Origin of the sequence: Pseudoduganella sp. UC29_71, assembly GCF_042693265.1 — a bacterium.
In the GTDB taxonomy this organism is placed as follows: domain Bacteria; phylum Pseudomonadota; class Gammaproteobacteria; order Burkholderiales; family Burkholderiaceae_D; genus Rugamonas.
The window spans coordinates 6,512,732-6,568,233 of the sequence record NZ_CP170549.1 but is presented as its reverse complement, the minus strand read 5'-3'; the positions used below and the strand labels follow the sequence as shown (position 1 = coordinate 6,568,233).

At 63.3% G+C, this 55,502-nt stretch carries 59 protein-coding genes and 2 pseudogenes (1 of these 61 cut by a window edge); 9 read left to right on the top strand and 52 right to left on the bottom strand.

All coding sequences use genetic code 11. The features are described 5' to 3' along the window. Nucleotides 1–96: 96 nt before the first annotated feature. The gene (locus ACFJI2_RS29350) at nt 97–2,418 is read left to right on the top strand and encodes a penicillin-binding protein 1A (RefSeq protein ID WP_377702977.1); all 2,322 of its coding nucleotides are present in this window, start codon (nt 97–99) and stop codon (nt 2,416–2,418) included. Between the two features lie 84 nt (nt 2,419–2,502). Here ACFJI2_RS29350 and cyaY read toward each other — a convergent pair whose 3' ends face one another. Further along, nucleotides 2,503–2,838, bottom strand: a complete 336-nt coding sequence (gene cyaY, locus ACFJI2_RS29345) for an iron donor protein CyaY (RefSeq protein ID WP_377702976.1) — start codon at nt 2,836–2,838, stop codon at nt 2,503–2,505. On the opposite strand from cyaY, the gene ACFJI2_RS29340 reads away from it, so the two are divergent. After that, nucleotides 2,753–3,085 (top strand): lipoprotein, encoded by a 333-nt coding sequence (locus tag ACFJI2_RS29340; protein ID WP_377702975.1) that lies wholly within the window; start codon nt 2,753–2,755, stop codon nt 3,083–3,085. The two genes, cyaY and ACFJI2_RS29340, sit on opposite strands and share 86 nt — an antisense overlap. Before the next feature lie 8 nt (nt 3,086–3,093). Further along, nucleotides 3,094–4,371 carry a diaminopimelate decarboxylase gene (gene lysA / locus ACFJI2_RS29335; protein ID WP_107869983.1) on the top strand — a complete coding sequence of 426 codons (1,278 nt, stop codon included), beginning with the start codon at nt 3,094–3,096 and terminating at the stop codon, nt 4,369–4,371. A gap of 73 nt (nt 4,372–4,444) precedes the next feature. Here lysA and ACFJI2_RS29330 read toward each other — a convergent pair whose 3' ends face one another. From ACFJI2_RS29330 to ACFJI2_RS29305, 6 genes and pseudogenes are all read right to left on the bottom strand, one after another. Continuing rightward, entirely contained in the window at nt 4,445–5,080 is a 636-nt protein-coding gene (locus ACFJI2_RS29330) for a protein-methionine-sulfoxide reductase heme-binding subunit MsrQ (RefSeq protein ID WP_107869982.1), read from the bottom strand. A 1-nt stretch (nt 5,081) separates the two neighbouring features. Beyond that, nucleotides 5,082–6,059, bottom strand: a complete 978-nt coding sequence (gene msrP / locus ACFJI2_RS29325) for a protein-methionine-sulfoxide reductase catalytic subunit MsrP (RefSeq protein ID WP_377702974.1) — start codon at nt 6,057–6,059, stop codon at nt 5,082–5,084. A gap of 489 nt (nt 6,060–6,548) precedes the next feature. Then, a pseudogene (locus ACFJI2_RS29320) lies at nt 6,549–7,573 on the bottom strand (IS110 family transposase). Between the two features lie 122 nt (nt 7,574–7,695). Then, nucleotides 7,696–9,021 (bottom strand): c-type cytochrome biogenesis protein CcsB, encoded by a 1,326-nt coding sequence (gene ccsB / locus ACFJI2_RS29315; protein ID WP_377702973.1) that lies wholly within the window; start codon nt 9,019–9,021, stop codon nt 7,696–7,698. A gap of 32 nt (nt 9,022–9,053) precedes the next feature. Next, a complete protein-coding gene (locus ACFJI2_RS29310; protein ID WP_377702972.1) occupies nt 9,054–11,204 on the bottom strand; it encodes a cytochrome c biogenesis protein ResB in 2,151 nt (716 codons plus the stop codon). 126 nt (nt 11,205–11,330) lie between these two features. Next, nucleotides 11,331–11,993: a cytochrome c4 gene (locus ACFJI2_RS29305; RefSeq protein WP_107869972.1), complete on the bottom strand. Its 663-nt coding sequence runs from the start codon at nt 11,991–11,993 to the stop codon at nt 11,331–11,333. Nucleotides 11,994–12,164: 171 nt separating this feature from the next. On the opposite strand from ACFJI2_RS29305, the gene yihA reads away from it, so the two are divergent. Together yihA and hemB are read left to right on the top strand one after the other, a co-directional pair. After that, the gene (gene yihA / locus ACFJI2_RS29300; protein WP_377702971.1) at nt 12,165–12,887 is read left to right on the top strand and encodes a ribosome biogenesis GTP-binding protein YihA/YsxC; all 723 of its coding nucleotides are present in this window, start codon (nt 12,165–12,167) and stop codon (nt 12,885–12,887) included. A gap of 31 nt (nt 12,888–12,918) precedes the next feature. Next, the gene (hemB, locus tag ACFJI2_RS29295; protein ID WP_377702970.1) at nt 12,919–13,920 is read left to right on the top strand and encodes a porphobilinogen synthase; all 1,002 of its coding nucleotides are present in this window, start codon (nt 12,919–12,921) and stop codon (nt 13,918–13,920) included. 7 nt (nt 13,921–13,927) lie between these two features. Here hemB and ACFJI2_RS29290 read toward each other — a convergent pair whose 3' ends face one another. The 6 genes from ACFJI2_RS29290 to ACFJI2_RS29265 all read right to left on the bottom strand — a co-directional run bounded on the left by ACFJI2_RS29290 (nt 13,928) and on the right by ACFJI2_RS29265 (nt 22,243). Beyond that, on the bottom strand, nt 13,928–14,758 hold the full coding sequence (locus tag ACFJI2_RS29290; protein WP_377702969.1) for an alpha/beta hydrolase: 831 nt from the start codon (nt 14,756–14,758) through the stop codon (nt 13,928–13,930). 20 nt (nt 14,759–14,778) lie between these two features. Further along, nucleotides 14,779–15,675, bottom strand: coding sequence for a cell envelope integrity protein TolA (locus ACFJI2_RS29285; RefSeq protein ID WP_377702968.1), 897 nt, complete (start codon nt 15,673–15,675; stop codon nt 14,779–14,781). A 136-nt stretch (nt 15,676–15,811) separates the two neighbouring features. Beyond that, nucleotides 15,812–18,946 (bottom strand): efflux RND transporter permease subunit, encoded by a 3,135-nt coding sequence (locus ACFJI2_RS29280; RefSeq protein ID WP_377702967.1) that lies wholly within the window; start codon nt 18,944–18,946, stop codon nt 15,812–15,814. After that, nucleotides 18,943–20,133 (bottom strand): efflux RND transporter periplasmic adaptor subunit, encoded by a 1,191-nt coding sequence (locus ACFJI2_RS29275; RefSeq protein WP_377702966.1) that lies wholly within the window; start codon nt 20,131–20,133, stop codon nt 18,943–18,945. Before ACFJI2_RS29275 ends, ACFJI2_RS29280 begins: the two co-directional genes overlap by 4 nt. 29 nt (nt 20,134–20,162) lie before the next feature. Continuing rightward, nucleotides 20,163–21,518, bottom strand: a complete 1,356-nt coding sequence (locus ACFJI2_RS29270) for an ATP-binding protein (protein WP_377702965.1) — start codon at nt 21,516–21,518, stop codon at nt 20,163–20,165. Continuing rightward, complete coding sequence (locus tag ACFJI2_RS29265) at nt 21,515–22,243, bottom strand: response regulator (RefSeq protein WP_107869965.1); 729 nt, start codon at nt 22,241–22,243, stop codon at nt 21,515–21,517. Before ACFJI2_RS29265 ends, ACFJI2_RS29270 begins: the two co-directional genes overlap by 4 nt. 202 nt (nt 22,244–22,445) lie before the next feature. Between ACFJI2_RS29265 and ACFJI2_RS29260 the strand changes: the two genes are divergently transcribed. Beyond that, on the top strand, nt 22,446–22,967 hold the full coding sequence (locus tag ACFJI2_RS29260; RefSeq protein ID WP_377702964.1) for a Spy/CpxP family protein refolding chaperone: 522 nt from the start codon (nt 22,446–22,448) through the stop codon (nt 22,965–22,967). 48 nt (nt 22,968–23,015) lie between these two features. Here ACFJI2_RS29260 and dsbD read toward each other — a convergent pair whose 3' ends face one another. Then, nucleotides 23,016–24,851 (bottom strand): protein-disulfide reductase DsbD, encoded by a 1,836-nt coding sequence (dsbD, locus tag ACFJI2_RS29255; protein ID WP_377702963.1) that lies wholly within the window; start codon nt 24,849–24,851, stop codon nt 23,016–23,018. A 196-nt stretch (nt 24,852–25,047) separates the two neighbouring features. Here dsbD and ACFJI2_RS29250 point away from each other — a divergent pair, with 196 nt between their 5' ends. Further along, the gene (locus ACFJI2_RS29250; protein WP_132133170.1) at nt 25,048–25,683 is read left to right on the top strand and encodes a PEP-CTERM sorting domain-containing protein; all 636 of its coding nucleotides are present in this window, start codon (nt 25,048–25,050) and stop codon (nt 25,681–25,683) included. Nucleotides 25,684–25,740: 57 nt separating this feature from the next. Here the strand turns inward: ACFJI2_RS29250 and rplQ are convergent, their stop codons facing one another. From rplQ to creB, 33 genes are all read right to left on the bottom strand, one after another. Then, complete coding sequence (rplQ, locus tag ACFJI2_RS29245; protein ID WP_377702962.1) at nt 25,741–26,136, bottom strand: 50S ribosomal protein L17; 396 nt, start codon at nt 26,134–26,136, stop codon at nt 25,741–25,743. A 132-nt stretch (nt 26,137–26,268) separates the two neighbouring features. Further along, nucleotides 26,269–27,246 carry a DNA-directed RNA polymerase subunit alpha gene (locus tag ACFJI2_RS29240; RefSeq protein ID WP_026354946.1) on the bottom strand — a complete coding sequence of 326 codons (978 nt, stop codon included), beginning with the start codon at nt 27,244–27,246 and terminating at the stop codon, nt 26,269–26,271. Nucleotides 27,247–27,354: 108 nt separating this feature from the next. Next, nucleotides 27,355–27,978: a 30S ribosomal protein S4 gene (rpsD, locus tag ACFJI2_RS29235; protein WP_028833791.1), complete on the bottom strand. Its 624-nt coding sequence runs from the start codon at nt 27,976–27,978 to the stop codon at nt 27,355–27,357. Nucleotides 27,979–28,209: 231 nt separating this feature from the next. Continuing rightward, nucleotides 28,210–28,614, bottom strand: coding sequence for a 30S ribosomal protein S11 (rpsK, locus tag ACFJI2_RS29230; RefSeq protein WP_008444339.1), 405 nt, complete (start codon nt 28,612–28,614; stop codon nt 28,210–28,212). Between the two features lie 15 nt (nt 28,615–28,629). Then, nucleotides 28,630–28,995: a 30S ribosomal protein S13 gene (rpsM, locus tag ACFJI2_RS29225; RefSeq protein ID WP_028833790.1), complete on the bottom strand. Its 366-nt coding sequence runs from the start codon at nt 28,993–28,995 to the stop codon at nt 28,630–28,632. 27 nt (nt 28,996–29,022) lie between these two features. Beyond that, nucleotides 29,023–29,136 carry a 50S ribosomal protein L36 gene (rpmJ, locus tag ACFJI2_RS29220; protein WP_005663407.1) on the bottom strand — a complete coding sequence of 38 codons (114 nt, stop codon included), beginning with the start codon at nt 29,134–29,136 and terminating at the stop codon, nt 29,023–29,025. Between the two features lie 31 nt (nt 29,137–29,167). After that, nucleotides 29,168–29,386, bottom strand: coding sequence for a translation initiation factor IF-1 (gene infA, locus ACFJI2_RS29215; protein WP_005663428.1), 219 nt, complete (start codon nt 29,384–29,386; stop codon nt 29,168–29,170). 21 nt (nt 29,387–29,407) lie between these two features. Then, on the bottom strand, nt 29,408–30,742 hold the full coding sequence (secY, locus tag ACFJI2_RS29210) for a preprotein translocase subunit SecY (RefSeq protein ID WP_028833789.1): 1,335 nt from the start codon (nt 30,740–30,742) through the stop codon (nt 29,408–29,410). Between the two features lie 32 nt (nt 30,743–30,774). Next, nucleotides 30,775–31,206, bottom strand: coding sequence for a 50S ribosomal protein L15 (gene rplO, locus ACFJI2_RS29205; protein WP_132133173.1), 432 nt, complete (start codon nt 31,204–31,206; stop codon nt 30,775–30,777). 27 nt (nt 31,207–31,233) lie between these two features. Then, nucleotides 31,234–31,410, bottom strand: a complete 177-nt coding sequence (gene rpmD / locus ACFJI2_RS29200; RefSeq protein WP_028833787.1) for a 50S ribosomal protein L30 — start codon at nt 31,408–31,410, stop codon at nt 31,234–31,236. 11 nt (nt 31,411–31,421) lie between these two features. Then, a complete protein-coding gene (rpsE, locus tag ACFJI2_RS29195; protein ID WP_049817602.1) occupies nt 31,422–31,940 on the bottom strand; it encodes a 30S ribosomal protein S5 in 519 nt (172 codons plus the stop codon). A gap of 10 nt (nt 31,941–31,950) precedes the next feature. After that, nucleotides 31,951–32,313: a 50S ribosomal protein L18 gene (gene rplR / locus ACFJI2_RS29190; RefSeq protein WP_028833785.1), complete on the bottom strand. Its 363-nt coding sequence runs from the start codon at nt 32,311–32,313 to the stop codon at nt 31,951–31,953. A gap of 13 nt (nt 32,314–32,326) precedes the next feature. Then, nucleotides 32,327–32,860, bottom strand: coding sequence for a 50S ribosomal protein L6 (gene rplF / locus ACFJI2_RS29185; RefSeq protein ID WP_057158344.1), 534 nt, complete (start codon nt 32,858–32,860; stop codon nt 32,327–32,329). 9 nt (nt 32,861–32,869) lie between these two features. Further along, complete coding sequence (gene rpsH, locus ACFJI2_RS29180; RefSeq protein ID WP_056404280.1) at nt 32,870–33,265, bottom strand: 30S ribosomal protein S8; 396 nt, start codon at nt 33,263–33,265, stop codon at nt 32,870–32,872. 14 nt (nt 33,266–33,279) lie between these two features. Continuing rightward, entirely contained in the window at nt 33,280–33,585 is a 306-nt protein-coding gene (rpsN, locus tag ACFJI2_RS29175) for a 30S ribosomal protein S14 (protein ID WP_056404282.1), read from the bottom strand. Nucleotides 33,586–33,591: 6 nt separating this feature from the next. Continuing rightward, the gene (rplE, locus tag ACFJI2_RS29170; protein WP_056404284.1) at nt 33,592–34,131 is read right to left on the bottom strand and encodes a 50S ribosomal protein L5; all 540 of its coding nucleotides are present in this window, start codon (nt 34,129–34,131) and stop codon (nt 33,592–33,594) included. Between the two features lie 6 nt (nt 34,132–34,137). Then, the gene (rplX, locus tag ACFJI2_RS29165; RefSeq protein ID WP_107869961.1) at nt 34,138–34,452 is read right to left on the bottom strand and encodes a 50S ribosomal protein L24; all 315 of its coding nucleotides are present in this window, start codon (nt 34,450–34,452) and stop codon (nt 34,138–34,140) included. Between the two features lie 11 nt (nt 34,453–34,463). Then, nucleotides 34,464–34,832: a 50S ribosomal protein L14 gene (gene rplN, locus ACFJI2_RS29160; protein WP_050409761.1), complete on the bottom strand. Its 369-nt coding sequence runs from the start codon at nt 34,830–34,832 to the stop codon at nt 34,464–34,466. Nucleotides 34,833–35,084: 252 nt separating this feature from the next. After that, the gene (rpsQ, locus tag ACFJI2_RS29155) at nt 35,085–35,357 is read right to left on the bottom strand and encodes a 30S ribosomal protein S17 (protein WP_093556910.1); all 273 of its coding nucleotides are present in this window, start codon (nt 35,355–35,357) and stop codon (nt 35,085–35,087) included. Next, nucleotides 35,354–35,545: a 50S ribosomal protein L29 gene (gene rpmC / locus ACFJI2_RS29150; RefSeq protein ID WP_056404290.1), complete on the bottom strand. Its 192-nt coding sequence runs from the start codon at nt 35,543–35,545 to the stop codon at nt 35,354–35,356. Before rpmC ends, rpsQ begins: the two co-directional genes overlap by 4 nt. Before the next feature lie 12 nt (nt 35,546–35,557). Further along, entirely contained in the window at nt 35,558–35,977 is a 420-nt protein-coding gene (gene rplP / locus ACFJI2_RS29145; protein ID WP_107869960.1) for a 50S ribosomal protein L16, read from the bottom strand. A gap of 2 nt (nt 35,978–35,979) precedes the next feature. Next, the gene (gene rpsC / locus ACFJI2_RS29140) at nt 35,980–36,792 is read right to left on the bottom strand and encodes a 30S ribosomal protein S3 (RefSeq protein WP_107869959.1); all 813 of its coding nucleotides are present in this window, start codon (nt 36,790–36,792) and stop codon (nt 35,980–35,982) included. A gap of 9 nt (nt 36,793–36,801) precedes the next feature. Further along, nucleotides 36,802–37,134: a 50S ribosomal protein L22 gene (gene rplV, locus ACFJI2_RS29135; protein WP_177307311.1), complete on the bottom strand. Its 333-nt coding sequence runs from the start codon at nt 37,132–37,134 to the stop codon at nt 36,802–36,804. Beyond that, the gene (gene rpsS, locus ACFJI2_RS29130; protein ID WP_050409767.1) at nt 37,131–37,406 is read right to left on the bottom strand and encodes a 30S ribosomal protein S19; all 276 of its coding nucleotides are present in this window, start codon (nt 37,404–37,406) and stop codon (nt 37,131–37,133) included. The genes rplV and rpsS overlap by 4 nt, the downstream gene beginning before the upstream one ends. A gap of 9 nt (nt 37,407–37,415) precedes the next feature. Continuing rightward, nucleotides 37,416–38,243: a 50S ribosomal protein L2 gene (gene rplB, locus ACFJI2_RS29125; protein WP_107869958.1), complete on the bottom strand. Its 828-nt coding sequence runs from the start codon at nt 38,241–38,243 to the stop codon at nt 37,416–37,418. Next, nucleotides 38,243–38,560, bottom strand: a complete 318-nt coding sequence (gene rplW / locus ACFJI2_RS29120; protein WP_056404300.1) for a 50S ribosomal protein L23 — start codon at nt 38,558–38,560, stop codon at nt 38,243–38,245. The genes rplB and rplW overlap by 1 nt, the downstream gene beginning before the upstream one ends. Further along, a complete protein-coding gene (gene rplD, locus ACFJI2_RS29115; protein ID WP_056404301.1) occupies nt 38,557–39,177 on the bottom strand; it encodes a 50S ribosomal protein L4 in 621 nt (206 codons plus the stop codon). The genes rplW and rplD overlap by 4 nt, the downstream gene beginning before the upstream one ends. Nucleotides 39,178–39,180: 3 nt before the next feature. Next, nucleotides 39,181–39,837, bottom strand: a complete 657-nt coding sequence (gene rplC / locus ACFJI2_RS29110; protein WP_056404304.1) for a 50S ribosomal protein L3 — start codon at nt 39,835–39,837, stop codon at nt 39,181–39,183. Between the two features lie 179 nt (nt 39,838–40,016). After that, a complete protein-coding gene (locus ACFJI2_RS29105) occupies nt 40,017–41,096 on the bottom strand; it encodes a hypothetical protein (RefSeq protein ID WP_377702961.1) in 1,080 nt (359 codons plus the stop codon). 779 nt (nt 41,097–41,875) lie between these two features. Beyond that, nucleotides 41,876–43,906: an acyltransferase family protein gene (locus ACFJI2_RS29100; RefSeq protein ID WP_377702960.1), complete on the bottom strand. Its 2,031-nt coding sequence runs from the start codon at nt 43,904–43,906 to the stop codon at nt 41,876–41,878. 62 nt (nt 43,907–43,968) lie between these two features. Continuing rightward, nucleotides 43,969–45,402, bottom strand: a complete 1,434-nt coding sequence (gene creD / locus ACFJI2_RS29095) for a cell envelope integrity protein CreD (RefSeq protein ID WP_377702959.1) — start codon at nt 45,400–45,402, stop codon at nt 43,969–43,971. A gap of 88 nt (nt 45,403–45,490) precedes the next feature. Continuing rightward, complete coding sequence (gene creC / locus ACFJI2_RS29090; protein WP_377702958.1) at nt 45,491–47,017, bottom strand: two-component system sensor histidine kinase CreC; 1,527 nt, start codon at nt 47,015–47,017, stop codon at nt 45,491–45,493. Next, entirely contained in the window at nt 47,014–47,775 is a 762-nt protein-coding gene (gene creB / locus ACFJI2_RS29085) for a two-component system response regulator CreB (RefSeq protein ID WP_377702957.1), read from the bottom strand. The genes creC and creB overlap by 4 nt, the downstream gene beginning before the upstream one ends. Before the next feature lie 161 nt (nt 47,776–47,936). Here creB and ACFJI2_RS29080 point away from each other — a divergent pair, with 161 nt between their 5' ends. After that, nucleotides 47,937–49,361, top strand: coding sequence for a PLP-dependent aminotransferase family protein (locus tag ACFJI2_RS29080; protein WP_377702956.1), 1,425 nt, complete (start codon nt 47,937–47,939; stop codon nt 49,359–49,361). Between the two features lie 109 nt (nt 49,362–49,470). After that, on the top strand, nt 49,471–50,529 hold the full coding sequence (locus tag ACFJI2_RS29075; protein ID WP_377702955.1) for a PEPxxWA-CTERM sorting domain-containing protein: 1,059 nt from the start codon (nt 49,471–49,473) through the stop codon (nt 50,527–50,529). 88 nt (nt 50,530–50,617) lie between these two features. Here the strand turns inward: ACFJI2_RS29075 and rpsJ are convergent. The 5 genes and pseudogenes from rpsJ to rpsL form a co-directional block, all read right to left on the bottom strand. Then, nucleotides 50,618–50,936: pseudogene (gene rpsJ / locus ACFJI2_RS29070) on the bottom strand (30S ribosomal protein S10). Nucleotides 50,937–51,101: 165 nt separating this feature from the next. Then, nucleotides 51,102–52,292, bottom strand: a complete 1,191-nt coding sequence (tuf, locus tag ACFJI2_RS29065; protein ID WP_107869898.1) for an elongation factor Tu — start codon at nt 52,290–52,292, stop codon at nt 51,102–51,104. 74 nt (nt 52,293–52,366) lie between these two features. Continuing rightward, nucleotides 52,367–54,472 (bottom strand): elongation factor G, encoded by a 2,106-nt coding sequence (gene fusA, locus ACFJI2_RS29060; RefSeq protein ID WP_132133187.1) that lies wholly within the window; start codon nt 54,470–54,472, stop codon nt 52,367–52,369. Nucleotides 54,473–54,581: 109 nt separating this feature from the next. Then, nucleotides 54,582–55,052, bottom strand: a complete 471-nt coding sequence (rpsG, locus tag ACFJI2_RS29055) for a 30S ribosomal protein S7 (protein WP_008444271.1) — start codon at nt 55,050–55,052, stop codon at nt 54,582–54,584. Between the two features lie 145 nt (nt 55,053–55,197). Further along, nucleotides 55,198–55,502 carry the 3' portion of a 30S ribosomal protein S12 gene (rpsL, locus tag ACFJI2_RS29050; protein ID WP_107869949.1) on the bottom strand. Its footprint extends 79 nt past the window's final position, so the window shows 305 of its 384 coding nt (coding positions 80–384); its start codon lies off the right edge, out of view — the gene reads right to left on this strand; it ends in the stop codon at nt 55,198–55,200.

Sequence of the window (55,502 nt, the reverse complement as noted above, 5' to 3'; positions counted from 1 at the left end):
TGATTTACGGTAGGATATCGACGCGCCGCGGCTATCTGGGCTCGCTTATAATGGGCCGGATAACCATAGCGAAACCATAGCGAAAGATCGACGCGCATGAGCACTGCCCAAACCGGTACCCCCCCTTCCCGCCCCAGGAAAATCCTGCTGACCGTGCTGGCCTCCTTGCTGGGCCTGGCCATGGTCGCGGTGCTGCTGGTCGTGTTCGGCCTGGCGATGGCCTACCCCAACCTGCCCGAACTGGACTCCCTGACCGACTACCGCCCCAAGATGCCGCTGCGTATCTTCTCGGCCGACAATGTGCTGATCGGCGAGTTCGGCGAAGAGCGCCGCAACCTGGTGCACATCAAGGACATCCCCGACGTGATGAAAAAGGCCGTGCTGGCCATCGAGGACGACCGCTTCTACGACCACGGCGGCATCGACTACGCCGGCATCCTGCGCGCGGCCGTGCACAACGCCACCGGCGGCGCGCGCCAGGGCGCGTCCACCATCACGCAGCAGGTGGCGCGCAACTTCTTCCTGTCCAGCGAGCAGACCTTCAAGCGCAAGATCTACGAGATCCTGCTGGCGTGGAAGATCGAGAAAAACCTCAGCAAGGACCAGATCCTCGAGGTGTATATGAACCAGATCTACCTGGGCCAGCGCGCCTACGGCTTCTCCTCGGCCGCACAGATCTATTTCGGCAAGAATCTGAAAGACATTAGCGTGGCCGAGGCGGCCATGCTGGCCGGCCTGCCGAAAGCGCCGTCGGCCTACAACCCCGTGGTCAACCCCAAGCGCGCGCGCACGCGCCAGCAATACATCCTGGTGCGCATGCAGCAGCTGGGCTACATCAGCGACGCGCAGTTCCAGGCCGCCAAGGCCGAGCCGCTGAAGGTCAAGACCGACAGCAGCGAATTCGGCGTGCACGCCGAGTACGTGGCCGAGATGGCGCGCCAGCTGGTGTACGAACAGTTCAAGGAAGACACCTACACGCGCGGCCTGAACGTGTTTACCACCATCACCAAGGCCGACCAGGACGCGGCCTACCTGGCGCTGCGCCGCGGCGTGATGGAATACGAGAAGCGCCACGCCTACCGCGGGCCGGAAGCCTACATCAACATCCCCACCACCAAGGAAGAGGCGGACGACGCCATCGAATCCGAGCTGGCCGGCCACCCGGACAGCGACGACATCGTGGCCGCCATGGTGCTGCAGGCCACGCCGCAGAAAGTGACGGCCGTGACGGCCACGGGCGAAGAAATCAACATCACCGGCGCCGGCCTGGAGATGGGCAGATCCTGGCTGTCGGACAAGGCCGCGCCCAACAAGCGCATCCGCCGCGGCGCCGTGATCCGCGTCATGCGGCCGGAAAAGGACTGGGAAATCACCCAGATGCCGGAAATCGAATCGGCCTTCGTGGCCGCCTCCACCGAAGACGGCGCCATCAAGGCCATGGTGGGCGGCTTCGACTACAACCGCAACAAGTTCAACCACGTGACGCAGGCCTGGCGCCAGCCGGGTTCCTCGTTCAAGCCCTTCATCTACTCCGCTTCGCTGGAACGCGGCCTGTCGCCGGCCACCGTGATCAACGACGCGCCGATCTCCTTCGACGCCGGCCAGACCGGCGGCCAGGCCTGGGAGCCGAAGAACTACGACGGCAAGTACGAAGGCCCGATGACGATGCGGCGCGGCCTGACCAAGTCCAAGAACATGATCTCGATCCGCATCCTGCACCGCATCGGCGCCAAGTACGGCCAGGAATACACGACGCGCTTCGGCTTCGACGCCGAGAAGAATCCGCCCTACCTGACCCTGGCGCTGGGCGCGGGCGCGGTGACGCCGCTGCAGATGGCCGGCGCCTACGCCGTGTTCGCCAACGGCGGCTACAAGGTGGCGCCCTACCTGATCTCGAAAGTGACGGACGCCAACGGCAAGGTGCTGTCGCAGGCCAACCCGGACCGCGCTGGCGTGGACGCCAACCGCGTCATCGACGAGCGCAACGCCTTCCTGATGGACAGCATGATGAAAGACGTGGTGCGCTTCGGCACGGCCACCAAGGCGCTGTCGCTCAAGCGCCCCGACATCGCCGGCAAGACCGGCACCACCAACGACTCGATCGACGCCTGGTTCGCCGGCTACCAGTCCAAGCTGGTGGGCGTGGCCTGGATCGGCTACGACCAGCCGAAAAACCTGGGCAACCGCGAAACCGGCGGCGGCCTGGCGCTGCCGATCTGGATAGGCTACATGGCCAAGGCGCTGAAGAACATCCCGATCGAAGAGCGCGCGGTACCGGAAGGCATGATGTTGGTGGACGGCGAGTACTACTACGCCGAAAACCCGCCCGGCACCGGCGTCACCAGCCTGGAAGGCGCCACCCGCGCCAGCCCGGCCGAGGAAAAAGCCAAGGACGCCGTCAAGAACGAACTGTTCTGATGTCCTGATCCGGCCCCCGAAAATGGGGTCAGGGTTAATTATTCAGGAAATATTTCCTGAATAATTAACCCTGACCCCATTTTTTTATGCTGCGCTGATGACGACCGGGGCGCCGCCCTGGGCCGTGGTGATCTCGGACAGGGCGGCGAACAGCTCGGAGCCGTCGCGGGTGTTGATCCACTGGCCTTCGACGCGCTTGTAATGGAAGCCGCCCGAGCGCGCGGCCACCCACAGTTCCTGCATCGGCGCCTGGCTGTTGACGATGACCTTGGAGCCGTTGTCGATGAACTCGATTTCCAGCACGTTGCCGCTGCGCTTGCATTCCACGTCCACCATGTCCTGGTCGTTCAGGCGGTCCAGCGCGGCCTCGATGGCGTTCAGGGTGGCGTCGGCCAGGGTCAAAAATTCTGTTTCGGTCATGCTACACTCCAAGCTCTCTAGTCAAACCGTGATTTTAATCGTGAAGTCCACATTAGCGCTGCAATTCACTGCGCTGGCCTGTATCGCCGCCCTCCTGGGCGGCTGCGGCCAGACCGGCCCGCTGTACCTACCCAAACAGCCCGCCAAACCCGCCTCTGCCAATACCCAGGGCAAACCCGGCGTGGCGCCGCCGTCCGCCCCCGTGCCTTCGACTCCTCCCGCATCCCAACAATCGCCCATCAATTAAGTCATTCCATGTCGCAATTTTCTTACCAGAACGGCGTGCTGCACGCCGAAGGCGTGTCGCTGAGCGCCATCGCCGAACAGTACGGCACGCCCGCTTACGTGTATTCCAAATCGCAGCTGCTCGATAACTTTGCATCATACGCCGATGCCTGCCAGGGCCGCGACGCGCTGGTCTGCTACGCCATGAAGGCGAACTCCAACCTGGCCATCCTGGACTTGCTGGCGCGCCAGGGCGCGGGCTTCGACATCGTGTCCGGCGGCGAGCTGCTGCGCGTGATCGCGGCCGGCGGCGATCCGCGCAAGGTGATCTTCTCGGGCGTGGGCAAGAGCGTGGAAGAAATGCGCCTGGCGCTGGAACACGACATCCTGTGCTTCAACGTGGAATCGATCCCGGAGCTGCACCGCCTGAACGATGTGGCCGGCAGCATGGGCAAGAAGGCGCGCGTGTCGCTGCGCGTGAACCCGAACGTGGACGCCAAGACCCACCCTTACATTGCTACCGGCCTGAAAGCCAACAAGTTCGGCGTGGCCTATTCCGACGCGCTGGACACCTACCGCGCCGCAGCGCAGCTGCCGCACCTGGACGTGGCCGGCATCGATTGCCACATCGGCTCGCAGCTGCTGGACGACGCGCCGCTGCTGGAAGCGCTGGACAAGCTGATTGAGCTGATCGACGCGCTGGGCGCCGACGGCATCCACCTGCACCACCTCGACCTGGGCGGCGGCATCGGCATCGACTACGGCGACGAGGAAGACGGCGCGCCGGTGCCGGTGGGCGACTATCTGGGCCGCGTGTTCGCGCGCGTCGACGCCTGGCGCGCCGAGCGCCACGGCGGCAAGCCGATCAAGGTGATTTTCGAGCCGGGCCGCTCCATCGTCGGCAACACGGGCGTGCTGCTGACCAAGGTGGAGTTCATCAAGCACGGCGAGGAGAAGAACTTCTGCATCGTCGACGCGGCCATGAACGACATGGCGCGCCCGGCGCTGTACCAGGCCTGGATGGACATGCAGCCGGTGGTGCAAGGCGATGCTCAGATGGCGACCTTCGACGTGGTGGGGCCGATCTGCGAATCCGGCGACTGGCTGGCGCGCGACCGCGCGCTGGCGATCGCGCCGGGCGACCTGCTGGTGATGAAGACTGCCGGCGCCTACGGCATGACGATGGCGTCCAACTACAACACGCGCGGCCGCGCGGCCGAGCTGATCGTGGACGGCACCCAGGTCCACCTGGTGCGCCAGCGCGAAAACCCGGCCGACCTGTTCGCGCTGGAATCGCTGATCAAGTAAGGCCGCAGCGGCGGGTTAGGCGGGCGCCGCCCGCTAACCCGCCCTACGGACCACGCAGGCTGCGTAGGGCGGGTTAGCGCGGCAGCGCGTAACCCGCCGCAGCCGCCGCCTTGCTGCGCGCCCAGTACACGCGCACGCCCAGCAGCGCCAGCACGATCAGGCCGAACAGGATGGGCTGCGAGAAGTCATGCTTGGCCGCCTTCATCCACCAGAAGTGCAAAATGCCCAGCGGGGCGATCACATACACCAGCCGGTGCAGCCATTGCCAGCGCTTGCCGCCCAGGCGGCGCACCATGCCGTTGGTGCTGGTCACGGCCAGCGGGATCAGCAGCACGAAGGCGATGAAGCCAACCGTGATGAAAGGCCGCTTGACCACGTCTTTCAGCATTTCCTGCACGTCGAAGAAATGGTCGAACCACAGGAAGGTGGTGAAGTGCAGCAGGCCGTAGAAGAAGCTGTACAGCCCCACCATGCGGCGCAGCTTGAGCAGCCAGTTCCATTTCGTCAGGCGCCGCAGCGGCGTCACCGCCAGCGTGATGCACAGGAAGTACAAGGTCCAGTCGCCGGTGGCGCGCGTGATGTATTGCAGCGGCTCGACCAGCTGGCCGCTGGCGGTGAGCCAGATCAGCTTGAAGAACGGCAGCAGCGCCAGCACGAAGACCACCGCCTTCAGCGCCGTCACCTGCTTCGCGGTGGGATTGATGGCCATGTCAGAAGAACTTCTTGAGGTCCATGCCCGCGTACAGCGGCGCGACGTCGCTGTAGCCGTTGAACATCAGCGTCTTGCGCTTGCGCACCAGGAAGCCGTCCTCGCCGATGCGGCGCTCGGACGCCTGCGACCAGCGCGGGTGGTCCACGTCCGGGTTCACGTTGGAGTAGAAGCCGTATTCGGACGGCGCGGCCTCGTTCCACGCGGTGCGCGGCTGGTCCTTGACGAAGCGGATCTTGACGATGGACTTGGCCGACTTGAAGCCGTATTTCCATGGCGTGACGATGCGCACCGGCGCGCCGTTCTGGTTGGGCAGCACGTCGCCGTACATGCCCAGCGTGAGCAGCGCCAGCGGGTGCATGGCTTCGTCCATGCGCAGGCCCTCGCGGTAGGGCCAGGTCAGCACGCGGCTGCCGACGCCGGGCATCTGCGCCTTGTCGGCCAGCGAGATGAATTCCACGTATTTGGCGTTGCCGGTCGGCTCGACCTTCTTGATCAGCTCGGACAGCGAGTAGCCCACCCACGGGATCACCATGGACCAGCCTTCCACGCAGCGCAGCCGGTAGACGCGCTCTTCCAGCGGCGCCAGCTTGAGCAGCTGGTCCAGGTCCAGCGTGATCGGCTTCTTGATTTCGCCTTCGATGCTCACGGTCCACGGGCGCGGCTTGAGCGTGTGGGCGTTGCGCGCGGGGTCGTCCTTGCCGGTGCCGAATTCGTAGAAATTGTTGTAGCTGGTGACGTCCTTGTACGCGGTTTGCTTGTCCAGCGCGGAATACGCGGGGTTCAGCTTGGCGCCCAGCTTGCCGGGCGTGCCCTGGGCGAACGCTTCGCGCGAGGCCATTTCCAGCAGTGCGCCGCCGGCAATGGAGCCCACCGCCAGCTGCTTGATGAAGCTGCGGCGCGATTCGAAAATCTCGCGCGGGGTAATTTCTGACGAAAACGGCAAATCGATGCCGTTCGGGCTACGTTTGATCAACATGGCAACTCCGGGAATGAAAGTACTCGTATGGACTCTGTCGGACGAGACAGGGCTAACCTTACACCAATCTGTTGCGGCGGGAGTTTTACGTTCCGCTTAAATAATTGCCGACAAGCACTTTCTGCCCAGCGGCTACGTGCATGATTCTATTCAGGGCGCGGGAGCGGGGGAAGCCTGCATTTGTATGCGCGCATGTCGCCCTGCAAAGCGGATACAAAGGAATACAAAATCTATGGTCACCCTCCTTTTTGCAAGCTGATTTTGTATGATGTAGGTAGGCTTGCTTAAATCTATCCGGCGTCTGATTGGGGATGCGTACCCCCGCGCCACGATGAGAGTCGCGCCTGTCGGTCCTTAAAAGCCCCTCGGCCTTGCCAAGCCGGTTTTTATTCCAGGGTATCCGTCAGGCTGTTGTGCCGTTCACGTCATCCAATGTCAGCAGTCGCAAAACCAGGTAGGTGTACGTTAAAAAGTGAGCCAGGGAGGCCGTCATTTCGCGATGACGGCCTCTGTCATTTCAAATTCCGTGTGATGGGCAGCGATGGCCCATGCGGTACGTGCCAGTTTGTTCGCCAAGGCACAGGCCACCACGTTGGAATGGCGCCGTGTGAGCATGGAGCGCACCCATTCCGCCAGCCGTCCCCGCTGCCGCTCCAGGCGCTGCATATAAGCCCGGGCGCATTGCACCAGCAGGCGCCGTAAGCCTTTGTCGCCGCGCTTGCTGATGCCGAGCAGATTGTTTCTGCCGCCAGTGCTGTACTGGCGCGGCACCAGCCCGACGGCGGCGGCAAAATCCCGACCGCAGCGGTAGTGCTTGCCGTCGCCGACTTCAGCCGCGAGGACGCTGGCCGTGATCGGTCCGATACCGGGCACCGTCAGGAGCCTCTGGCCCAGATCGTCCTCGGCCAGTTGACGATTCAATTCTTTCTCGATGTCGGCAATCTGTTCATCGAGGTACTTGAAGTGGACTTGCAGCCGCTCCAGCACCCTCATCAGCCGTGCAGGCAGGTGTTCTTCCGCCAGCACGGAAGGCAACCGCTTATCGCTGCGTGGCCAACCGGCAGGCTGATGCCGAACTCCAGCAGGAAGGCGTGGATCTGGTTACTTGCCTTGACCCTGTCGCGCACCAGCGATTCGCGCACGCGGTGCAGCGCTGAGAGCATTTGCCGGGATTCATTTTTTGGTGTGACGAAACGCATCGCTGGGCGGCTGGCCGCTTCGCAGATTGCCTCCGCGTCGATGAAATCGTTCTTGTTGCTTTTGACGAAGGGGCGCACAAACTGCGGCGAGATCAGCTTGGGCTCATGGCCGAAGCGGGCCAATTGCCGGGCCATGAAATGTGCTCCCGCGCAGGCTTCCATGACAATCGTGCACGGATGAAAATTGGCAAGGAACTCGATCAGTTGCTTGCGGCTGAACTTCTTGCGCAGCAGCGCTTTGCCTTGCCGGTCCTGACCGTGGACGTGAAAGTTGTGTTTGCCAAGGTCGATGCCGATGAGGGTAACGGATTCCATGATGATCTCCTCTGGAAATGAAAACACCCTATAAGCTTAGTAACTTATAGGGTGGAGGGTGACCATCTCATTAGCCCCCGGGCGCAGGCGCGGCCGGGGGCTTTCGGGGGAGCGAGGCGGTGTTACAGCTTGCCGTAGGAGTGCAATCCGGACAGGAACATGTTCACGCCCAGGAAGGCGAAGGTGGTCACCAGCAGGCCCACCAGCGCCCACCAGGCCGCCACCTTGCCGCGCAGGCCGGACATCAGGCGCATGTGCAGCCAGGCCGCGTAATTGAGCCAGACGATCAGCGCCCAGGTCTCTTTCGGGTCCCACGACCAGTAGCCGCCCCACGCTTCGGCCGCCCACAATGCGCCCAGGATGGTGGCAATGGTGAAGAAGGCGAAGCCGGCCGAGATGGCCTTGTACATCACGTCTTCCAGCGTTTCGGCGTCCGGCAGGCGCGCGGCCAGGCGGTCGCGCATCAGGTTGGTCACGGCGAACAGCACCACCAGCACGGCGGTGAAGCGGCTGGCGTTGACCATGCCCTTGATGACGGCTTCGCCGGCACCGGACACATAGGCGATCAGCCAGGCCAGCGCCAGCAGCACCATGGGCGCGATCACCAGCGCCTGCCACAGGGTGCGGATCTTTTCATGCTTGAGCAGGTAGGCCCAGCCCACCATGGACGCCAGCGCGAAAGTACCGTAGCCGATGAAGTTGGCCGGCACGTGGATCTTCATCCACCAGCTTTGCAGCGCTGGCACCAGCGGCTGGATGTCGGCCGCGTCGCGCGACACGGTGTACCACAGCAGGAAGCCGACCGCGGCCGAGATCACCAGCAGCACGAAGGCGCCCAGCTGCTGCGTCTTGTAGTGGGCCTCGTAGTACAGGTAGAACATGGCCGTGATCAGCGAGAACAGGATGAACACTTCGTACAGGTTGGAGATGGGGATGTGGCCCACGTCCGAGCCGATCAGGTAGGACTCGTACCAGCGCACCAGCATGCCGGTCAGGCCGATGATGAGCGCTGCCCAGCACAGCTTGGAACCGACCACGAAGCCCATCGAGGAACGGGCCACCAGGCCGATCCAGTAGAACAGCGTGGACAGGAAGAAGAAGGTGCTCATCCACAGGATGGCGGACTGGCTCGACAGCATGTATTTGAGCCAGAACTTCTGGTTGGCGGCGTCCAGGCTGCCGCCGTACATGGCCACGGCCAGCAGCGCCAGCGCGAAGGCCAGCGGCATGAACCAGCGCACCGGTTTCCAGTGCCAGCCCAGCGCCGCGAACGACGGCACGGCCGCCAGCAGGATGGCTTTTTCGTAGACGTCCATGTAGGCGCCGTAGCGGTTGAGCGCGAACAACGCGCCGCCGGCCAGCACCAGCGCGAACAGCCAGTCGAAGATGGTGAGGCGCTTGAAATAGCCCGGCGTCTGGCTATAGGTTGGGGTTTGTGTCATTTCCATCGTGGTCTCCAATACTGCTTATGCCATGCAGCTTACGCCGATTGCGGTAGCTTTTCCTTCAAGTCTGCAAATTCCTTGTCGAAATCGAGGGTCTTGCGCTGCGTGCTCATGGCCATCAGCGCGTGCGCGCCGGCCTCGCTGTCCTTGATCCACACCCACAGGCGGCGCTCGCGGATGTAGAACATCGAGAACACGCCGAGCACCAGGAACAGGCAGCCGAGGTAGACCACGTTCTTGCCGGGCGACTTGGTCACCTGGAACACGGACGCCTTGACTTCGTTGAATTCGTCCAGCTGCAGGTAGACCGGAGCGCCGTAGAAGGTGGCGTCGGACAGCGCGTTGGTGGCCAGCTGCAGGAAGCGGCCGTGCTGCTCGTTGCCTTCCACCGGCGCCAGGCCGTCCTTTTCGCGCGCGGCCTGCCACAGTTCCCACATGCTGCCGTTCAGGATCTTCATGAAGATGTCGGCCGCTTTTTCCTGTTCGGCTTGCGGCACTTTTTCCAGGAAGCGCGAGATGGCGACAAAGCCGCCCACCGGGCCGCCGTCCTTGCCGTCGCCCGCTTCGGCGCCGGCGAACATGTTCAGGCTGCGCGCCGACGATTGCGCCAGCTGGTCGCGCAGCGCGGCGCTGCCGGCGCCGGCGGCCGCATTGGCCGGGGCGGCGCTGCCGCCCGGCATGGCGCGGCGCGCGTAGCGCTCGGCGGCCAGCGTGCGCAGGGCCGGATCATGCAGCGCGGCGCGCAAGCGCATCCATTCCTTCACCGTGTGCTCGTCGTCGGCCGGGATGCGCAGGTAGCTGAACGGGTCGCCCGGGTTGGCGCGCACGCCGGCCAGGAACACGGTCGCGCCGTCCACCGTCACCGGCTGCATGTAGTTCTGGAATTCGCGCGCCTGGCCGGTCTGGTCGCGCAGCTTGTATTGCACGCTCGGGCCGACGTTCTTCAAGTCCTTGTTGTTGGCGTTCTTGGCCGCCGAGCCGAGCTGCTGATCCAGACTGCGCAGGCCGCGCGCGAAGCTGTCTTCCAGCTTCTCGCCCTTGGCCACGGCGCGCGCGTCCTGGCTGGCCATGTTCTCCACGTTGAACGGACGGAAGCCGGTCCATTCGACGGTGTATTCCTTGCCCAGCGGCGTGGCGGCATTGACTTCGCCGGTGACGTCGAAGCTGGCCTTGTCGGCGCCCGCCATCGGGTAGCCCTTGAGCTTGAGCTTGGTGCCGCCGTCCTCGAAGCTGGACTGGTACACCGCCAGGCCCTTGTAGATCAGCGGCTTGTTCACCTCGATGACGGAGCTGAAGGTCTTGCCGGTTTCATGGTCGCGCACTTCCACTTCGCTGGCGAACAGCTTGGGCATGCCGGTGCTGTAGAAGTCGATGTTGAATTTCTTGAGCAGGATGGTGAACGGCAGGTCCTGGATCAGCACGCCGTCCGCGCGCGGGATGATGGCGGTGTTGCTGGCCTGCCCCTCGGGAATGGCGGTGTTGGCGCGGTAGGTCGGGTTGCCCAGGCCAAGGCGGTGCTGGGCGGGAATGTCGGCGATGACGCCGCTGCCCGCGAACGGGGTCTTGCCCATGAACCATTCCTGGAAGCGGATCGGCATGTCCGAATCGAGCAGGCCGCCGATGCAGATGATGACGATGGCGCTGTGCGCGAAGATGTAGCCGAACTTGGCGCCGGCGCCGCGCTTGGCGGTCACCAGCGTGGCGTGCTCTTTCTCGACGATGCGCGCCTTGTAGCCGGCGTGGCCGAGGCGCTGCGCCATCTGCTGCGCCAGCGCGGCGCGCGGCAGCGGCGAGGTCCAGTCGTTCTTGTGGTGGAAGTTCAGCAGCGACTGTTCGCGCACGTTCTCGCGCCAGCTGCGCATATCCTTCAGCATCTTCGGCGTATTGCGCACGATGCACAGGGTGGTGGACACCACCAGGAAGCCCATGATGGCAAGGAACCACCACGCCGAGTACACGGCGTACAAGCCCACCTTGTTGAACACTTCGAACCAGAACGGGCCGAACTGGTTCACGTAGTTGGACATCGGCTCGTTCTGCTTCATCACCGTGCCGATCACGGACGCGATGGCGATCATGGTGAGCAGGCTGATGGCGAAACGCATCGAAGACAGCAGTTCGACGGTCGCGTCGAACGCTGGCCGGCGGGTTTTCAGTTTGATACCGGCGGTGCTGGTGGTGCTCATGCGGACACTATCTCAAAAAGGACTGGCAGCAGAATACCAACAAAAGGGCAGCCCGCTCACGCGGCCGCCCTCTTTTTACTATTCACGAACTGATATGCGCCATATTGGCGCACAAATACATGGTTTTTACTTCAGGCCGGCCACGTAATCGGCAACCGCCTTCATTTCGTCGTCCGACAGGCGCTTGGAAATGGTGCTCATTTCCACGCTGTTTTTGCGGCCGTCGCCACGGAAAGCGGTCAACTGGGCAACCGTGTAGTCCTGGTGCTGGCCAGCCAGGCGCGGGTACAGGGCAGGAATGCCGCCGCCGGCAGGGCCGTGGCAGCTGGCGCAGGCCGGCACGTTCTTCTCGGCGATGCCGCCGCGATAGATCTTCTTGCCCAGCTCGATGGTATCCTTGTTCTTGGCGGCGCCCGGTTTTTGCGCCTGGGTGCTCAGATAGGCAGCGATGTTTTTCTTTTCATCGTCGCTCAGCATCTTGGCGTAGGTGCTCATCACCGGATTGCTGCGCGACGGCGAGGCGAAATTCACCAGTTGTTTGTAAATATAGGCTTCCGGCTGGCCAGCCAGCTTGGGATTGGCCGCGATGGTGGAGTTGCCCGCTGCGCCGTGGCAGGAGACGCACGCCGGCAGGCCGCGGGCGTTGTCGCCGTCGGCATACAGGCTGCCGCCCTTGGCGGGATCGACTTTGGCGGCAGGGGCAGCATGTTCGGCAGCCGATGCGACACCCGAAACGGCCAACACTGCGAAGAGCAAGGACTTTACAAACGGTGAAAACGCACGATTCATTCAAACACCCTGAGACTAGTGAAAAAAATGGTGGGACTGCCGTGTATTTATTCTACAAGCATGTTGCGCGCTTATTTGCTTTTATACATGGCAACAATTCGTAACCCCTTATTGTACAATAGCTTTTCGCCGTTTTAGCTTTCTTTGTTGCATTTCTGCCCACCCCCTCCCATGTCTAAACTCTGGCAAGCCCGCTTCTTTACCACCGTGAATCACTTGCGCGAATTGCCCAATACCACGGTGCCCGAAATCGCCTTCGCCGGCCGCTCCAACGCCGGCAAGTCGACCTCCATCAATATTCTGTGCAACCAGAAGGGGCTGGCTTTCGCGTCCAAGACGCCAGGCCGCACCCAGCACATCAACTTTTTCTCGATCGGCGGCGCCCACGTGGCGATGCACCGCAAGGACCCGACCAAGGTCGAGGAAATCCAGGCCATGCTGGTGGACTTGCCCGGCTACGGCTACGCCGAAGTGTCCGGCAACACCAAGCTGTACTGGCAGCGCCTGCTGGGCGACTATGTGCAGCAGCGCGAGCAGCTGGCCGCGCTGATCCTGATCATGGATTCGCGCCGCCCGTTCACCGACCTGGACATCCAGATGCTGGAATGGTTCGCCCCGACCGGCAAGCCTATCCACTGCATCCTGACCAAGGCCGACAAGCTCACCCGCAGCGAATCGACCACCGTGCTGCGCCAGGCGCAAGCCAAGCTGGACAGCTACGTGGACGAGGACGGCGAAGGCTTTCCCTTCACCGTGCAGCTGTTCTCGGCACTGAAGCGCATCGGCATTGAAGAAGCCACCGCCAAGATCATCGAACTGGCCGGCCTGGACGAGGACGACGCCGCCGCGCAGGCGGAACTGATCGACACGCCGGAAGATACGTCGGACGACTAAACACGAAAGCACGAAAGGAAACCCTGTAGCCATGGCCCACAACACGCCCTTCCCCGCCATCCGCATGCGCCGCATGCGCCGCGACCCGTTCTCGCGCGCCCTGATGCGCGAAAACGCCGTGACCGCGTCCGACCTGATCTACCCGGTCTTCATTCTCGACGGCACGAACCAGCGCGAGCCGGTGGCGTCGATGCCGGGCGTGGAGCGCGTGTCGATGGACTTGCTGCTGAAGGTGGCGGAAGAATGCGTGGCGCTGGGCATCCCGGTGCTGGCGCTGTTCCCTGTGATCGACCCGGCGCTGAAGACGCCGGACGGCATCGAGGCCACCAACCCGGAAGGCCTGGTGCCGCGCGCCGTGCGCGCGCTGAAGCAGGCTTTCCCCGAGCTGGGCATCCTGACCGACGTGGCGCTGGACCCGTACACCAGCCACGGCCAGGACGGCCTGATCGACGATAACGGCTACGTGCTGAACGACATCACCACCGAGATGCTGGTGCGCCAGGCCCTGTGCCAGGCGGACGCCGGCGTGGACGTGGTGGCGCCGTCGGACATGATGGACGGCCGCATCGGCGCCATCCGTGCCGCGCTGGAGGAAAAAGGCCACATTCACACCCGCATCATGGCGTACTCGGCCAAGTATGCGTCGGCGTTCTACGGCCCCTTCCGCGACGCGGTCGGCTCCGCCAAGAACCTCGGCAAGGGTGACAAGAACACCTACCAGATGGACCCGGCCAACAGCGACGAAGCGCTGCGCGAAGTGGCGCTGGACCTGCAGGAAGGCGCCGACATGGTGATGGTCAAGCCCGGCATGCCTTACCTGGACATCGTGCGCCGCGTGAAGGACGAGTTCAAGGTGCCGACCTTTGCCTACCAGGTCAGCGGCGAATACGCGATGATCAAGGCGGCCGCGCAAAACGGCTGGCTGGACCATGACAAGGTGATGATGGAATCCATGCTGGCCTTCAAGCGCGCCGGCGCCGACGGCGTGCTGACCTACTTCGCGCTGGATATCGCGCGCAAGCTCAAGGGCTGATTTTTCTTTACGGCACGGGGTGGCGGATCCAGTTGGCGATCTGCTCCACCGCCTGCTGTTCCATGCCGATGAAGCCGTGATAGTGCAGCGGCCCGCAAGGGTCGCCGCCAGGCACGCTGCCGCCGTCCGCCAGCAGCGTTTTCGTCACCGGCGCCCCCGCCAGCTTGCCCGCCAGGCTCTTCGCCTCCCACGGCCGGCAGATGCCGCAGCTGTCCTGCAGGTGATGCATGACCAGCACCGGCACCCGGATCTTGCCGATGTCCTGCGTCGGCACGGCGCCCTCCCGCTTGTAGGCCGTCACCGTCGAGGTGAGCACGATGCCGGCCAGGTCGCCGCCCTGCCCCTGCCCCTGCCCCTGCCCCGCGTCGCGGATGGCGGCCGCCGCCACCGAGATCGTGCCCATGCTGGTGCCTACCAGCCACAGCGGCGCCGGGCTTCTGGCCTTGATGGCCTTGAAGATGGCTTGGTTGTCCTGCGCGTGGCTGTCGCCCAGGCGCGCGCGGCCGTCGAGCTCGCGCAGGTCGGGCGCCAGGCCCACCAGTACCACGTTGAAGGGCTGGGCGGCGAACAACTGGGCGGAGCGGACCAGGAAGTTCTGGCTGGAGGGCCAGCCGTTGGGGCCGATGGGGCCATAGCCGCCATTTCCGCCGGAATACAGCACCAGTGTGGCGACCGCGTCGGGACGCCAGCTGGCGTACAGCGGCACGCTGACACCGCGCGTCTCCACCCGCATCACGCTGCCGGCGGCCGCTTCAGCCTGCGCCCGCGCGGCCCCGCCCCAGACCAGGGGCGCCGCGCACAAGGCCCACAACATTCCCGCTGCTGCACGTCGTTTCATGGGCGCTCCGGTTCGAAGGGTCAGCGTCGATAGTTGGGGAAGAATTCCTTGAGCAGAAAGGCTTCCAGTTCGGCCTGGTATTGCTTGCCGGCGTTCATGGTAATCACTTTCCCCAAGCGGTGCGATTCCCATTGGAATTCGCCCGGTTTTTCCTTGCGGATCAGGTCTATCATGCGCCGCACGATGGCCGTTTCGATGTCGATGTCCGTGCCCAGCTCCACGTGCACCTGCTGCGACCACTGGCGCTTGAAGTTGGTGTTCCAGCCGCGGAACTTGATGTCGGCGCTCAACCCGGTTTTGTTGACGATGGAGAAGATGCCGCCCGTGTCGTCGCGTTCGCCGGCCGCGTTGCGGCCCAGGGCGCCCATGATGTTGGCGCGCGCGATGCGGTTGGCGCGGTCGGATTCGCTTTCCTGCGGTTCCTGCGCCGGCTGCGGATTGGCGTCGGCGCGGCGCTTGCGGGCGGCCTCCACGCGCGCCATCATGTCTTCTTCCACGGCCGGCGTCGGCGGCGGCTTCATGGTGGCCTGCACCGGCGGCACATAGGTTTCCAGCTTGGGCGGCGCGGCCTTCTTAGCGATAGCCTTGCTTTCGCGGCGCGGCTGCGGCTGCGCCTTGGCCACTTCGGTTTTCTTCGGCTCGGGCTTGGCTTTGGGCGCCGGCTTGTCCTTCAGCGGGGCGACCCAGACCATTTCGCCCTCTTTGGCGGGCGGCTTGAGGGAAATTTTTTCCTGGGGATGGAACAGGTAGTACAGCACGATCAGCAAGTGCAGCGCGATCGAGACGCCGATGCCGACACGGTTGTGCTTGCGCGGTCCGCCATAGCCGTAGCCGTCGTGCCGGGGCAGCTTCTGGCCGCATGCTTCGCAATATTCGTGGCTGTGGTCAGCCTCGTGGGTGTGGCGGAACTGGAACAAGATGGACGGACTTTCTGAACAAACACCCGAGAGAGCGCCCAGCTTACCCGGACTCGCTCTTGATGGATGTTACCGTATGTATCACAAGATTGCCTAAAGCAAACGGGCCGGAAATATTCCGGCCCGCCGTATGATATCAGTGCTTGGCCAGGCTGACAGCTTTTAGCTCGACCGGCGCCTTGGCCGGTTCCGGCTGCTCCGCCAGCGCCGCGTCGTCCATCGGGCCGCTGCCGCTGTACTTGTCGAGGAATAAATAGATCACCGGGGTGATGTACAGCGTGATCACCTGCGAGAAGATCAGGCCGCCCACCACGGCCAGGCCCAGCGGCTGGCGCAGTTCGGCGCCGGCGCCCAGGCCGAGCGCGATCGGCAAGGCGCCCATCAGGGCCGCCAGCGTGGTCATCATGATGGGGCGGAAACGCAGCACGCAGGCTTCGCGGATGGCGTCGGCCGGCTTCATGCCCTGGTTGCGCTGCGCGTCCAGCGCGAAGTCGATCATCATGATGGCGTTCTTCTTGACGATACCGATCAGCATCAGGATGCCGATGATGGCGATCATGGTCAGGTCGAGGTTGAATATGCGCAAGGTCAGCAAGGCCCCAACGGCCGCCGACGGCAAGCCGGCCAGGATGGTCAGCGGGTGGATGTAGCTCTCGTAGAGCACGCCCAGCAGCACGTAGATGACGCCCAGCGCGGCGATGATCAGGATCAGCTGGCTGCCCTGCGAGCTCTGGAACACGGCCGCGTCGCCGCCGTAGGTGGTGATGATGGATGCGGGCAAGCCCATGTCCAGCGCCATCTTGTCGATCTTGTTGGTGGCCACGCCCAGCGGCACGTCCGGCGCCAGGTTGAACGACAGCGTGATGGCTTGCAGCTGGCCCTGGTGGTTGACCGAGGTGGGGCCGACGGTGCGCTCCACGCTGGCAAAGCTGGACAGCTGCACCAGGTTGCCCGCCTTGTTGCGCACGGAAATCTTGGTCAGCGCGTCGTCGAACTGGCGGTCCTGGGTGGCCGCTTCCAGGATCACGAAGTAGCTGGCGGCGGACGAGTAGATGGTGGACACCTGGCGCTCGCCGAAGGCCAGGTAGAGCGCGCTGCGAATGGCGCTGATTTCCACGCCCAGCGTGTTGGCCTTGTCGCGGTCTATCTTCAGCGACGCTTGCAGGCCCTTGTTCTGCGAGTCGCTGGTGACGTCGCGGAAGTCGTTGTCCGAACGCATGCGTTCCTGGAACTTGCTGGCCCAGTCGTTCAGCGCGTCCGGGCTGACGGACTGCAGCGTGTACTGGTAGCGGCTCTTGCTGGGGCGGCCGCCCAGCTGCAGGTTTTGCACCGGGCTCAGATAGACCGAAATGCCGGGCACTTTCTTGGTGGCCTTGCGCAGGCTGTCCAGCACCTGCGGCATCTTGGCGCGCTGGCCGCGCGGCTTGAGCACCAGGAACATGCGGCCGCCGTTGCCGCCGCTGACAAAGGACGTGACGTCCTGCACATTGGGGTCGGCCATGATGACGTCGGCCACCTTGCCCTGCAGTTCCAGCAGCGCGGCCGAGGAAATGTCTTCCGACGCTTCCGTGGTGACGCGGATTTGGCCCAGGTCTTCCTCGGGGAAGAAGCCCTTCGGGATGGTGGCGTACAGCACCACGGTCAGCACGAAGGTGCCGATCGCCAGGGCCAGCACCACGTAGCGGTGGCGCAGCGCAATGTCCAGCGTGCTGGCGTAGCCCCGGCGCAGGCGCGAGAAGCCGGCTTCGAACCAGCGGCCGATGAAGGTGTCGTCGCCTTCGGCTTCGTGCGCTTCGTTCGGCAGCAGGCGCGCGCACAGCATGGGCACCAGCGTCAGCGACACCACGGCCGACACCAGCACCGACAGCGCCACCACGACGGCGAATTCGTGGAACAGCAGGCCGATCACGCCGGGCATGAAGAAGATGGGAATGAACACCGCCACCAGCGAAATGGAAATCGAGATAATGGTGAAGCCCATTTCGCGCGAGCCGATCAGCGCGGCCTGCAGCGGCTTCTTGCCCAGCTCGATATGCCGCACGATGTTTTCCAGCACCACGATGGCGTCGTCCACCACCAGGCCCACGGCCAGGGTGATGCCGAGCAGGGACACGTTGTCCAGGCTGTAGCCGAAGGCATACAGCAGGCTCAGCGCGCCAAGCAGCGAGATCGGCATGGTGATGGCCGGGATGAAGGTGGCGGCCGCCTTGCGCAGGAACAGGAAGATCACCAGCACCACCAGCACCACGGTCAGCGCCAGCGTCAGGTTGACGTCGTGGATGGCTTCGCGGATGGAGACGGAACGGTCGTTGACCAGGTTGATCTTGACCGAGGCTGGCAGCTGGGCCGTGAAGCGCGGCAGCAGGGTGCGCACGCCGTCCACCACCTGCACCGTGTTGGCGTCCGGCTGGCGCTGCACCAGCAGCACGATGGAGCGCTCGCCGTTGTAGCTGCCGGCGGTCTTGACGGACTGGTAGCTGTCTTCGGCGTCGGCCACGTCCTTCAGGCGCACCGGCTGGCCGTTGCGGGTGGCGATGATCAGTTCGGCGAATTCGGCCGCCTTCATCAGCTGGGCGTTGCCCTGGATGGTGAGGGTCTGGCTGGGGCCGTCCAGGATGCCCAGCGGGGTGTTGGCGTTGGCCGACTTGATGGCGGCGGCCAGTTCGTCCAGCGTGATGTTGCGGGCGTTCAGCAGGTCGGCCTTGGCGCGGATGCGCACGGCGAAGCGCTTCTGGCCGTTGACGGTGACCTGGGCCACGCCGGGCAGCGTGGACAGGCTGGGGGCGATCAGGTTTTCCGCGTAGTCGTTCAGCTCGGACAAGCTGAGCGAGGGCGAGGTCATGGTCATGAACAGCACCGGCGCGTCGGCCGGGTTGACCTTGCGGTAGGACGGCAAATCCGTCATTTCCTGCGGCAGCGAGCGCTGCGCGCGCAGCAGCGCGGCCTGCACGTCCACGGCGGCCTCGTTGACGTTGATGCTGGGGTCGAATTCCAGCGTCAGCGAGGTATTGCCCAGGGTGCTGGTGGAAGTGATCATGCTCAGGCCGGCGATGGTGGAGAACTGCTTCTCCAGCGGCAGCGCGACCGAGGACGCCATGGTTTCCGGGCTGGCGCCGGGCAGGTCGGCGCCGACGTTGATGACCGGGGTGTTATAGCTGGGCAGTGCCGCGACGGGGATATGGGCGTAGGCCAGCACGCCGGCCAGGATCAGGCTCAGCGACAGCAGCACCACCATCACCGGGCGGCGGATGCACAATTCGGACAGGTTCATGCTGCGCTATCCTTCTTTTTTGCGTCGCCGCCGCCCTTTTTCTTGCCTTCGGGCGCGGCGTCGGCGATGCGCACCTTGCCGCCGGGGCGCAGGTTCTGTTTGCCTTCGACGATGATTTTCTCGTCGCCATTCAGGCCGCTCACGGCGGCGTAGGGGCCGAACGTGTGCAGGCGCTTGATGTTGGCCACCACGGCGGTCTGGTCCGGGGCGACCGTGTACACAAACGTACCTCTGGTGTTGCTAATGATAGCGTTTTGCGGCACCACCAGCACGTCTTTCAGCGTCTGCACGGTGAGCTTGGTGTTGACGTACTGGCCCGGCCACAGCTGGGTCTGGCTGTTGTCGAACTCGGCCTTCACGCGGATCACGCCGGCCATGGGGTCGACCGCGTTGTCGATGAAGCTGAGCTTGCCCTTGAACTGCTTGCCGCCCGATTCCACTTCCACCGGCACCGCGCCGCCCTGCTGCGCGGCCAGCAGGCCGGCCAGCGCGCTTTCCGGCAAGGTGAAGGACACATTGATCGGGTTGAGCTGGGTGATCGTGGTGAGCGAGGTGGACAGCTGCACCAGGCTGCCCGGATAGACGTTGATGGCGCCCACCCGGCCCGTCATCGGCGCGCGGATGGTGGTGTAGCTGGCGTCCACCTTCACGGCCTGGGTGGCGGCGATGTCGGCGTTGAGCACGGCGCGCGCCTGCTCCACCTGGCTGCGCAAGGTGTCCACCGCGCCCTGAGCGATGAATTTCTGCGCCAGCAAGTCCATGCTGCGCTGGTACTGGCGCTCCAGGTCGGCCAGCGTGGCGCGGTCGCGCATCACCTGGGCCTGGGCTTTTTCCACGTTGGCGTTTTCGCTGCGGCTGTCGAGCGAGAACATCAGCTCGCCCTGCTTGACGAACTGGCCTTCCTTGATGTGCACCTTGACGATGGTGCTGGTGGTTTGCGGATGCAGGTCCACCGTGCTGATGGGCGAGACGGTGCCGTTGGCCGTCAGCAGCACCGGCACGTCCTGGCGCTGCGGCGTGACCACGTTGACGGTGGTCGGGCCTTGCTGGCCCTGCTTGCCTTGGCCTGCCGTGGCGGACGCGGCCGATTCGGCGCCGTGCCCGGCGGCCGGCTGCGCGTAATACCAGGCGCCCGCGCCAATCGCGGCGGCTGCACCTACCAGGAGTACCAGAGTCGTCTTTTTCATGTTGTTTTGGATAAATGCAAATGCGGGAATTATTTCCCTGCGTAATATTCGGGCACCACCAGGGTGACTTCCAGGCCGCCGTCCGGGTGGTTGGCCAGGGCGATGCTGGCGCCGTGCTGCTCGGCGATGTTGCGCGCGATGGTCAGGCCCAGGCCGGTGCCGCCGGATTCGCGCGAGCGGGAGGTTTCAATGCGGTAGAACGGTTCGAACACTTGCGCCAGCTGGTCGGCGGCAATGCCGGGGCCGGCGTCGCGGATGCGGATGCGGGCCGCGCCCACCATGCGCTCCACCGTCACGCTGGCGCTCTGGCCGTACTTGACGGCGTTGTCCAGCAGGTTCACCAGGCAGCGGCGGATCGCCAGCGGGCGGCCCATCAAGGCCATCGCGGCGCGGCCTTTCAGGGCCACGTCCTGGCCGGCGTCGGCCGCGTCGGCGCACACGCTGTCGAGCAGGGAGTCGAGATCGAGCGCCTGCATGTTCTCGGTGCTGTCCATGCTGCGCGCCAGGTCCAGGCCTTCCTTGACCATCTGCTGCGTGGCCGACAGGTCGCCCAGCAGCTTTTGCTGCAGGTCGCTGTCGGTGACTTTTTCCAGCCGCAGCCGCATGCGCGTGAGCGGGGTTTGCAGGTCGTGCGTGATGGCGGCCAGCATTTGCGTGCGCTGGAAGATGTGCTGGCGGATGCGCGCCTGCATGGCGTTGAACGCGGCGCTGGCCTGGCGGATTTCACTGGCGCCGCTCAGGGCCAGCGGCGGGTGGTTGATGTCGTTGCCCAGGTCTTTCGCGGCCTGCGCCAGCTTCTGCAGCGGGCGCACGGCCATGCGGGTGACCAGGTAGGCCAGGCCGACTATGCTGAACAGGAAAGGCAGGATGCTGAACAGCTCGTTCTGTCCGGTGGGCGGCGGCGAGCGCGGCGGCAGCACGGTCAGGCGCAGCACCTGGCCGTCGTGCAGGCCCACGTGCACCACTTCGCAGATGCCGCGCCACTGGACCGGGCCGAAGATGGAGTTGATCTCGCGCGGCGCGTCGCAGGCGGCCGGCCGGCCCGGCTGCGGGGCCAGCACGTAGTCCTTGCCCAGGCGCGCGGACAGCTGGCGCGAAAAGGCGGTCTGGCGGGCGGCCGTGTCGATGGCGGCGTCGCTCGCTTCAAGCCGCAGGCCGCCCTGGCTGACGATTTTCAGGTAGGCCGCGCGCGCCTCGGGCGCCACCACGCTGATGGTGGAGATGAGCTCGTCGGAGCGGTCCAGCACGTAGGAGTCGCGGTAGCGCTCCAGCGTGCGCTGGCGTTCGGTGACGGCCAGGTAGTGCGTCAGCGCGGCCGAGGCCACAATGCCGAGCAACAGCACCAGGAAAATACGGCCCGTCATCGAACTGAGGAAAGCTTTCACGCGCCCGGCTCCACGCTGACGGCGCCGGCCAGCACATAGCCGCCGTTGCGCACGGTCTTGATGATTTGCGGCACGCGCGCGTCCTCGCCCAGTTTCTGGCGCAGGCGGCTGATCTGGATGTCGATCGAGCGGTCGAACGGATCGGCGTCGCGGCCCTGGGTCAGGTTCAGCAGCTGGTCGCGGTTGAGCACGCGGTTCGGGTGCTCGAGGAATACCTTGAGCAGGCGGAACTCGGCGCCCGAGAGCATGATGACGATGCCGTCCGGGTTCACCAGGTGGCGCGCGGTCAGGTCCAGCGTCCAGTTGGAAAAGCGCATCTGCTGCACCTTGTCGGAGCCGGCGTTGGACGGCATGGCGTGGCTGCGGCGCAGCACGCTGCGGATGCGGGCCAGCAGCTCGCGCGGCTCGAACGGTTTCGGCAGGTAGTCGTCGGCGCCCATTTCCAGGCCGAGGATGCGGTCCAGCGGTTCGTTGCGCGCGGTCAGCATGATGACCGGCAGCGAGGACGTGGCGCGCAGCTTGCGGCACAGGCTCAGGCCGTCGTCGCCGGGCAGGTTCAGGTCCAGCACGATCAGGTCCGGACGGGCTTCGTCGAGCTGTTTCCACATGCCGGCGCCGTCCGCCGCGCACTGGGTGCGGTAGCCGTTGGCTTCCAGGTAGTCGGCCAGCAGGGAGCGGATATCGCGGTCGTCGTCGACGATCAGGATGGTAGAAGTTTGTTCCATGCCTCAATTATCCTCAGTTCAGCGGGGGAAGGCCAATAAGGGTTTGTATCGGCTTGTATATCAGCTGTCACAACCTTGGGGAAACAGTTTGATACAAAAGCGGCCGCTGGGGCAATGCGGCGGCAACACCCCGCTGCCAAGATGTGTCCCATGTGCAGTGCACATAGATACGTCACTGAACCCCTACACTAAAGGATGGACCATGAACACGATACGCAAAACCCTGATCATCGGCATGACCGTGCTCGGCCTGGGCACGGGCGCCGCCTTTGCCGCCGATACCCCCGCCCCCGGCCGCCACGGCCAGGCCCTGACGCAGGAGCAGCGCGCCGCCAAGATGGCCGAGCGCCAGGCGAAATTCCAGGAAATGATGGCCAAGCACCAGGCCGCGCTGCACGACAAGCTGAAGATCACCGCCGCGCAGGAACCGGCCTGGAACGCTTACCTCGCCGCCACCGCGCCCAAGCTGCCGGCCGCCCGTCCGGACCGCGCCGCGCTGGCCCAGCTGAGCGCGCCGGAACGCGCTGAGAAGCGCCTCGAGATGCACAAGCAGATGCTGGCCCGGCAGGAAACCCGCCTGGCCGCGCTGAAGACCTTCTACGCCCAGCTGACGCCTGAGCAGCAGAAGACCTTCGACGAGGCTGCCAAGCGCATGCACGGCCGTTTCGGCGGCCATCGCGGCCACGGCGGCGGCCATGGCGGCGCGATGATGCGCCACGGCTAAGCATCAACATGGCAGCAAACACAAAGGGCGCCTCGGCGCCCTTTGTCGTTATTGCAGCTTGTTCAGCGACTTGAGGAAGGTCTCCGCGTTCTGGAAACCGACCACGCGCGAGTCGGGAATTTCCCGGCCCTGCGCGTCGAACAGAATGATGCCCGGCGGGCCGAACAGCTTGAAGCGCTTCAGCATGGCCTTGTCGTCCTCGTCGTTGGCGGTCACGTCCACCTGCAGCAGCACGGTGTTGGCCAGCTTGGCCTGCACGGCCGGGTCGACGAAGGTGAGCTTTTCCATTTCCTTGCAGGACACGCACCAGTCGGCATAGAAGTCCAGCATGGCGGTCTTGCCGCCGGTTTGCGCCAGCGCGGCGTCGAGCTGGGCCACGGTCTTGACGCGCGTGAAGTGCACCGGCTGCGCGCCGCCGCGCCCCAGGTGGGCCAGTGGCGCCAGCACGTCCTGGCCGCCGGTGGCCACGCCCACCAGCTGCACGCCGCCCAGGATGACGAACACCACGGCCGCAGCCTTGCCCAGCCAGCCAGTGCCAGCCTTGCCCCGGCCGCCGGCGGCCAGCAGGTAGACGCCGTAGCCTATGCCCAGCAGCGCAAAGCCCAGCATGGCCAGCTTGGCCGGCAGCACCGGCGCCACCAGCCACAGGGCCATGGCCAGCAGCAGCACGCCGAAGAATTTCTTCACATTGTCCATCCAGGCGCCGGCGCGCGGCAGCAGCGTGCCGGCCGATACGCCCACCAGCACCAGGGGAACGCTCATGCCGACCGCCATGGCGAACAGCGCGCCGCCGCCGATGACGACGTCGCGCGTCTGGCTGATGTAGACCAGGGCGCCGGCCAGCGGCGCGGCCACGCAGGGACCGACGATGAGCGCGGAAATGGCGCCCATGGCGAACACGCCGGCCAGCTTGCCGGAGGACTGGCGGTTGGACACCGTGCTCAGGCGGCTTTGCAGTCCGGCCGGCACTTGCAGCTCGTAAAAGCCGAACATGGACAGCGACAGCGCCACCATCAGCAGGCCGAAGGCGCCCAGCACCCAGGGGTTCTGCAGCGCGGCCGCCATGCCTTCGCCGATCAGGCCGGCGGCCACGCCCAGCGCGGTGTAGACGATGGCCATGCCGAGCGCGTAGGTCAGCGACAGCACCAGGCCGCGCCCGCGGCTGCTGCGCGCGCCTTCGCCGACGATGATCGAGGACAGGATGGGCACCATGGGCAGCACGCAGGGCGTGAAGGCCAGGCCCAGGCCGAGCAGCGCGAACAGCGGCAGGATCACCAGCAGGCGGCCGCCCTGCAGCGCGGCCTGGATCTTGCCCAGCTCGCTGATGCCGGCCGCCTCGGGCGCTCCGGCTCCGGCTGCGGCTCCTGCCACAGCTTGCGAGGCGCCCTGCCCCGCGCCGCTGCCCGGCAGCGACATGGCTGCGGTGGACACGGCGCCGTTGGCCGCACTGGTAGCAGCGCCGCCGCCGACGAGGCTGGCCTGCGCGTCCTGCGGCGAGTAGCACAGGCCCTTGTCGGAACAGCCCTGGGAGGTGGCGATCAGCGTGAACGGGCCGGCCGCCTCGACCGGAATGGTGATGGTGACCTGCTTGCGGTAGGTCTCCACTTCCTTGTTGAAGGTTTCGTCGAACTTCACCTTGCCGGGCGGAATGTCCGGCGTGCCCAGGATGGCGCCCTGCGCTTTGAACATGAAGCGCTCGCGGTACATATAGTAGCCGTCCGCGATCTCATAGGTGACGGTGGCGGTTTTCGCGTCCAGCATGCGGGCCGAGAATTTGAAGGCGACGGCGGGATCGAGGAACTCTTCCTCGGCGCGGGCCGGCGCGGCGCACAGCAGCGTCAGCAGGGCCAGCAGGCGGACCAGGGAGTGGGCAAAGCGGAACATGACTGCCTTCTAGAACTAAAACCTGCTTATGGTACACCTGCCCGGGCTTTCCCGCCCGGCCCTCGACAGTGTCGGATTTCTTTACACTCTGGCGGCTTGCGCAGCGCAAGCCCGGCGCAACTCATTGATACAAATCACTTTATGTTTCCTGGCACCATATTTGCTTTCCTGATGGACATTTTAAAAGAGGAAATGCATGAAACAAGTATTTGCCAAACTGGGGGCCGCGCTGCTGAGCGCTGGCCTGTGCAGCGCCGCGCACGCCACCCTGATCGAACAGGATTTCAAGACCGCCGGCGACGGCCTGCTGATCCTGGACACCGCCACCAACCGCCAGTGGGTGGACGTCACCCACACCACCGGCCTGACGGTGAACGGCTTCTTCAGCAGCTCGATTTACGCCGGCAAGGGCTTCCAGCTGGCCACGATGGCCGATGTGGCCAAGTTCTACCAGGACGCCGGCGCCACCACGCTGACCTACGGCGGCGGCACCAATCAGGTCGCGAGCAACTACAACGCTGCCGTGCTGCTCAACAACCTGATGGAGCACAGCAGCCCGTACACCGATACGGCCGGCAATTCCTGGGTGCACGGCTATACCGACGTCGGCACCAATCCCACCGTCGGCCTGTCGCGTTTCCTGCTGCAGAACACGACCGCCACCTTCGACATCAACTCGAACGGCGGCTGGAGCCGCGACACCTCGCACAGCTCGATCGGCGTCTTCGCCTGGCGTGCCGCGCCTGCCGGCGTGCCGGAACCGGCGTCGCTGGCCCTGTTCGGCATCGGCCTGGCCGGTGCGGCCGTGCTGCGCCGCCGCCGCAAGGCCTGACTCGTCCGCGCATAAAAAAAGCCAGGCTGAGCCTGGCTTTTTCTTACTCAGCGTAATTTACGCTTCGTCGGCCACTTCAACAGCTTCGCTGATCTCTGGACGGTCCAGCAGTTCAACGAACGCCATAGGAGCGTTGTCGCCTACGCGGAAACCCATTTTCAGGATGCGCAGGTAGCCGCCGTTACGGTTGGCGTAACGTGGGCCCAGTTCGGCGAACAGCTTTTGCACCATTTCGCGGTCGCGCAGGCGAGCGAAGGCCAGGCGCTTGTTGGCCAGGGTGTCGGTCTTGCCCAGGGTCAGGATCGGCTCGATCACGCGGCGCAGTTCCTTAGCTTTAGGAACGGTGGTTTTGATGGCTTCATGACGCAGCAGGGAAACGGTCATGTTGCGCAGCATAGCCAGGCGGTGGGACGAGGTACGGTTCAGCTTACGGAGGCCGTGACGGTGACGCATGGTACTTCCTTTCGATGATGTTTAATGCCGAGTTCTTCGATCGCCAACGCTAGCGCGAGGGCGCGGACCGGTTCATAAGGGTTAAACGCCCCCGGCACATGCCGGGGACGGGTACAGCATTTGCAACTGAGATTACTTCTCCAGACCTGCAGGCGGCCAGTTCTCCAGCTTCATGCCCAGAGTCAGACCACGCGAAGCCAGCACTTCCTTGATTTCGTTCAAGGACTTGCGGCCCAGGTTCGGCGTCTTCAGCAGTTCGTTTTCCGAACGCTGGATCAGGTCGCCGATGTAGTAGATGTTTTCCGCTTTCAGGCAGTTGGCCGAACGCACGGTCAGCTCCAGATCGTCCACCGGACGCAGCAGGATAGGATCGACCAGCGGGGCGCGCGATGGCGCTTCGGCGGCCGCTTCCGTGCCTTCCAGGGCAGCGAACACGTTCAGTTGATCGACCAGCACGCGCGCCGACTGGCGGATCGCTTCCTCAGGCGTGATGACGCCGTTGGTTTCGATGTTGATGATCAGCTTGTCCAGGTCGGTACGCTGTTCCACACGGGCCGATTCCACTGCGTACGACACGCGGCGCACTGGCGAGAACGACGCGTCCAGGATGATGCGGCCGATGGTCTTGTTGGTGTCTTCGGACAGGCGGCGGACGTTGCCCGGCACATAGCCGCGGCCTTTTTCCACTTTGATCTGCATGTCCAGCTTGCCGCCTGCGGTCAGGTGGGCAATCACGTGGTCCGGGTTGATCAGCTCGACGTCGTGCGGCAGATCGATGTCCGAGGCCAGGACGGCGCCTTCGCCTTCCTTCTTCAGGGTCAGGGTGACGGAGTCGCGGTTGTGGACTTTGAAGACCACGCCCTTCAGATTCAGCAGCAGATCAACCACGTCTTCCTGAACGCCGTCCAGCGACGAGTACTCGTGCACCACGCCGGCGATCGTCACTTCGGTCGGCGCGTAGCCGATCATGGACGACAGCAGCACGCGGCGCAGCGCGTTGCCCAGGGTGTGGCCGTAGCCACGCTCGAACGGCTCCATCACGACTTTAGCGTGACCGGCGCCCAGGGCTTCTACGTCGATGATACGTGGTTTCAACAAACTGTTTTGCATGAAATGTCCTCTTCAATACCCTCGGCTCATTACACCGATAAGGCTGATGGCATTAGTGAAAAAGCCCACTGGGCCAGACAGCCAGTGGGCGGTAACTACCGACTACGATTAACGCGAGTACAGTTCGACGATCAGCGATTCGTTGACGTCATGAGCGATTTCGTTACGCTCTGGCAGCGACTTCAGCGTGCCTTCCATTTTCTTGGAATCCACCGACACCCAAGCTGGCATGCCAACTTGTTCAGCCAGCGACAGCGCTTCGACGATACGCACTTGCTTCTTGGCCTTTTCGCGCACGGCGATCACGTCGCCGGTCTTGACGTTGTAGGAAGCGATGTTCACCACGTTGCCGTTCACGGTGAAGGCTTTGTGCGAGACCAGCTGGCGCGCTTCAGCGCGGGTCGAGCCGAAGCCCATGCGGTAGGCAACGTTGTCCAGGCGGGTTTCCAGCAGGGACAGCAGGGTTTCACCGGTGTTGCCTTTGCGGCGGTCGGCTTCAGCGAAGTAGCGGCGGAACTGGCGTTCCAGGATGCCGTACATGCGCTTGACTTTTTGCTTTTCGCGCAGCTGGTTGCCGTAGTCCGAGGTGCGGGCGCCCGACTTCACGCCGTGCTGGCCTGGCTTGACATCCAGTTTGCATTTCGAATCCAGGGAGCGGCGGGCGCTCTTCAGGAACAGATCAGTGCCTTCACGGCGGGACAGCTTTGCTTTTGGTCCGATATAACGTGCCACGGTGTTTTCCTTTAAATATGACGCCCCAGCCGCATCATGCGGTTAGGCGCTAGTCCAGCCTGCTTGCAGCTTGGACGGTGGCTGACAAAACGAAAAACCCGTCGAAATCCATCCGACAGGCGAGAACAGCCGGACAGTATAGCCGTTTCCGGCCCACTGTTCCAGCGGTTTTTTGCTTCCAAGAGGACGACGCCGGCGGCGGAAGTTAGCAAGCCCGCGCCGGCAGCGCCATTAGATACGACGACGCTTAGGAGGACGGCAGCCGTTGTGCGGTACTGGGGTCACGTCCTGGATCTCGGTGATCTTGATGCCCAGGTTGTTCAGTGCGCGCACTGCGGATTCGCGACCAGGACCTGGGCCCTTGATACGCACTTCCAGGTTCTTCACGCCGCACTCAACTGCCACTTTGCCAGCGGCTTCAGCAGCAACCTGCGCTGCGAACGGGGTCGATTTACGCGAACCCTTGAAGCCAGCGCCACCGGAGGTCGCCCACGACAGTGCATTGCCCTGACGGTCGGTGATGGTGATGATGGTGTTGTTGAAGGAAGCGTGAACGTGGGCGATACCTTCGGCAACGTTCTTCTTGACCTTCTTGCGTACGCGAGCTGCTGCTGCGCTGCTTTGTTGCTTAGCCATAATATTTTCCTAAGATTATTTCTTCAGCGATTGAGCGGCTTTGCGCGGGCCCTTGCGGGTACGTGCATTGGTGCGGGTGCGCTGGCCGCGGACCGGCAGGCCCTTGCGGTGACGCATACCACGGTAGCAGCCCAGATCCATCAGACGCTTGATGTTCATCGACAGTTCGCGGCGCAGGTCGCCTTCAACGACGAACTTGCCGATCTCATCGCGCAGCTTTTCCAGTTCGCTGTCGTCCAGATCTTTGATCTTCTTGTTGGTTGGAACACCCGTCGCCTGGCAGATGAACTGCGAGCGTGGGCGGCCGATACCGTAGATGGCGGTCAGGCCGATAACGGTATGTTGGTGATTTGGGATGTTAACCCCTGCAATACGTGCCATTCGTTATTCCTCGATAAATAACGGTTATTAACCTTGACGCTGCTTGTGACGCGGTTCGACGCAGATTACGCGGACCACACCTTTGCGCTTGATGATCTTGCAGTTGCGGCAGATGCGCTTGACTGAAGCGTTAACTTTCATTTTTGCACTCTCTTCTAGTACGATTGTTTATTTACTTGGTCCGGAACACGATGCGGGCCCGGCTCAGATCATAAGGTGTCAGTTCGACCGTCACCTTGTCGCCAGGAAGGATGCGGATATAGTTCATCCGCATTTTACCCGAAATGTGCCCGAGCACCACGTGCCCGTTTTCCAGCTTCACTCGAAATGTTGCATTGGGGAGATTTTCCAGAATCTCGCCTTGCATCTGTATGACGTCGTCTTTTGCCATTTTTCGTTATGTTTGCCGCGCTTAACGCTGCGGAATTCCGCCCTTGAAGTTTGCTTTGCGCAGCAGCGATTCATATTGCTGCGACATCACATAGTTTTGCACCTGGGCCATGAAATCCATGGTCACAACCACAATAATCAACAGGGAGGTGCCGCCAAAGTAGAAGGGAACCTTCCACTGGGCTTGCATAAACTCCGGCAACAAACACACCAGCGTGATGTAGACGGCGCCGGCCAGCGTCAATCGCGTCAGGATCTTGTCGATGTAGCGGGCAGTCTGCTCACCGGGACGGATCCCTGGCACAAAGGCCCCGCTCTTCTTCAAGTTGTCCGCTGTTTCCTTGCTGTTGAACACCAGCGCGGTATAGAAGAAACAGAAGAACACGATTGCAATGGCGTACAACAATGCATGGATAGGCTCGCCAGGACTCAACGATGCCGCCAGGTCTTTCATGAAACCGACGACCGGGCTGGACTTGTCGGCGCCCTTCGAGAACCACTCCACGAGCGTAGCCGGGAACAGGATAATCGACGATGCGAAGATCGGCGGGATCACGCCGGCCATGTTCAGCTTCAGCGGCAGGTGGCTGGTTTGGCCACCGTAGATCTTGTTGCCGACTTGACGCTTGGCGTAGTTGACCAGGATCTTGCGCTGCCCACGTTCCACGAACACCACGACGAAGGTAACCAGGGCTACCAGCACCACGATGAGGATGGCCGAGAAGCTGCCGATCGAACCGGTCGACACCTGGGAGAACAAGCCTCCCAAGGCGCCCGGCAGACCGGCGGCGATGCCGGCGAAGATGATGATGGAGATGCCGTTACCGAGACCGCGCTCGGTAATCTGCTCCCCCAGCCACATCAGGAACATGGTGCCGGTCAACAGCGTCACGATCGTCACGAAGCGGAAGCCCAGGCCCGGGTCCAGCACCAGGCCAGGCTGCGATTCCAGGGCCACGGACACACCCAGCGCCTGGAACAGCGCCAGTGCCACCGTCGCATAACGGGTGTACTGGGTGATCTTGCGGCGGCCGGATTCGCCTTCCTTCTTCAGCGCTTCCATCTGCGGCGACACGATCGACAGCAACTGCATGATGATCGAGGCCGAGATGTAGGGCGTGATACCCAGCGCAAACACCGTAAAGCGCGACAGCGCGCCACCGGAGAACATGTTGAACATGCCCAGGATGCCGCCCTCTTGCGCCTTGAACAGGGTCGCGAGCTGTACCGGGTCTACACCCGGTACAGGAACGTGAGCGCCGATACGGTACACCACCAATGCGCCAAGCAGGAACCACAGGCGGCCCCAAGGGAAGCCAGCTGCGGCGCTCTTAGCAAGTTGTGGGTTGGTCGCCAATTTTCGCTCCGATCTAGCTGTTAGCTATCTGCTCAGGCTACCGAGCCGCCAGCCGCTTCGATGGCCGCTTTCGCGCCCGCGGTGACTTTCAGGCCTTTGACCACGACGGCTTTGGTGATTTCGCCGGAGGCGATCACGCGCACGTCGCGGGCCAGCACGCCCAGCACACCGGCTTGCTTGAGGACCAGAATGTCGACTTCGCCGGTTGGCAGGTTGTTCAGGTCGGACAGGCGCACTTCAGCTTTGAAGGTGGCGTTGAGCGACTTGAAACCGCGCTTAGGCAGACGGCGTTGCAGAGGCATCTGACCGCCTTCGAAACCGACTTTGTGGAAGCCGCCCGAACGCGATTTTTGACCTTTGTGACCACGGCCGGAGGTTTTACCCAGGCCGGAGCCGATACCGCGACCGACGCGACGCTTAGCGTGCTTCGCGCCTTCTGCAGGTTGAATGGTATTCAGTTCCATTAATTTCTCCAGATCGCAAGCCTAAGCTTACGATACGACTTTCACGAGGTAGGCGACCTTGTTGATCATGCCGCGTACCGATGGGGTGTCCTGCAGCTCGGAAACCGAGTTGACACGGCGCAGACCCAGGCCGCGCACGGTGGCGCGGTGGTCTTGACGGGTGCCGATCAGGCCCTTCACCAGTTTGACTTTGATAGTGCTCATGTGGTTTCCCCTTAAGCCAGGATGTCTTCCACCGACTTGCCGCGTTTCGCAGCGATGTCAGCAGCAGTACTGATTTTCGACAGGCCGTCCAGGGTCGCGCGCACCAGGTTGTATGGGTTGCTCGAACCGGTGGATTTGGCCACCACGTCCGTCACGCCCATCACCTCGAAGATCGCGCGCATGGCGCCACCAGCGATCACGCCGGTACCCGGCTTGGCTGGCATCATCATCACTTTCGACGCGCCGTGGCGGCCGATCACGGTGTGATGCAGCGTGCCGTTTTTCAGCGGCACTTTGATCAGGTTGCGGCGGGCTTCTTCCATTGCCTTTTGCACACCCACTGGCACTTCTTTCGATTTGCCCTTACCCATGCCGATGCGGCCATCGCCGTCACCAACTACGGTCAGCGCCGCGAAGCCCATGATACGACCACCCTTGACCACTTTGGTCACGCGGTTGATCGCGATCATTTTTTCGCGCATGCCGTCATCCGGCTTGTCGCTTTGCATTTTAGCTTGCATTTTTGCCATGATCGTACCCTTAGAACTTCAGACCGGCTTCGCGGGCAGCTTCTGCCAGCGCTTTGACACGGCCGTGGTAACGGAAACCGGAGCGGTCGAACGCAACTTCGGTGATTCCTGCTTTCAGTGCTTTTTCTGCTACGCGCTTGCCCACCAGTGCGGCGGCAGCGGCGTTGCCACCCTTGCCCGATTTGCCGGCCAGTTCTGCGCGCACTTCCGCTTCCGCGGTCGAGGCCGAAACCAGTACTTTGGCATCCGGGGAGGTCAAGTTTGCATAGATGTGCAGGTTGGTGCGGTGTACCGACAGGCGGTTCACTTTCAGCTGCGCAATCTTGATCCGGGTTTGACGTCCGCGACGCAGACGAGATTCTTTTTTATCCATCGTCAGCCCCTAATTACTTCTTCTTGGTTTCTTTGATCTTAACCACTTCGTCCGAATAACGGACGCCCTTGCCCTTGTATGGCTCAGGAGCGCGGTAAGCGCGAACTTCAGCGGCCACCTGGCCAACCTTTTGACGGTCGATACCCTTGATCAGGATCTCGGTCGGGGTCGGGGTTGCCACGGTGACGCCTTCTGGCATCGCGTGCACAACCGGGTGCGAGAAGCCCAGCGACAGGTTCAGCTTGTCGCCAGCGGCTTGCGCCTTGTAACCCACGCCAACCAGGTTCAGCTTCTTCTCGAAGCCCTTGGTGACGCCGGTGACCATGTTGTTCACCAGCGCGCGCAGCGTGCCGGACATGGCATTGGCTTCGCGGCTGTCGTTGGCCACGTCGAAGGACAGGGTGCCAGCGTTGTTTTCTACTTTCACCAGGCCGTTCAGGGACTGGGTCAGTACGCCCAGCGGGCCTTTTACGGTGATCGCTTGTGCGGAGATGGCGACTTCAGCGCCAGCTGGCACAGCGATAGGCATTTTAGCTACACGAGACATTATTGCTCCTTACGCGACGTAGCAGATGACTTCGCCGCCGACGCCGGTAGCGCGTGCTTTGCGGTCGGTCATGACGCCTTGCGGGGTCGACACGATGGCAACGCCCAGGCCGTTCATCACGGTTGGGATTTCATCCTTGCCCTTGTAGACGCGCAGACCCGGACGGGACACGCGCTCAAGGCGCTCGATAACAGGACGGCCTACATAATATTTCAAACCGATTTTGAGTTCCGACTTGCCACCGGCTTCGGCGACAGCGAAATCTTCAATGTAACCCTCGTCCTTGAGGACGTTGGCAATCGCTACTTTGACTTTCGACGATGGCATGGCCACGGTCGTTTTTTGAACGCCTTGGGCGTTGCGAATGCGGGTCAGCATATCGGCGATAGGATCGCTCATACTCATTGCTTGTTCTCCTATTACCAGCTGGCTTTAGTCATACCCGGAATCTCACCACGCATGGCGAATTCACGGAGCTTGATACGGCCCAGACCGAATTTACGGAAGGTGCCGCGTGGACGACCGGTGACGGCGCAACGGTTGCGCTGGCGGGTCGGAGCGGAGTTGCGTGGCAGGGCCTGCAGTTTCAGGCGTGCTTCGTAACGCTCTTCTTCCGTCTTCGACTGGTCGTCGATGATGGCCTTCAGCGAGGCGCGCTTGGCAGCGAATTTGTTTGCCAGGTCGACGCGCTTCTGTTCACGGTTAATCAGTGCGAGTTTTGCCATGATCTATTAGTTCCTGAACGGGAATTTAAAGGCGGCGAGCAGAGCTTTCGCTTCGTCGTCGGTCTTCGCGGTGGTGGTGATCGAAATGTTCATACCACGCAGCGCATCGATCTTGTCGTACTCGATCTCTGGGAAGATGATCTGTTCTTTCACACCGATGTTGTAGTTGCCGCGACCGTCGAACGAACGACCGGACACGCCACGGAAGTCACGCACGCGCGGCAGGGCCACGGTGATGAAACGATCCAGGAACTCGTACATGCGGGCGCCGCGCAGGGTCACCATGGTACCGATCGGATAGCCTTCGCGGATCTTGAAACCGGCGATAGCTTTGCGCGACTTGGTGGTCACTGGCTTCTGGCCGGCGATCTTGGTCAGGTCGCCAACAGCGTGCTCCAGAACCTTCTTGTCAGCGATTGCTTCGCCCACACCCATGTTCAGGGTGATCTTGGTCAGGCGCGGCACTTCCATTACCGACTTGTAGCCGAATTTCTCGGTCAGCTCGGCAACGATTTTGTCTTTATAGACTGCTTGCAGACGGGCCATTTCTTATTACCCTTTCACTACTTCGCCGTTCGACTTGAAGACGCGGACTTTTTTGCCGTCCACATCTTTGAAGCCTACGCGATCTGCCTTACCGGTCGCAGCGTTGAACAGAGCAACGTTGGACACGTGAATAGGCATGGTCTTGTCAACGATGCCACCAGTTACGCCAGTCATCGGGTTCGGCTTGGTCGCTTTCTTAGCAACGTTGACGCCCTCAACCACGACGTGCTCAGCGTCTACACGCTGTTGCACGATACCGCGCTTGCCCTTGTCTTTACCGGTCAAAACGATGACTTCGTCGTTTTTGCGAATCTTATCCATTTACTGACTCCTTACAGGACTTCCGGTGCCAGGGACACGATCTTCATGAACTTCTCAGTGCGCAGTTCGCGCGTGACAGGTCCGAAGATGCGGGTACCGATCGGCTCCAGCTTGGCGTTCAGCAGCACGGCGGCGTTGCCGTCGAACTTCACCAGGGAGCCGTCTTGGCGGCGCACACCTTTAGCGGTACGCACAACCACAGCGTTGTAAATTTCACCTTTTTTGACACGGCCGCGTGGCTGGGCAACCTTGACGGTTACCTTGATCACGTCGCCAATGCCAGCGTAACGGCGCTTGGAGCCGCCCAATACCTTGATGCACATGACTTCTTTGGCACCGGTATTGTCGGCCACTTCGAGCCGGCTTTCAGTTTGAATCATAGTATTCTCTTTCCCAACTTAAGCCGAAGAATCCACACAATGCGGACCTCTCGGTCAGTCTTGGTCCCGCCAGTGACTTGCGTCGCTGTTTGGGTGCTTGACCTTCGTACAAGTACTGACCGCAGGTGCGCGTCTGCGGAGAGACACTTTGCGGCGATACATGAGCGAAGCCCGCAAGTATCACATAAAACCTGCGGGCTTGCAAGAACTAATTGAAAACCGCCACCGTCAGGGACGGCGGCGGCTGGTCAATTAAACGATTTGTGCAGCTTGCACTACACGAGTCACCGTCCACGCCTTCGTTTTGGAGATCGGACGGCCTTCCTGGATCTCGACCGTATCACCGGCTTTGACCTGGTTGGACTCGTCATGTGCGTGGTATTTCGCCGAGCGCACAATGATCTTGCCGTACAGAGGGTGCTTCACGTGACGTTCGATCAGAACGGTAACGGTCTTGTCCATCTTGTCGGACACCACTTTACCGATCAGCGTGCGCTTGAGCGACTGTTTCACTGGTTGGTTCATTTGGCTTCCTTCAGATTCATTACCGTCTTCACACGCGCGATGTCGCGGCGTACCTTCTTGAGCTGCGAAGTATTGCTCAGCTGTTGCGTAGCGACTTGCATACGCAGACCAAACTGGGCCTTCAACAGATCGTTCAGCTCTTTTTGCAGAGCTGCCTGGTCTTTGCCGCGGAGTTCAGATGCTTTCATATTTCACTCCTATTATTGGCCAACCTGGCGCACCACGAAGGTGGTAGCCAGCGGCAGTTTGGCAGCAGCCAGGCGGAACGCTTCGCGTGCCAGTTCTTCTGCGACGCCATCCATTTCGTACAGGACTTTGCCTGGACGGATTTCAGCGACGTAGTATTCCGGGTTACCTTTACCGTTACCCATACGAACTTCGGCCGGCTTGTTCGAAATCGGCTTGTCCGGGAAAACGCGGATCCAGATACGGCCGCCACGCTTGATGTGACGGGTCATGGCGCGACGTGCCGATTCGATCTGGCGCGCGGTGATACGACCGCGAGCCACTGCTTTCAGACCGAATTCGCCGAACGACACCGAAGTGCCGGCGGTGTGCGAAATGCCGGTGTTGCGGCCTTTCTGCTCTTTACGATACTTCCTGCGTGCTGGTTGCAGCATGGTTATTCTCCTGCTTTCTCAGCTGGTGCAGCGGCGGCCGGTTTAGCGGAACGCACGCGGGCAGCACCTGCCGGGGATGGTTTAGCACCGGCTGGACGTGGGCGGCCGGAAGGCTTGCCATCGTCGCGGCGTGGGCCGCGGCTCTTCTTCTCGTCAGCTGGGGTCTCGATGACTGGTGCTTCGCCGGTAGCGGAGCGGTCGCCCTTGTAGACCCAGACTTTCACGCCGATGATGCCGTACGTGGTCGACGCTTCGCTGGTGCCGTAGTCGATGTCGGCGCGCAGGGTATGCAGCGGCACGCGGCCTTCGCGGTACCATTCTTTGCGCGCAATCTCGATGCCGTTCAGACGGCCCGACGACATGATCTTGATGCCCAGGGCACCCAGACGCATGGCGTTTTGCATCGCGCGCTTCATCGCGCGGCGGAACATGATGCGCTTTTCCAGCTGCTGCGAGATCGAATCGGCGATCAGCTGCGAATCGATTTCCGGCTTGCGGATTTCTTCGATGTTCACGTGCACCGGCACGCCCATGATCTTGGTCAGCGCCGACTTCAGTACTTCGATGTCTTCGCCTTTTTTACCAATGACCACGCCTGGACGCGAGCTGTAGATCGTGAAGCGCGCGTTCTTGGCTGGACGCTCGATGACGATACGGCCGACCGAGGCGTTCTTCAGTTTCTTTTTCAGGAAAGCGCGAGCTTTCAAGTCTTCGTTCAGCATGGCAGCGAAATTGCCGTTGCCTGCGTACCAGCGCGAAGCCCAGTTACGGGTGACCGCCAGACGGAAACCGGTTGGATGAATTTTCTGACCCATCGTGGCTCCTTAGTTACCGACAGTCACGTACACGTGACAGGATTGTTTCGAAATGCGGTCGCCACGGCCCTTTGCACGCGCGGTGAAGCGCTTCAGGATCGGGCCCTTTTCGACGTAGATCGTTTTCACGAACAGCTCGTCGATATCGGCACCATCGTTGTGCTCGGCGTTCGCGATTGCGGACTCCAGCACTTTCTTGATGATGGCCGCGCCTTTTTTCGGGCTGAACTGCAGAATGTTCAGCGCAGCGTCTACCTTTTTGCCACGGATCAGGTCAGCCACCAGGCGGCCTTTTTGATCCGACAGGCGCACGCCTTTGAGGATAGCTTTGGTTTCCATTATTTCTTAGCCTTTTTGTCAGCAGCGTGGCCCTTGAACGTACGGGTCAGCGCGAATTCGCCGAGCTTGTGACCAACCATGTTCTCGGAAACATACACAGGCACGTGCAGCTTGCCGTTGTGCACAGCGATCGTCAGACCGATGAAGTCAGGCATGATCGTCGAGCGGCGCGACCAGGTTTTGATTGGCTTTTTGTCTTTGGTCGCTTGCGCGGCTTCGACTTTTTTCACCAGGTGGGCGTCACAGAACGGCCCTTTTTTCAATGAACGAGTCATGGTTTATCCTTATTTCTTGCCGCGGCGCGAGACGATCATCGAAGAAGTACGCTTGTTGCTGCGGGTCTTCTTACCCTTGGTCTGCTGGCCCCATGGCGATACTGGGTGACGACCAGCTGCGGTACGGCCCTCACCACCACCGTGCGGGTGGTCGATCGGGTTCATGACCACACCGCGAACGGTAGGACGCACACCGCGCCAGCGCATCGCACCGGCTTTACCGATCTTGCGCAGGCTGTGTTCGGCATTGCCGACTTCGCCCACGGTCGCGCGGCACTCGATGTGCACGCGGCGCACTTCACCCGAGCGCAGACGCACTTGGGCGTAGGTGCCTTCGCGGGCCATCAGCACGACGCCGGCGCCGGCGGTACGGGCCATCTGGGCACCCTTACCTGGCAGCATTTCGACGCAGTGCATCACGGTACCGACCGGGATGTTGCGGATTGGCAGGCAGTTGCCCGACTTGATCGGCGCTTCCGAACCGTTCATCACGCTGTCGCCCACGCTCATGCCCTTGGTGGCGATGATGTACTGGCGCTCGCCGTCGGCGTAGCACAGCAGGGCGATATTCGCGGTGCGGTTTGGATCGTATTCGATACGTTCCACTTTCGCAGGAATGCCATCCTTCTGACGCTTGAAGTCGACCAGGCGATAGTGCTGCTTGTGGCCACCGCCGATGTGGCGGGTGGTGATGTGGCCGTTGTTGTTACGGCCGGCAGTTTTGGATTTCTTTTCAACCAGGGCTGCGAACGGACGGCCTTTGTACAGGTCGGCGTTTACAACCTTCACCATGCCGCGACGGCCTGGGGAGGTTGGCTTCATCTTAACGAGTGCCATTATTTAGCCTCCTCGGAGAAATTGATTTCCTGGCCAGGCTTCAGGCACACGAAAGCACGCTTGGTGTGGTTGCGGCGACCGATGAAACGGCCCGAACGCTTAACCTTACCTTCGCGGTTGACGGTTTGCACCGACAGGACTTCAACCTTGAACAGCAGTTCAACGGCTGCCTTGATCTCAGGCTTGGTCGCATCCGGCAGTACGCGGAACACGATTTGCTCGTTCTTTTCCGCGACCATGGTGGCCTTCTCGGAAATGACCGGAGCCTGCAGCACCTTCATCAGGCGCTCTTCGCTGTGTTTGATGACTGCGCTCATGCCAGCATCTCCTCAATCTTGGCCAGTGCCGCTTTGGTGACCAGGATCTTCTTGTAGAAGACCAGCGACATTGGATCTGCGTGACGTGGCTCAACCACCAGCACGTTCGGCAGGTTACGGGAAGCCAGTTCCAGGTTTTCTTCGATGTTGTCAGCGATGATCAGCACCGATTCCAGACCCATGGCGTTCAGCTTTTGCGACAGCAGCTTGGTCTTTGGAGCTTCGATAGCGAAGTCTTCAACAACCACCAGGCGCTCTTCGCGAGCCAGTTGGGACAGGATCGAGCAGATACCGGCGCGGTACATCTTCTTGTTCACTTTATGGGTGAAGTTCTCGTCAGGCGAGTTCGGGAAGATGCGGCCACCGCCGCGCCACAGTGGCGACGACGACATACCAGCACGAGCGCGGCCGGTGCCTTTTTGGCGCCATGGCTTCTTGGTCGTGTGGTGGACTTCTTCGCGGTCTTTCTGCTTACGGTTGCCGCTGCGAGCATTGGCTTGGTAGGCAACCACGATCTGGTGGATCAGGGCTTCGTTGTAATCACGGCCGAAGACGGTGTCAGCGGCGGCAACGTTGGAAGATGCTTGACCTTGAGCATTCAGGAGCTTGAGTTCCATCGATTAAGCCCCTTTCTTTGCTTTGACTTTGACAGCAGGCGAGACGACCACTTGGCCGTTTTTCGCGCCTGGTACCGCGCCTTTGACCAGCAGCAGCTGACGGTCGGCATCGATACGAGCGATTTCCAGATTCTGGGTGGTAACAGTAACGTCACCCATGTGGCCGGTCATGCGCTTGCCTGGGAATACACGGCCCGGGTCCTGCGCCATACCGATCGAACCTGGTACGTTGTGCGAACGCGAGTTACCGTGGGTCTGACGACCGGAGGCAAAGTTGTGACGCTTGATGGTACCGGCGTAGCCCTTACCGATGCTCGTGCCCTGAACGTCGATCTTCTGACCAACTTCGAACAGCGAAGCGGCGATAACTTCACCAGCTTTCAATTCTGCAGCTTTAGCAGCGTCAACGCGGAACTCTTTCAGCAGAGTACCGGCTTCGACACCAGCTTTGGCGTAGTGACCGGCTGCGGCTTTGGTCACGCGGGAAGCGCGACGTTGACCGAAGACGACCTGAACAGCGGAATAACCATCCGTTTCAGGGGTTTTGATTTGCGCAACGCGGTTGTTCGACACGTCCAGCACGGTGACTGGGATCGAATCCCCATCATCCGTGAAGATGCGCATCATGCCAACCTTGCGACCGAGGAGGCCTAGGCTCATTTTTTCTCCATTCCCACCTACGATTGGGCGGGGCTTTGTTTAACTACAAAAATTAGTACGGCCCGTAAAAAGATGGAATCCATACCGAAGCCGGCTAGTGTAGCGTGAAAAGACTCTTGACGCAACAACTTAGTACGGGGTATGTCAATTATTTGCCGCGCTGCGCAACCGCGCTGCGGTCACGGCAAAATGCGCACCCGGCACAGGCGGTAGGGGTAGGGTTCGGCGCCCACCGCGGCGGCGTAGCGGCGGCAGCTGCCCGGCTCCAGCGCCACTCCGTACTGGCCCGCCAGCTGGGCCGCCTCGGCCTCGGTGGCGCGGTCGATGGCCTCCAGGTCGAGCCGGTAGCGCGCCTGCAGCTCCAGCGTGCAGCGCCCGTCCGGCAAGGGCTGCATATCGACCTGGAAGCGCACCTTGCGCAGCCAGCTGTCGAGACGGGCGCAGGCGGACGGGCTGGCAGTCAGGCCCAGCCCGTCGGCAAGCGCGCGCTTGCGCTGCAGGCCGGAAGTCTTGATGTTGCGTGCGCCCGACAGCATCAGGTAGTGCGGGCCGGTGCGCGTCGTCATCAGGGCGCGCAGCTGCGCGCGGTACTGCGGCGACTCGGGAAAGCCCGTGCCGAGGCCGGCAAACGCCACCTGCACCGGATAGAAAGTGGCCAGCCAGGCCAGCGGTGGATGCGACTGGGCAATGAACACCACCGTCTGTTCCGGCTGTGCCAGCGCCGGCACGTCGGCGCTGAAGCTGCGCTCGGCCCAGCCGGCGTGACCGAAGCTGGTGAACGGGAACACCGCCAGCGCGGCCGCCAGCAAACTCCAGGCCCCGATGCGCGCGGCCGCCGCAGCCGGCAGCAGCGATTGCAGGCACAGCCACACCATGAGCGGCGCCAGCAACTCGATCGGCACCAGGTAGCGGTAAATGCTGAACAGTTCCATCCATGCCACGCAGGCCAGGCTGAAGAACAGCAGCACGAAGCGGCTGCGCGCGGCCAGCGGCGCGCGCGGCGCCAGCACCCCAGCCCGGCGCAGCAGCCAGGCCAGGCCCAGCGCCAGCACGGCCGCATAGGCCAGCGGCCAGATCAACTGGGCCAGCGGCACTTCCACCACGCGCGCCATGTTGCGCGTAAAGATGAAGGGCCAGAGCAGCGTCTCGCCCAAGTCCCTGGGCCGGAAGTAGGTGTCGATGACGCCCTTTTCCAGCGCCAGCGGGCTGTGGAACAGGTTATTGAACTGGGGAACAGCGGATTGCCGAATACTTGCCACATTTTCAAGAACCAGTAGCCCCCCGTCGTAAACAGTCCGGCCAGCACGCCGATCCCGAACACGAAAGCCAGCCGCACGCGCTGCCAGAACGGCAAGGGCATGGCGAAGAACGCCAGGCACAGCGCCACCGCGAAGGTCACATTGGTCAGCTTCAGGCCCAGCCCCAAGCCCATCAGCAGGCCGGCGCCGGCCGCCGCCAGCGCGGCGCGCCGTCCCCATTGGAGCAGCGCATCCCAGCGGCGCAGCAGGACCAGCAGCGCACCCAGCACCAGCAAGCTGGTCATGTTGTCGCCCATCGAGTTGCCGATTTCGCCCAGGAAGGCCGGGCCGCAGACGCCGGCCAGCGCCAGCAGCAGCACGATGCGCGGCGCAGCCCCCGGCAGCAGCTGGCGAGCGATGCCCACCAGCAGCACAAAATTCAGGCCGTGCAGCCAGCCGTACACGAAGCCGGTCACCGGCCCGGGCAGGTACTGCGTCATCAGGTAATAAGGAATGTCCTGGGCCGGATTGAAATAGCCCTGGAAGCGGGCAGGCCCCATGTCCAGTCCCACCTTGCCGTTCAGGAAGGCGTGCACGCTATACAGGTGGTAATTGCGCAAGTCCCAGTTGTCGTCCTGCCCCAGCGCCAGGGACAGCAGGCCAAACAGCAAGGGCATGAGCCAGCACAGGTGGAAGGCGGCGCGCGGGTGGTTCAGGCGGGCGCTGCGGCGGCAGGCCCAGGATTCGATGCTCGAGATGAACAGCATGGATGGTCTTTAACGGTAAGGAGTCGGAGGGCGTCACTGCGCGGCGGCGATGGCCGGCGGCGCGCGCAGCACGCTGGCCAGCTCGTCCGGGCGGCGTTCGCGGTAGGCACGGTACAGCGCGGCGCTGCCGCCGGCGCCGAGGTGGCCGCGGTCGCCGTGCGCATAGAGCGGCGTGCCGAGCAGCTCTCCCCCGCACTCCTGCTGCGTGCAGGCCAGGTCGAAGATGTGCACCATGCCGGCCTGCGGGAATTGCCGCGCCACGCCGTCAAGCAGCGCGCGCACCGGCTGGTGGGCGGCCTGCGCCGCGCTGGCCGGGAAGGTGCAGCGGTCAGCCGCGCGGTGCGGCAGGTACAGCCGGTTCGAGACGCAGCTCTCCATGCCGGGCGGCAGCAGCGGCACATCGTCGAACAGCACCACGCGCTTGCCGGCCGCGTGCAGTCTGGCGATGGTGGCGGCCAGCTGGCGGTCGATTTCCTGCGGCTCGAAGCCGTGCACGGACAGCGGCGCATCGGCACCGGACGCCGGGTTGATGTAAACATCCCAGGCCGCCGACATCAGCACTGTCTTGATCGCCGGGTCCGCCAGGATGTGCTGCATCACCGCCTGGTCGTGCGCGCGGCAGCTTTGCGCATGGCCCTGGTAGGCCGGGTCGCCCGCCGTGGCCGGGCTGTGCTCGATCGGCGCGCACATGGTGTAGCTCATGTCATGCACGGCCAGCCGGTAGTCCTTGCCCAGCTGGTCGATGAAATTGACCAGGTGATAAGCATGGCTGTCGCCCCACAGCACGGCCTTGTCGGGCGAGGCGCTGTCGCCCAGTGTGCAATCGGCCGCCGGCGTCACGCCTTCCTTCGACCAGCAGCGCGCCGCGCGCGGGGTCTTGAACACGGTCAGCCCGGCGTCCAGGTAGTCCTGGCGCTTGTGCGCGGCATAGAAGCGCGAGAATTCCTGGGTCTGCTTGCCCAGCGCCACCAGCCCGCCCGCCAGCAGTACCGGCAGCAGGAACAGCGCCAGCCCGGTGCGCGCAGGGGACCAGGACAAGCGCCGCAGCGGCTGCTCCAGCCAGTGGTGCGTGGGCACGGCCAGCGCAAAGGAGATGCCTATGGCGGCCGCCATCCAGCCCGGCGTATCGAGCTGCAGGCGGCGCAAGGCGAACATCACGGGCCAGTGCCACAGGTACAGCACGTAGGAGATTTTGCCGATATACAGGGCCAGCGGATTGGCCAGCACCATGCCGGCCAGGCGGGAGCGGGCGCCGGCGATCACCAGGACGGCGCCCATGCACGGCAACAGGGCCTGCCAGCCCGGCATCGGCGTGGCGGCGCGGTAAGCCAGCACGGTCCAGGCGATCAGGCCCAGGCCCGCCAGCGCCAGCAGCTCATCGCGCGCGCTGCGCGCGGCGTGCGCCGCTGCCGGCTTGCCCGCATGCAGGCAAGCCAGCAGCATGCCGAGCAGGAACTCGAAAGCCCGGGTTTGCAAATAGTAGAAGGCGCCAGGGACGTGATGGCTGACCGCATGCTGCGAATAAGCCAGCGACGCCAGGCATAGCGCCGCCAGCACCGCTACCCTGGTGCGCGCGCCCACCCGGCGCAGCAGCACCAGCAACAGCGGGATCAGCAGGTAGAACTGCTCCTCCACCGACAGCGACCAGGTGTGCAGCAGCGGCTGCTGCTCGGCGGCCGGATCGAAGTAGCCGGTCTGGCGCGCCAGGTAAACATTGGAATAAAACAGCGACACGAAGCCGATATTCTTGGCCAGCGCCTGCACATTCTCGGGGAAGCAAAATAGCAGTGCAAACGCCAGGCTGGCCGTCAGCACGCACAGCAGGGCCGGCGCCAGGCGCTTCAAGCGGCGCGCATAGAAGGCCGGCAGCGAAAACCCGCCCTGCTCCTGCTCGCGCATGATCAGCAGGCTGACGACGTAACCGGAAATGACGAAAAACACGTCCACGCCGACGTAGCCCCCGGCGAAGGCGGCAAATTGCGCGTGGCACAGCAGTACTGCCATGACAGCCACGGCACGCAGGCCATCGATGGCGGGGATTCTAAAAACAGGAGGGCTGGCCATGGAACATGCTCAATTTCAGTGTAAAACCGACAATTATCGCATAGTTTCTCCATGGCATGGGTTTAATTGCCAATCTGGTACCAATCGACCTTGCGGGTGGCCACCATCAGCGCCGCCAGCACGGCGAACAGCAGCAGGGAACCGAGCACCAGGGCGTTGTTCTCCGAGATCAGCAGGCCGTACAGCGCGCCGTACAGCAGGATCAGGCCGCTGCCGAAGGCCAGGCCGCGCCAGCGGTCGCGCAGCACATAGCCGAGGTAATAGGACAGCAGGCCGATGCAGGCGGCGCTGGCGCCCAGGTAGGCCAGCGCGAAGTCCAGGTGCTCGGACAGGCCCAGCAGCAACAGAAAGAACAGCGCCAGCGCCAGCCCCACCAGCGCGTACTGCACCGGGTGGATGGGCAGGCGCTTGAGGATCTCGAACACGAAGAAGGCGGCAAAGGTCAGCGCCACGAACAGCAGGCCGTACTTGCTGGCGCGGTCGGCCTGGCTGTAGATGTTGACCGGCTCGACGAAGGCCACGCTGAACGCGTCCAGCCGCGCGCCGCCCGGGCTGGCGGCCGGCCCGTCCGTCCCGCGCACCAGCGCCGCGTGCGCCGCGGCGGCGGCAGCCGGGCTGCCGGGCGCGGGCGCCGCCCCGCCCTTCCAGCCTTCCTGCGCCTGCGCCGCCAGCAGCAGCTGCACGTTGGACGCCAGCGACGGCACCCGCCAGGTGGCGTTGAAGCCGGCCTCGGAGATGGCGCGGTCTTCCGGCAGGAAGCGGCCGCCGAACTGCGGATGCGGCCAGTTCGAGGTCAGCGCCACCACGTTGTTGCGGCCCACCGGCACGAAGTGCTGCCGCTCCATGCCGGCCAGGTTGAGCTTGAAGCTGAACTTGACCGGCGCCGACGCCGACGCGAGCGTATCCGGCGGCAGCATCGCGTGCATGCCGCTCTGCCAGGCGCCCAGCAGCGCGCCCTGCCCGAATTCCAGCAGCGCGCCGTTCCAGCTGATTTTGGGAATGGCGCGCACGCCGCGCACGTCGGCGATGGGCAGCGACACATAGGGCCGCCCCACCGCCGCGATGCGCGCATTGCCGCCGCTGCGCGGCAGTTCGGCCGCCTGCGGCAAGGTAAAGGCGCCGCTGAACTCGTATTGGCCGTTGTAGACCAGCACCTGGTGGATGCCCCGGTAGCGGCGTTCGGTGCCGACGTTGCCGCCCACCTTCAGCTCGTCCGGGTAGACCAGGTGCAGGCGGCGCGCGGTGGCGGTCTTGATCCGCTGCGGCTCGTCGCCGGCGCCGCCTGTGCGGGTGTCAATTTCTTCTGTGTAGGGGATGACCAGCACCGGGCCGATCACGGTCTGTTCGCCGACCGAGTCCTCGGCGATGCTGCGGGCGGCATCGTCGCGGTAAGCCATCCGCTCGCGGACGGTGGCCTGTATCATCAGCAGCGGGATGCACAGCAGCAGCATCAGCGCGGCAATCATGCAGACCTTCATAAGCAACTTCTTTTGCATGGCGCTTCCTTTGGTTGAGAAAGCGGCCAGTCTAGAAAGCGCAGACGAAGCGATGATGCGTTCTGTGTGCAGTGACGGTGAAGTACGCCTAGATGGCAAGCGGCAGCGGCAAAGCCAGCCGCGCGCAGCAGCCGCCGCCCGGCGCACTGGCCACGCTCACCGTGCCGCCGTGCAGCGCGGCCACCTCGCGCACGAAAGGCAGGCCCAGGCCGGTGCTCTTGCCGCCGCCGGGACGGGGCAGCGAATAGAAGCGCTCAAACAGGCGGTCCGCCGCGTAGGCAGGCACGCCCGGCCCCTGGTCGCACACCTCGATGCCGACGTCGTCCGTCCCGCGCCAGAGCGCGATGCGCACCACGCCGCCGCGCGGCGAAAAGCCGATGGCGTTGTCCAGCAGGTTGCCCAGCGCCTGGCGCAATAGCAGCGCATCGCCGCGCACCAGCAGCGGCACGCCTGCGCCAGGCACGCCGGCCCCGCCAGCCAGCGCCCCCGCACCGGTGGCCGCGCCGGCTCCCGCATCGACTCCGGCGTTCCCATCGCGCGGCGCGTCGGCATACTCCAGCGTCACGCCGGCGGCAGCCAGGGCGCCGGCAAAGTCATTGCCGGCCTGCCGCGCCAGCACATGCAGTTCCACGCTCTCGGTCGCCTCCAGCCGCTGCTGCTGCTCCACGCGCACCAGCGCCAGCAGCTTGTCGATCAACTGCTTCTGGCGCGCGTTCTGGCTGACGATATTGCCCAGGAAGTGGCGCCGCTCCTGCTCCGGCATCTCCTCCTGCAGCAGTTCGGCCGACGCCTGGATCGCCGCGATGGGCGACTTCAGCTCGTGCGCCAGCGTGTGCATCAGCTGCTCCGCGTATTCCTTGCCCTCCAGCCGCGCGCGCATGGCCTCCAGCGCGCGCCCCAGGGTGCCGATCTCGCTCTTGCCCAATGCCGGCAGCACCACCTTGCGCCCCGCCTCCACCGCCGACACATAGGCCATCAGCTTGCCCAGCGCGCGCGCCAGCCAGGACGTGACGGCCAGGCCGATCAGCAGCGACAAGCCCAGCAGCACCGCCCCGCCGCGCAGGATGGTTTGCTGGCTGCGCTCCACGAAAGCCTGCACGCTGGCGTTGGGCTTGGCCACGGTCAGCACGCCGATCACCTGGCCCTGGTCCAGGATGGGCGCGGCCACGTGCATCACGGTGCTGTCCTCGTCGTTGGGATCGGAGCGGGTGCTGCGGGCGCCGTATTTGCCGCGCAGCGTCAGGTAGACGTCGTTCCAGCGTGAATAGTCCTTGCCCACGTCGCGGCCCTCGCTGTCGAACAGCACGATGCCCCGGGCGTCGGTGATGTAGACGCGGTAATCCAGCCGGTGCCGGTCGATGCCGCCGACGTTGGCGCGGATCGTGCCGCGCAGCGCATCCTGCAGGCGCGCCAGCACGCCGGAGGACTGCAGCGTGCCGGCCCGCATGTCGCCCGCCACCACCGCCGCCAGCATGTGCGCCGTGCCCACCAGCGTATCCTCCTGCGTGGCGCGCACGCCGGGCTTGACCTCCGCCATGAACACATTCAGCAAGAACCACGCGGCCAGGCCCACCACCAGGAAGTAGCCCAGCAGGATGCGCAGGCCTATCTTCATGCGCAGGCCAGGCTGTAGCCCAAGCCGCGATGGGTCTGGATCGGGTCGGCGTCGGGGGCGACGGCGCGCAGCTTGGCGCGCAGCGATTTCACGTGCGCGTCCACGGTGCGGTCCAGCGTATCGGAGGCGCCGGTCCACACCCGGTCCATCAGCTGCGCGCGCGACAGCACATGGCCGGGATGCTCGATCAGCGTTTTCAGCAGCAGGTATTCATAGCGCGTCAGGTCCAGCGCCTGGCCGCAGTACAGAATGCGCGCCTCCAGCGCGCGCAGCTCCAGGCCGGCCACCTGGCGCGAGGCAGGGGCGGCTGGGGCGCCCGGCTGCGCGGCGGCGTGGTGCGCGCCGTTGCCGGCGGCAGCATCCACGGCGCGCGGCGCCGGCGGCGCCATGCGGCGCAGAATGACGCGGATGCGCGCCACCAGTTCGCGCGGCGAGAACGGCTTGGTCACATAGTCATCGGCGCCGATCTCCAGGCCCACCACGCGGTCGATCTCATCGCTGCGGGCGGTCAGGAAAATCACCGGCGCATCGGAAAACTGGCGCAGGCGGCGGCATACTTCCAGCCCGCTCATATCCGGCAGGCCGATATCGAGCACCACCAGTTCCGGCACCGGTCCGCCGCCCTCCCCGCGCATGGCCGCCAGCGCCTGTTCACCCAGCGTCACATGCAGCGGCGCGAAGCCGTCGGTGCGCAGCGCATAGGCGATGCCGTCCGCGATCGCCTGCTCATCTTCCACGACCAGGATAGTTCTCGCCATAGCAAATCCACAAGTTCAACACCCGCAGACTCTACCGCCGCCCGTCCCCAAAGTCCACCCTGGACTGAATGCGGGAAGCACGGGCAGCAGCGTTGCCGGTTTGGGGAGATAATTTTCCTTTAATGCAGGCTAGTCTGCAGCAAACTCCATACATCGAGAAAATGTCCCGGATATTACCCACACAAGACCTGGCCTGGCTGGGGGCATTCCATCCGAATGGCGGCCCGCGCTACCTGCAGATCGCGGACTTCATCGAGCGCGCGCTGTCCGACGGGCGCCTGCAGCCGGGCGACCGCCTGCCGCCGCAGCGCAGCCTGGCCGCGCGGCTGCAAGTGGACCTGACCACCGTTACGCGCGCCTACGACGAGGCCAAGCGCCGCCACCTGGTGGAGGGCAAGGGCGCGGCCGGCACCTACGCCTCCGCGCCCAAGGTGGAGCTGGCGCCGATGCTGGACCTGAGCATGAACATCCCGCCGCCGCCGGCCGGGGTGGACTTCGACGACATGCTGAAGCAGGGCCTGTCGCAAGTGCTGATGCGCACCGACAGCGACCTCCTGATGAGCTACCAGCTGGGCGGCGGCAGCCAGGCCGACCGCGCGGCGGGCGCGATCTGGCTGGCGCCCATGTTCGGCGCGGTGGACGAGGAACACATCGTGGCCTGCCCGGGCGCGCAGTCTGCGCTGGCGGCGCTGATCCTGGCACTGACCCGGCCGGGGGACGTGATCCTGTCCGAGCCGGCCATCTACCCCGGCCTGCGTTCGGCCGCCGCGCAGCTGGGGCGGCGCGTGGTGGCGGTGGACGTGGACGAGGCCGGCATGCGGCCGGAGGCGCTGGAAGAAGCCAGCAGGAAGCACCGTGCGCACCTGGTCTACCTGAACCCGACCTTGCAGAATCCGACGGCGCGCACCATGCCGGAACAGCGCCGCCGCGCGCTCGCGCAGACGGCCATCCGCTGCGGCGCCGCCATCATCGAGGACGACCCTTACTGGCTGCTGGCAGGGGCCGGCGCCGGCGCCCCGCCGCCGCTGGCCCGGCTGGCGCCGAGCCACGTCTACTACATTTCCACGCTGTCCAAATGCCTGGCGCCCGGGCTGCGCACCGCCTTCGTGCTGCTGCCGGACGCGCAGGTGCGCGAGCGCTTCCTGCAGGCGCTGCGCGCCCTGATGCTGATGCCCTCCCCGCTGGCCAGCGCGCTGGTCACGCAATGGATACACGACGGCACCGCGCAGCGCCTGCTGGCCGGCGTGCGCGAGGAGGCGCAGGCGCGCCAGCAACTGGCGGCGCAGATCCTGGCCGGCCTGCAGTTCGCACCGGGCAGCGCGGCGGCAGGCGGCAGCGCCGGCGGCATCCACATCTGGCTGACGCTGCCGGACTACTGGGGTGCCGGCCAGCTGGTCCAGGCCGCGCATGCCGAGGGCCTGGCCGTCACCGCGTCCGGCGCCTTCGACGACAGCGCCCGTCCTCCCAACGCCATCCGCATTTCGCTGGGCAGCATCCGCGAGCGCGCGCGCCTGGCAGGCGCGCTGCGCAAGCTGTCCCACCTGCTGGGCCGCAAGCCGGCAGCGCCGCACGCAACAATCATTTAGCAGCGGCACGGTAGCGCCAAGCCGGCAGCGGCTTAACGATAATGCGATACGGCTCCGGGTCCGGAGCCTCACCGGTTTTCGTTTCCGCAGCTTTTCCAAGGAGAATAGCGTGAAGAGAGTCCAACCCTGCCTGGCGGCGCTCCTGCTGTCTGGTGCCACCCTGGCCCATGCCGTCCCCAGCTACACCGTCATCCCCATCGCGCCCGCCGGCAGCTACGCGCAGGACATCAACAACGCCGGCGCCATCGTCGGCTACAGCGGCGCCCAGTCCGGCTTCATCTACCAGCATGGCGGCTACAGCAGCCACAGCGTGCCGGGCGCCGAGTCGACCGCGTTCGGTGCCATTAACAACGGCGGCACCGTGCTGGGCGATACCCGCGTGCCGCCCGGCGTCAACAATGCGCTGCGCTACGCCAACGGCAGCTTTACGCTGTACCCGCCGCCGGCCGGCTACCACGCCATCCGGCTCAGCGCCATCAACGATACCGGCGTCATGGCCGGCAACTACAACGGCACGGCATCCCATGCCTTCATCGACAACGGCAGCGGCGCGCAATTGCTGGCGCCGCAGGCTGGCGGCAGCATCGCCTACGAGATCAACAACAGCGGCACGGTGGCGGGGGCGGTCAATACGGGCAGCGGCTATAAGGCGGCCGAATTCGCCAACGGCGGCTACAGCCTGATTGGCAACTTTGCCGGCAGCAGCGGCGCCTTCGCGATCAATGACAGCGGCTGGGTGGGCGGCTACTACACCATTTCCTCGCTGCTGGGCGGCGCCTTCCTGCGCGATGCGCAAGGCACTATGACGCTGTACTCGCTGCCCAACCGCGAGCTGTTCCTGAACGACGTCAACAACAGCGGCCTGGCGGTCGGCACCGGCTGGGCCAGCGGCTCGCCGGACTCGTGGGCCTATCTGTTCGACGGCGCCGCGGCGGTGGACCTGAACACCAGGCTGGTGAACGGGAACGACTGGACCATCGTGGCCGCGTCCGCCATCAACGAGCACGGCCAGATCGCCGGCACCGGCTGCCACCAGTCCACCGGCCTGTGCCAGGCGGTGCTGCTGGAAGTGAGCCCGGTGCCGGAACCGGCCAGCTGGGCCATGCTGCTGGCCGGGCTGGCGGTGGCCGGCTACGGCGCGCGCCGCCGGGCGAATACGGGGACGTAAACGGCACTGGGGCCGGGAGCTGCGTGTGCAGGTCCCGGCCCCAGTGGGCTGGCGGCAGGCTGTTGGGCCGCCGCCTGGCCGAAATCAATTATTGCAGTTTGATTTCTACGTCCACGCCAGCTGGCAGGTCCAGCTTCATCAGCGCGTCAACGGTCTTGTCGGTTGGGTCGACGATGTCCATCAGGCGCTGGTGGGCTGCGGATTTCGAACTGGTCGCGCGAGGTCTTGTTCACGTGCGGGGAACGCAGCACGTCGTAGCGCTGGATGCGGGTTGGCAGAGGTACTGGACCTTTTACCACGGCGCCGGTGCGCTTCGCGGTGTCAACGATCTCCAGAGCGGACTGGTCGATCAGCTTGTAGTCGAAAGCTTTCAGGCGGATACGGATTTTTTGGTTTGGTGCGGACATGTTAATTCCTTAAAAGAACGAACCGGCGCGGGCGCGCACGGCAATAAGTGAACTCTGTACAGCTAAGAGGCGAGATCATAGCACCAAAACGGCGGCCATGCTCGTCCCTGCGACAAAAAAAGGCAGCGCCGCGAACGGCACTGCCTTTTTGTCAGACACTAGGGATTAGCCCAGGATCTTGGCTACCACGCCGGCGCCGACGGTACGGCCGCCTTCGCGGATTGCGAAGCGCAGACCTTCTTCCATCGCGATCGGGTTGATCAGCTTGACGGTGATCGACACGTTGTCGCCTGGCATAACCATTTCTTTGTCCGCTGGCAGTTCGATCGAACCGGTCACGTCAGTCGTACGGAAGTAGAACTGTGGACGATAGTTGTTGAAGAACGGGGTGTGACGGCCGCCTTCGTCTTTCGACAGAACATAGATCTCGCCGGTGAAGTGGTTGTGCGGCTTGATCGAGCCTGGCTTCGCCAGAACCTGACCACGCTGTACGTCTTCACGCTTGGTGCCGCGCAGCAGCAGGCCAACGTTGTCGCCGGCTTGACCCTGGTCCAGCAGCTTGCGGAACATTTCCACGCCGGTGCAGGTGGTCTTGACGGTGTCGGTGATGCCAACGATTTCGATTTCTTCGCCGACTTTGATGATGCCGCGCTCAACACGACCGGTCACCACGGTGCCGCGGCCCGAGATCGAGAACACGTCTTCCACTGGCATCAGGAAGGCGCCGTCCACTGCGCGCTCTGGCGTAGGGATGTAGCTGTCCAGTGCGTCGGCCAGGGCCATGATGGCCTGCTCGCCCAGAGGACCGGTGTCGCCGTCCAGTGCTTTACGTGCCGAACCCTTGATGATCGGCAGGTCGTCGCCTGGGAACTCGTACTTGGACAGCAGCTCGCGCACTTCCATTTCAACCAGTTCCAGCAGCTCTTCGTCGTCGACCAGGTCGCACTTGTTCAGGAACACAACGATGTATGGAACGCCAACCTGGCGCGCCAGCAGGATGTGCTCGCGGGTCTGTGGCATTGGGCCGTCAGCTGCGGAGCAAACCAGGATCGCGCCGTCCATCTGCGCAGCACCGGTAATCATGTTTTTGATGTAGTCGGCGTGGCCTGGGCAGTCAACGTGAGCGTAGTGACGGCCGGCGGTTTCGTATTCAACGTGCGCGGTGTTGATGGTGATGCCGCGTGCTTTTTCTTCCGGTGCAGCGTCGATCTGGTCGTATGCTTTGGCTTCGCCGCCGAATTTCTTCGACAGAACGGTAGCGATAGCTGCGGTCAGGGTGGTTTTGCCGTGGTCGACGTGACCGATGGTGCCTACGTTGACGTGCGGTTTAGTCCGCTCGAACTTTTCTTTTGCCATTTTATTCTTCCTTAGAACAAGATTTAAAGTTGCCTGGCCGGGGGGATCGCCCCTCGGCCAGTCAATCCGTTATTTTACTTCGCTTTAGCAGTCACGATTGCGTCGGTCACGTGCTTAGGCGCTTCCGAGTAGTGCTTGAATTCCATCGTGTAGGTTGCACGGCCTTGCGTTGCGGAACGCAGGGTGGTCGAGTAACCAAACATTTCCGACAGAGGCACTTCGGCTTTGATGATCTTGCCGCCGCCGCCTGGGATTTCGTCCATGCCCTGCACCATACCACGGCGGGACGACAGGTCGCCCATCACGGTACCGGCGTAGTCTTCCGGCGTTTCCACTTCCACTGCCATCATTGGTTCCAGGATGACTGGAGCCGCTTTACGGCAGCCGTCCTTGAATGCCATCGAAGCAGCCATGCGGAACGCGTTTTCGTTCGAGTCCACGTCGTGGTACGAACCGAAGAACAGCGTCACTTTCACGTCCACCACTGGGTAGCCGGCCAGCACGCCGGTAGGCAGCGTTTCACGCACGCCTTTTTCTACTGCAGGGATGTATTCGCGAGGAACGGTACCGCCCTTGATCGCGTCCACGAATTCGAAGCCCTTGCCTGGCTCTTGCGGCTCGATCTTCAGAACCACGTGGCCGTACTGGCCGCGGCCACCGGATTGCTTGACGAATTTGCCTTCGATTTCTTCGCAGACCTTGCGGATGGTCTCGCGGTAAGCCACTTGTGGCTTGCCGACGGTCGCTTCCACGCCGAATTCGCGCTTCATGCGGTCAACGATAATTTCCAGGTGCAGCTCGCCCATACCACCGATGATGGTCTGGCCCGACTCTTCGTCGGTCTTCACGCGGAACGACGGATCTTCCTGCGCCAGACGGTTCAGTGCCAGACCCATTTTTTCCTGGTCGGCCTTGGTCTTCGGCTCAACAGCCTGCTGGATCACTGGCTCAGGGAACACCATGCGTTCCAGCACGATGATCGACGCTGGATCGCACAGGGTTTCGCCGGTGGTCACGTCTTTCAGACCCACCGCAGCGGCGATGTCGCCGGCGCGCACTTCTTTGATCTCTTCGCGCTGGTTGGCGTGCATCTGCAGAATACGGCCCAGGCGCTCTTTGCGGCCTTTGACCGAGTTGTACACGGTGTCGCCCGAGTTGATGGCGCCGGAGTACACGCGGAAGAAGGCCAGCTGGCCGACGAACGGGTCGGTCATGATCTTGAAGGCCAGCGCCGAGAATTTCTCGTCGTCGGCTGCTTTGCGCGATGCAGGCTCTTCGTGCTCGTCGGTACCGGTCACGTCGTCGATGTCGACTGGCGATGGCAGGTATTCGATCACGGCGTCCAGCATGGCTTGCACGCCCTTGTTCTTGAAGGCGGTGCCGCACAGCATAGGAACGATCTCGGAAGCGATGGTGCGGTCGCGCAGCGCTTTCTTGATCTCGGCTTCGGTCAGGTCGCCTTCTTCCAGGTACTTGTTCATCAGGTCTTCGTTCGCTTCGGCAGCGGCTTCAACCATCTTCTCGCGCCACTCGGCGGCCGATGCGGCCAGCTCAGCAGGGATATCGACGTAGTCGAACTTCATGCCCTGGGAAGCGTCGTCCCAGATGATGGCTTTCATCTTGACCAGGTCGATCACGCCCTTGAAGTTGTCTTCAGCGCCGATCGGGATCTGGATCAGGACCGGGTTGGCCTTCAGGCGAGCGCGCATCTGCTCGTAGACCTTGAAGAAGTTGGCGCCGGTACGGTCCATCTTGTTGACGAAGGCCAGACGTGGCACTTTGTACTTGTTAGCCTGACGCCATACGGTTTCCGACTGTGGCTGTACACCGCCCACTGCGCAGTAAACCATGCAAGCGCCATCCAGCACGCGCATCGAGCGCTCAACTTCAATGGTGAAGTCAACGTGGCCCGGGGTGTCGATGATGTTGATGTGGTGCTCAGGGAAGTTGTTCGCCATGCCCTTCCAGAAGCAGGTGGTCGCTGCGGAAGTAATGGTGATGCCGCGCTCTTGTTCCTGCTCCATCCAGTCCATGGTGGCGGCGCCGTCGTGCACTTCACCGATCTTGTGGTTCACACCGGTGTAGAACAGCACGCGCTCGGTGGTGGTGGTCTTACCAGCGTCGATGTGAGCGGAGATACCGATGTTGCGGTAGCGCTCGATGGGGGTCTTGCGGGCCATAATAGATCCTAAATCTTTTAATGGACAAAACCGGACGCCATTTTTTCCAAAATGAGCCCGGCTTCGAACAAATGATTAAACGGCCGGAACAAGATTCCGGCCAGTTTTATTAGAAGCGGAAGTGCGAGAACGCCTTGTTCGCTTCAGCCATACGGTGCACTTCGTCACGCTTCTTCATCGCACCGCCACGGCCTTCGGCCGCTTCCATCAGCTCACCGCCGAGGCGTTGTGGCATGGATTTTTCGCTGCGCTTGTTCGCAGCTTCGCGCAGCCAGCGCATGGACAGAGCCATACGGCGCACTGGGCGGACTTCAACCGGCACCTGGTAGTTTGCACCACCGACGCGACGGGATTTCACTTCAACCAGCGGCTTGGCGTTGTTGATCGCGGTAGCGAACACTTCCAGCGGGTCTTTGCCGGACTTGGCGGCGATGTGCTCGAAAGCACCGTAGATGATGTTTTCAGCGACGGACTTCTTGCCCGACAGCATCAGCACGTTAACGAATTTGGCGACATCGGTGTTGCCGAATTTTGGATCCGGCAGAATCTCGCGCTTGGGTACTTCACGACGACGTGGCATATCAATTCCTTTCAATCTTCAGTTGAGCTTGCGGCGATATGTTCCGCAGCTCGCGGATCACCATCATAGTGGTCCACTTACTCGGTCAGTTCGACCGATACATTCACTTAGTTAGCTGCCACCAGGTGAAACTTGTATTGCTTGATTACTTCTTACCTGCTTTAGCGCGCTTGGTACCGTACTTCGAGCGAGCTTGCTTACGGTCTTTAACGCCCTGGGTATCCAGTGCACCGCGAACCATGTGGTAACGCACACCCGGCAAGTCTTTTACACGACCGCCGCGCAGCAGAACAACGCTGTGCTCTTGCAGGTTGTGGCCTTCACCGCCGATGTACGAAATCACTTCGAAACCGTTGGTCAGACGCACTTTGGCAACTTTACGCAGTGCCGAGTTAGGCTTCTTAGGAGTGGTGGTGTACACACGGGTGCAAACGCCACGTTTTTGCGGGC

Coding starts and splice junctions, on each gene's coding strand:
- ACFJI2_RS29350 (WP_377702977.1), top strand. CDS start 97: ATGAGCACTGCCCAAACCGGTACCCCCCCTTCCCGCCCCAGGAAAATC.
- ACFJI2_RS29340 (WP_377702975.1), top strand. CDS start 2,753: ATGTCCTGGTCGTTCAGGCGGTCCAGCGCGGCCTCGATGGCGTTCAGG.
- cyaY (WP_377702976.1), bottom strand. CDS start 2,838: ATGACCGAAACAGAATTTTTGACCCTGGCCGACGCCACCCTGAACGCC.
- lysA (WP_107869983.1), top strand. CDS start 3,094: ATGTCGCAATTTTCTTACCAGAACGGCGTGCTGCACGCCGAAGGCGTG.
- ACFJI2_RS29330 (WP_107869982.1), bottom strand. CDS start 5,080: ATGGCCATCAATCCCACCGCGAAGCAGGTGACGGCGCTGAAGGCGGTG.
- msrP (WP_377702974.1), bottom strand. CDS start 6,059: ATGTTGATCAAACGTAGCCCGAACGGCATCGATTTGCCGTTTTCGTCA.
- ccsB (WP_377702973.1), bottom strand. CDS start 9,021: ATGGAAATGACACAAACCCCAACCTATAGCCAGACGCCGGGCTATTTC.
- ACFJI2_RS29310 (WP_377702972.1), bottom strand. CDS start 11,204: ATGAGCACCACCAGCACCGCCGGTATCAAACTGAAAACCCGCCGGCCA.
- ACFJI2_RS29305 (WP_107869972.1), bottom strand. CDS start 11,993: ATGAATCGTGCGTTTTCACCGTTTGTAAAGTCCTTGCTCTTCGCAGTG.
- yihA (WP_377702971.1), top strand. CDS start 12,165: ATGTCTAAACTCTGGCAAGCCCGCTTCTTTACCACCGTGAATCACTTG.
- hemB (WP_377702970.1), top strand. CDS start 12,919: ATGGCCCACAACACGCCCTTCCCCGCCATCCGCATGCGCCGCATGCGC.
- ACFJI2_RS29290 (WP_377702969.1), bottom strand. CDS start 14,758: ATGAAACGACGTGCAGCAGCGGGAATGTTGTGGGCCTTGTGCGCGGCG.
- ACFJI2_RS29280 (WP_377702967.1), bottom strand. CDS start 18,946: ATGAACCTGTCCGAATTGTGCATCCGCCGCCCGGTGATGGTGGTGCTG.
- ACFJI2_RS29275 (WP_377702966.1), bottom strand. CDS start 20,133: ATGAAAAAGACGACTCTGGTACTCCTGGTAGGTGCAGCCGCCGCGATT.
- ACFJI2_RS29265 (WP_107869965.1), bottom strand. CDS start 22,243: ATGGAACAAACTTCTACCATCCTGATCGTCGACGACGACCGCGATATC.
- ACFJI2_RS29260 (WP_377702964.1), top strand. CDS start 22,446: ATGAACACGATACGCAAAACCCTGATCATCGGCATGACCGTGCTCGGC.
- dsbD (WP_377702963.1), bottom strand. CDS start 24,851: ATGTTCCGCTTTGCCCACTCCCTGGTCCGCCTGCTGGCCCTGCTGACG.
- ACFJI2_RS29250 (WP_132133170.1), top strand. CDS start 25,048: ATGAAACAAGTATTTGCCAAACTGGGGGCCGCGCTGCTGAGCGCTGGC.
- rplQ (WP_377702962.1), bottom strand. CDS start 26,136: ATGCGTCACCGTCACGGCCTCCGTAAGCTGAACCGTACCTCGTCCCAC.
- ACFJI2_RS29240 (WP_026354946.1), bottom strand. CDS start 27,246: ATGCAAAACAGTTTGTTGAAACCACGTATCATCGACGTAGAAGCCCTG.
- rpsK (WP_008444339.1), bottom strand. CDS start 28,614: ATGGCTAAGCAACAAAGCAGCGCAGCAGCAGCTCGCGTACGCAAGAAG.
- rpsM (WP_028833790.1), bottom strand. CDS start 28,995: ATGGCACGTATTGCAGGGGTTAACATCCCAAATCACCAACATACCGTT.
- rpmJ (WP_005663407.1), bottom strand. CDS start 29,136: ATGAAAGTTAACGCTTCAGTCAAGCGCATCTGCCGCAACTGCAAGATC.
- infA (WP_005663428.1), bottom strand. CDS start 29,386: ATGGCAAAAGACGACGTCATACAGATGCAAGGCGAGATTCTGGAAAAT.
- rplO (WP_132133173.1), bottom strand. CDS start 31,206: ATGGAACTGAATACCATTCAACCTGCAGAAGGCGCGAAGCACGCTAAG.
- rpmD (WP_028833787.1), bottom strand. CDS start 31,410: ATGAGCACTATCAAAGTCAAACTGGTGAAGGGCCTGATCGGCACCCGT.
- rpsE (WP_049817602.1), bottom strand. CDS start 31,940: ATGGCAAAAATGCAAGCTAAAATGCAAAGCGACAAGCCGGATGACGGC.
- rplR (WP_028833785.1), bottom strand. CDS start 32,313: ATGGATAAAAAAGAATCTCGTCTGCGTCGCGGACGTCAAACCCGGATC.
- rplF (WP_057158344.1), bottom strand. CDS start 32,860: ATGTCTCGTGTAGCTAAAATGCCTATCGCTGTGCCAGCTGGCGCTGAA.
- rpsH (WP_056404280.1), bottom strand. CDS start 33,265: ATGAGTATGAGCGATCCTATCGCCGATATGCTGACCCGCATTCGCAAC.
- rpsN (WP_056404282.1), bottom strand. CDS start 33,585: ATGGCAAAACTCGCACTGATTAACCGTGAACAGAAGCGCGTCGACCTG.
- rplE (WP_056404284.1), bottom strand. CDS start 34,131: ATGGCCCGTCTGCAAGCAGTCTATAAAGACAAAATCGTTGCCGAGCTG.
- rplX (WP_107869961.1), bottom strand. CDS start 34,452: ATGGATAAGATTCGCAAAAACGACGAAGTCATCGTTTTGACCGGTAAA.
- rplN (WP_050409761.1), bottom strand. CDS start 34,832: ATGATTCAAACTGAAAGCCGGCTCGAAGTGGCCGACAATACCGGTGCC.
- rpsQ (WP_093556910.1), bottom strand. CDS start 35,357: ATGAACCAACCAGTGAAACAGTCGCTCAAGCGCACGCTGATCGGTAAA.
- rpmC (WP_056404290.1), bottom strand. CDS start 35,545: ATGAAAGCATCTGAACTCCGCGGCAAAGACCAGGCAGCTCTGCAAAAA.
- rplP (WP_107869960.1), bottom strand. CDS start 35,977: ATGCTGCAACCAGCACGCAGGAAGTATCGTAAAGAGCAGAAAGGCCGC.
- rpsC (WP_107869959.1), bottom strand. CDS start 36,792: ATGGGTCAGAAAATTCATCCAACCGGTTTCCGTCTGGCGGTCACCCGT.
- rpsS (WP_050409767.1), bottom strand. CDS start 37,406: ATGACTCGTTCATTGAAAAAAGGGCCGTTCTGTGACGCCCACCTGGTG.
- rplB (WP_107869958.1), bottom strand. CDS start 38,243: ATGGCACTCGTTAAGATGAAGCCAACCTCCCCAGGCCGTCGCGGCATG.
- rplW (WP_056404300.1), bottom strand. CDS start 38,560: ATGAGCGCAGTCATCAAACACAGCGAAGAGCGCCTGATGAAGGTGCTG.
- rplD (WP_056404301.1), bottom strand. CDS start 39,177: ATGGAACTCAAGCTCCTGAATGCTCAAGGTCAAGCATCTTCCAACGTT.
- rplC (WP_056404304.1), bottom strand. CDS start 39,837: ATGAGCCTAGGCCTCCTCGGTCGCAAGGTTGGCATGATGCGCATCTTC.
- ACFJI2_RS29100 (WP_377702960.1), bottom strand. CDS start 43,906: ATGGCCAGCCCTCCTGTTTTTAGAATCCCCGCCATCGATGGCCTGCGT.
- creD (WP_377702959.1), bottom strand. CDS start 45,402: ATGCAAAAGAAGTTGCTTATGAAGGTCTGCATGATTGCCGCGCTGATG.
- creC (WP_377702958.1), bottom strand. CDS start 47,017: ATGAAGATAGGCCTGCGCATCCTGCTGGGCTACTTCCTGGTGGTGGGC.
- creB (WP_377702957.1), bottom strand. CDS start 47,775: ATGGCGAGAACTATCCTGGTCGTGGAAGATGAGCAGGCGATCGCGGAC.
- ACFJI2_RS29080 (WP_377702956.1), top strand. CDS start 47,937: ATGTCCCGGATATTACCCACACAAGACCTGGCCTGGCTGGGGGCATTC.
- tuf (WP_107869898.1), bottom strand. CDS start 52,292: ATGGCAAAAGAAAAGTTCGAGCGGACTAAACCGCACGTCAACGTAGGC.
- fusA (WP_132133187.1), bottom strand. CDS start 54,472: ATGGCCCGCAAGACCCCCATCGAGCGCTACCGCAACATCGGTATCTCC.
- rpsG (WP_008444271.1), bottom strand. CDS start 55,052: ATGCCACGTCGTCGTGAAGTACCCAAGCGCGAGATTCTGCCGGATCCA.